Source organism: Nitrospira sp., from assembly GCA_005116745.1.
Classification (GTDB): domain Bacteria; phylum Nitrospirota; class Nitrospiria; order Nitrospirales; family Nitrospiraceae; genus Nitrospira_D.
Map to the genome: position 1 here is coordinate 57,672 of SWDS01000002.1, position 46,880 is coordinate 104,551.

Annotated in this window: 42 protein-coding genes and 3 pseudogenes (2 of these 45 cut by a window edge); 22 read left to right on the top strand and 23 right to left on the bottom strand. The window is 54.8% G+C overall.

What is annotated here, in order from left to right; all coding sequences use genetic code 11:
• Positions 1–1,375, bottom strand: the 5' portion of a protein-coding gene (locus E8D52_02385; GenBank protein TKB69925.1) for a SagB/ThcOx family dehydrogenase. Its footprint begins 386 nt before the window's first position; 1,375 of the gene's 1,761 nt are visible here — the first part of the coding sequence; it begins with the start codon at positions 1,373–1,375; its stop codon lies off the left edge, out of view.
• Positions 1,376–1,499: 124 nt separating this feature from the next.
• Between E8D52_02385 and E8D52_02390 the strand changes: the two genes are divergently transcribed.
• From E8D52_02390 to E8D52_02445, 12 genes and pseudogenes are all read left to right on the top strand, one after another.
• Entirely contained in the window at positions 1,500–1,934 is a 435-nt protein-coding gene (locus E8D52_02390) for a hypothetical protein (GenBank protein TKB69926.1), read from the top strand.
• Between the two features lie 41 nt (positions 1,935–1,975).
• A complete protein-coding gene (locus tag E8D52_02395) occupies positions 1,976–2,398 on the top strand; it encodes a hypothetical protein (GenBank protein ID TKB69927.1) in 423 nt (140 codons plus the stop codon).
• A 43-nt stretch (positions 2,399–2,441) separates the two neighbouring features.
• On the top strand, positions 2,442–3,251 hold the full coding sequence (locus E8D52_02400) for a tetratricopeptide repeat protein (GenBank protein ID TKB69928.1): 810 nt from the start codon (positions 2,442–2,444) through the stop codon (positions 3,249–3,251).
• A gap of 201 nt (positions 3,252–3,452) precedes the next feature.
• The gene (locus E8D52_02405; GenBank protein ID TKB69929.1) at positions 3,453–4,055 is read left to right on the top strand and encodes an acyloxyacyl hydrolase; all 603 of its coding nucleotides are present in this window, start codon (positions 3,453–3,455) and stop codon (positions 4,053–4,055) included.
• A gap of 13 nt (positions 4,056–4,068) precedes the next feature.
• Positions 4,069–4,812, top strand: coding sequence for a hypothetical protein (locus E8D52_02410; GenBank protein ID TKB69930.1), 744 nt, complete (start codon positions 4,069–4,071; stop codon positions 4,810–4,812).
• A 74-nt stretch (positions 4,813–4,886) separates the two neighbouring features.
• Positions 4,887–5,201, top strand: a complete 315-nt coding sequence (locus E8D52_02415) for a tetratricopeptide repeat protein (protein TKB69931.1) — start codon at positions 4,887–4,889, stop codon at positions 5,199–5,201.
• Positions 5,202–5,233: 32 nt separating this feature from the next.
• The gene (locus tag E8D52_02420; protein TKB69932.1) at positions 5,234–5,434 is read left to right on the top strand and encodes a hypothetical protein; all 201 of its coding nucleotides are present in this window, start codon (positions 5,234–5,236) and stop codon (positions 5,432–5,434) included.
• Positions 5,435–5,487: 53 nt separating this feature from the next.
• Positions 5,488–6,567, top strand: a complete 1,080-nt coding sequence (locus tag E8D52_02425) for a hypothetical protein (protein TKB69933.1) — start codon at positions 5,488–5,490, stop codon at positions 6,565–6,567.
• Between the two features lie 602 nt (positions 6,568–7,169).
• Positions 7,170–7,775: a sigma-70 family RNA polymerase sigma factor gene (locus tag E8D52_02430; GenBank protein TKB69934.1), complete on the top strand. Its 606-nt coding sequence runs from the start codon at positions 7,170–7,172 to the stop codon at positions 7,773–7,775.
• Entirely contained in the window at positions 7,772–8,425 is a 654-nt protein-coding gene (locus tag E8D52_02435; protein ID TKB69935.1) for a hypothetical protein, read from the top strand. Before E8D52_02430 ends, E8D52_02435 begins: the two co-directional genes overlap by 4 nt.
• 139 nt (positions 8,426–8,564) lie before the next feature.
• The gene (locus E8D52_02440) at positions 8,565–9,035 is read left to right on the top strand and encodes a nucleoside deaminase (GenBank protein ID TKB70352.1); all 471 of its coding nucleotides are present in this window, start codon (positions 8,565–8,567) and stop codon (positions 9,033–9,035) included.
• Between the two features lies 1 nt (position 9,036).
• Positions 9,037–9,357, top strand: a pseudogene (locus E8D52_02445) (amino acid permease).
• A 67-nt stretch (positions 9,358–9,424) separates the two neighbouring features.
• Here E8D52_02445 and E8D52_02450 read toward each other — a convergent pair.
• The gene (locus E8D52_02450; protein TKB69936.1) at positions 9,425–12,646 is read right to left on the bottom strand and encodes a hypothetical protein; all 3,222 of its coding nucleotides are present in this window, start codon (positions 12,644–12,646) and stop codon (positions 9,425–9,427) included.
• Between the two features lie 505 nt (positions 12,647–13,151).
• Here E8D52_02450 and E8D52_02455 point away from each other — a divergent pair.
• Both E8D52_02455 and E8D52_02460 read left to right on the top strand, forming a co-directional pair.
• On the top strand, positions 13,152–14,786 hold the full coding sequence (locus E8D52_02455) for a B12-binding domain-containing radical SAM protein (protein ID TKB69937.1): 1,635 nt from the start codon (positions 13,152–13,154) through the stop codon (positions 14,784–14,786).
• Between the two features lie 1,014 nt (positions 14,787–15,800).
• Entirely contained in the window at positions 15,801–16,289 is a 489-nt protein-coding gene (locus E8D52_02460) for a hypothetical protein (protein TKB69938.1), read from the top strand.
• Between the two features lie 1,635 nt (positions 16,290–17,924).
• Here E8D52_02460 and E8D52_02465 read toward each other — a convergent pair.
• On the bottom strand, positions 17,925–18,866 hold the full coding sequence (locus tag E8D52_02465) for a ParB/RepB/Spo0J family partition protein (protein ID TKB69939.1): 942 nt from the start codon (positions 18,864–18,866) through the stop codon (positions 17,925–17,927).
• Complete coding sequence (locus E8D52_02470; GenBank protein TKB69940.1) at positions 18,863–19,645, bottom strand: ParA family protein; 783 nt, start codon at positions 19,643–19,645, stop codon at positions 18,863–18,865. The genes E8D52_02465 and E8D52_02470 overlap by 4 nt, the downstream gene beginning before the upstream one ends.
• Positions 19,646–20,236: 591 nt before the next feature.
• On the opposite strand from E8D52_02470, the gene E8D52_02475 reads away from it, so the two are divergent.
• Both E8D52_02475 and E8D52_02480 read left to right on the top strand, forming a co-directional pair.
• On the top strand, positions 20,237–21,151 hold the full coding sequence (locus tag E8D52_02475) for a hypothetical protein (GenBank protein ID TKB69941.1): 915 nt from the start codon (positions 20,237–20,239) through the stop codon (positions 21,149–21,151).
• Positions 21,152–21,285: 134 nt separating this feature from the next.
• Positions 21,286–21,681 carry a translation initiation factor gene (locus E8D52_02480; GenBank protein TKB69942.1) on the top strand — a complete coding sequence of 132 codons (396 nt, stop codon included), beginning with the start codon at positions 21,286–21,288 and terminating at the stop codon, positions 21,679–21,681.
• Positions 21,682–22,134: 453 nt separating this feature from the next.
• On the opposite strand, the gene E8D52_02485 is transcribed toward E8D52_02480, so the two are convergent.
• Positions 22,135–23,103: an IS30 family transposase gene (locus E8D52_02485; GenBank protein ID TKB69943.1), complete on the bottom strand. Its 969-nt coding sequence runs from the start codon at positions 23,101–23,103 to the stop codon at positions 22,135–22,137.
• Between the two features lie 191 nt (positions 23,104–23,294).
• Between E8D52_02485 and E8D52_02490 the strand changes: the two genes are divergently transcribed.
• A complete protein-coding gene (locus tag E8D52_02490; GenBank protein ID TKB69944.1) occupies positions 23,295–24,263 on the top strand; it encodes a hypothetical protein in 969 nt (322 codons plus the stop codon).
• Between the two features lie 3 nt (positions 24,264–24,266).
• On the opposite strand, the gene E8D52_02495 is transcribed toward E8D52_02490, so the two are convergent.
• The 4 genes and pseudogenes from E8D52_02495 to E8D52_02510 form a co-directional block, all read right to left on the bottom strand.
• Positions 24,267–24,851, bottom strand: a complete 585-nt coding sequence (locus E8D52_02495; protein ID TKB69945.1) for a phosphatase PAP2 family protein — start codon at positions 24,849–24,851, stop codon at positions 24,267–24,269.
• 100 nt (positions 24,852–24,951) lie between these two features.
• A pseudogene (locus E8D52_02500) lies at positions 24,952–25,311 on the bottom strand (energy transducer TonB).
• Positions 25,312–25,666: 355 nt separating this feature from the next.
• Positions 25,667–28,084, bottom strand: a complete 2,418-nt coding sequence (locus tag E8D52_02505) for a TonB-dependent receptor (GenBank protein ID TKB69946.1) — start codon at positions 28,082–28,084, stop codon at positions 25,667–25,669.
• A gap of 111 nt (positions 28,085–28,195) precedes the next feature.
• The gene (locus tag E8D52_02510) at positions 28,196–28,525 is read right to left on the bottom strand and encodes a hypothetical protein (protein TKB69947.1); all 330 of its coding nucleotides are present in this window, start codon (positions 28,523–28,525) and stop codon (positions 28,196–28,198) included.
• A 173-nt stretch (positions 28,526–28,698) separates the two neighbouring features.
• Here E8D52_02510 and E8D52_02515 point away from each other — a divergent pair, with 173 nt between their 5' ends.
• Positions 28,699–29,760 (top strand): 3-deoxy-7-phosphoheptulonate synthase, encoded by a 1,062-nt coding sequence (locus E8D52_02515; GenBank protein ID TKB69948.1) that lies wholly within the window; start codon positions 28,699–28,701, stop codon positions 29,758–29,760.
• A gap of 36 nt (positions 29,761–29,796) precedes the next feature.
• On the opposite strand, the gene E8D52_02520 is transcribed toward E8D52_02515, so the two are convergent.
• Positions 29,797–30,120 carry a zinc ribbon domain-containing protein gene (locus tag E8D52_02520; GenBank protein ID TKB69949.1) on the bottom strand — a complete coding sequence of 108 codons (324 nt, stop codon included), beginning with the start codon at positions 30,118–30,120 and terminating at the stop codon, positions 29,797–29,799.
• A gap of 127 nt (positions 30,121–30,247) precedes the next feature.
• Here E8D52_02520 and E8D52_02525 point away from each other — a divergent pair, with 127 nt between their 5' ends.
• Complete coding sequence (locus E8D52_02525; protein ID TKB69950.1) at positions 30,248–31,018, top strand: TatD family deoxyribonuclease; 771 nt, start codon at positions 30,248–30,250, stop codon at positions 31,016–31,018.
• Here E8D52_02525 and E8D52_02530 read toward each other — a convergent pair.
• Complete coding sequence (locus E8D52_02530) at positions 31,005–31,526, bottom strand: NYN domain-containing protein (GenBank protein ID TKB69951.1); 522 nt, start codon at positions 31,524–31,526, stop codon at positions 31,005–31,007. The two genes, E8D52_02525 and E8D52_02530, sit on opposite strands and share 14 nt — an antisense overlap.
• A 127-nt stretch (positions 31,527–31,653) precedes the next feature.
• Between E8D52_02530 and E8D52_02535 the strand changes: the two genes are divergently transcribed.
• Both E8D52_02535 and truA read left to right on the top strand, forming a co-directional pair.
• Positions 31,654–32,937 (top strand): hypothetical protein, encoded by a 1,284-nt coding sequence (locus E8D52_02535; GenBank protein TKB69952.1) that lies wholly within the window; start codon positions 31,654–31,656, stop codon positions 32,935–32,937.
• Between the two features lie 30 nt (positions 32,938–32,967).
• A complete protein-coding gene (gene truA / locus E8D52_02540; GenBank protein ID TKB69953.1) occupies positions 32,968–33,705 on the top strand; it encodes a tRNA pseudouridine(38-40) synthase TruA in 738 nt (245 codons plus the stop codon).
• 12 nt (positions 33,706–33,717) lie between these two features.
• Here truA and aepX read toward each other — a convergent pair whose 3' ends face one another.
• Positions 33,718–35,352 carry a phosphoenolpyruvate mutase gene (aepX, locus tag E8D52_02545; protein TKB69954.1) on the bottom strand — a complete coding sequence of 545 codons (1,635 nt, stop codon included), beginning with the start codon at positions 35,350–35,352 and terminating at the stop codon, positions 33,718–33,720.
• Positions 35,353–35,677: 325 nt separating this feature from the next.
• Between aepX and E8D52_02550 the strand changes: the two genes are divergently transcribed.
• Positions 35,678–35,959: a phosphate starvation-inducible protein PsiF gene (locus E8D52_02550; protein ID TKB70353.1), complete on the top strand. Its 282-nt coding sequence runs from the start codon at positions 35,678–35,680 to the stop codon at positions 35,957–35,959.
• A 72-nt stretch (positions 35,960–36,031) separates the two neighbouring features.
• On the opposite strand, the gene cysE is transcribed toward E8D52_02550, so the two are convergent.
• From cysE to rfbB, 11 genes and pseudogenes are all read right to left on the bottom strand, one after another.
• The gene (gene cysE / locus E8D52_02555; GenBank protein ID TKB69955.1) at positions 36,032–36,682 is read right to left on the bottom strand and encodes a serine O-acetyltransferase; all 651 of its coding nucleotides are present in this window, start codon (positions 36,680–36,682) and stop codon (positions 36,032–36,034) included.
• Positions 36,683–36,702: 20 nt separating this feature from the next.
• Positions 36,703–37,188, bottom strand: coding sequence for a 2-C-methyl-D-erythritol 2,4-cyclodiphosphate synthase (locus E8D52_02560; GenBank protein TKB69956.1), 486 nt, complete (start codon positions 37,186–37,188; stop codon positions 36,703–36,705).
• Positions 37,185–37,904 carry a 2-C-methyl-D-erythritol 4-phosphate cytidylyltransferase gene (ispD, locus tag E8D52_02565; protein ID TKB69957.1) on the bottom strand — a complete coding sequence of 240 codons (720 nt, stop codon included), beginning with the start codon at positions 37,902–37,904 and terminating at the stop codon, positions 37,185–37,187. Before ispD ends, E8D52_02560 begins: the two co-directional genes overlap by 4 nt.
• 55 nt (positions 37,905–37,959) lie before the next feature.
• Positions 37,960–39,510: a DegQ family serine endoprotease gene (locus E8D52_02570; GenBank protein TKB69958.1), complete on the bottom strand. Its 1,551-nt coding sequence runs from the start codon at positions 39,508–39,510 to the stop codon at positions 37,960–37,962.
• A 36-nt stretch (positions 39,511–39,546) separates the two neighbouring features.
• The gene (locus E8D52_02575) at positions 39,547–40,470 is read right to left on the bottom strand and encodes a class I fructose-bisphosphate aldolase (GenBank protein TKB69959.1); all 924 of its coding nucleotides are present in this window, start codon (positions 40,468–40,470) and stop codon (positions 39,547–39,549) included.
• A gap of 43 nt (positions 40,471–40,513) precedes the next feature.
• Complete coding sequence (locus E8D52_02580; GenBank protein ID TKB69960.1) at positions 40,514–41,518, bottom strand: class 1 fructose-bisphosphatase; 1,005 nt, start codon at positions 41,516–41,518, stop codon at positions 40,514–40,516.
• 49 nt (positions 41,519–41,567) lie between these two features.
• Complete coding sequence (locus E8D52_02585; protein ID TKB69961.1) at positions 41,568–42,398, bottom strand: DUF3108 domain-containing protein; 831 nt, start codon at positions 42,396–42,398, stop codon at positions 41,568–41,570.
• Positions 42,398–43,798, bottom strand: a complete 1,401-nt coding sequence (locus tag E8D52_02590; GenBank protein TKB69962.1) for a phosphomannomutase/phosphoglucomutase — start codon at positions 43,796–43,798, stop codon at positions 42,398–42,400. The genes E8D52_02585 and E8D52_02590 overlap by 1 nt, the downstream gene beginning before the upstream one ends.
• Before the next feature lie 85 nt (positions 43,799–43,883).
• Positions 43,884–45,332, bottom strand: coding sequence for a mannose-1-phosphate guanylyltransferase/mannose-6-phosphate isomerase (locus E8D52_02595; GenBank protein TKB69963.1), 1,449 nt, complete (start codon positions 45,330–45,332; stop codon positions 43,884–43,886).
• A gap of 9 nt (positions 45,333–45,341) precedes the next feature.
• On the bottom strand, positions 45,342–45,830 hold the full coding sequence (locus E8D52_02600; GenBank protein ID TKB70354.1) for an HAD-IIIA family hydrolase: 489 nt from the start codon (positions 45,828–45,830) through the stop codon (positions 45,342–45,344).
• A gap of 334 nt (positions 45,831–46,164) precedes the next feature.
• A pseudogene (rfbB, locus tag E8D52_02605) lies at positions 46,165–46,880 on the bottom strand (dTDP-glucose 4,6-dehydratase) (it continues 1,012 nt past the right edge of the window).

Sequence of the window (46,880 nt, forward strand, 5' to 3'; positions counted from 1 at the left end):
CGTCAGGACACTCCGGGGCAAGAGTCCATGTCAGCTCGGGATTCACAGCTTGTTGAGTGAACGTGACCTTCTTCGGATCACGGACGAGGCAATAGAGCCCAGGCGTCAATCCATCCACCCGATGGACAAATATCAGAAGATGAATCGCCGGATCATAGGGCCACACATCCCACGGCATTGGCCGTTCCAACTGTGGCTGTTCACTCCAAGGCATGACGCGCTGCATCATATGAAAAAACGTGCTGGCGGAAATTGACGTCTTGCCGTCAAACGACACTGCGCTTCGGCGCTGGCGGATGATGTGGCCAGCCAACGGACCCACGTTGTTCGTCTCTCGTGAAGCGTGAAGCGTATTGGAGAATGTAAGCCTTATCGCAGGGAGAGTACTCATCGGTCGATCCGTCTGTGGCTTCCACGAGGCATTGGCCGCTTCGTCGATGATGTCCCAGTGGACCCCATGCTCTTGGCTCAGTCGATTGGCTTTCCCATGCCATGTCGCACCGGCCAACTCCTTCACAATCGCCCTATCGAGAAACAACGGCACCGTCCTTTGCTCTCCCCTCACCTCCCTTGAGGGCCAGATCACTGCCAGACAGTCAGGATGTTCCGGTTCAGCTTCTCCAAAGTCATCCTTGCGATCTGTCCCGAGTAGCATCGCCACAGTGTCTTCATCCACACCGTCCAACAGCGCCATGTTCCAACCAAGCGTCGCCGCGGCAATTCGCGTGGAGCCGATTGCATGGCCGACGTCGTGATTGCAGTAGCGGAACGCCCGCTCGCCATATTTCCATGCTTCCCGCCAATGAATCGACGTCAGTCCGAAGAGAAACGCATCGGCCGGAAACGGCGCCAGCAACCGAGCAACCTGTTCAGCCGGAAACTCAGTCCGCCATTCCAGACCATGTTCCTTCGGCGCGTAATGATAGAGGCCAGGTTTGAGATCGAGTCCGTCGATCTTTGGTATGACAACATAGCCTTCTGTCGGATGCAGATTACCGGATGATGGATTACTACGCAGAGCCCACTCCGACTCTCCTGCTTTTTTCCATGCGGACAAGGCCAGGGCGAACTCAAAAAATCGAGAGAGGGTTCGCACGCTGACAGGCTGGCAAGGAACAGCTCCCTGTTCATACATCGCTCCATATGCCGGCGACAACGGCGCTTCATCTGGCTTGAGTAATGGGAGTGGGATGAGCTGAGCACCCTCGAAGCGTCGAAACGGATCAGGCTGATTCGCCCAATCCAGAAACCCCATCGAGCGGGCATAGCGATTGAAATGGTGTTTGGTCCTAATGTGATAATGAATGACTCGATCCACGGGGTCGGTCGAAACTGACTCAGACGTTGTAGCGGGAATCAGATTCTCGGTGCTCATCGTGTATTGAAGCAGTCTACTCAGCTGCTGGAAAGAAAGTAAACCTGACCTTGCAATAAAGGCACACAAATCGTCTACAATGCATTATGTCTCCCGATTATAGGGACCACTTCTAATGCAATACATGGTCGATACCAATATTTTCAACTGGCTGATTGATGGGACTTTGAGCACTGAGAATTTCCCCAAAGACGCCCATTTCGTTGCAACACATATCCAGCATGACGAGTTAAATAAGACCCGTGACTCCGCACGGAAGAACCAATTACTCGATCGGTTCAGCACTCTTGTCGATAGCACAGTTCCCACTGAGTCAACCGTCTTGGGCACTTCTAGACTTGGTTCCTGCAAACTTGGAAACGGAACTCTGTTTAACCAATTAAAGGCGGGTCTGGACTCGCGTAATCATAAGAAACGAAACAACTCAGAAGACGCACTCATTGCCGAAGCAGCGATTGCGAATGGTCATACGTTAGTCACGGCTGATGAGGACTTACGTAATGTCGCAGAGAGGCATGGATGTGCTGTTACCACCTTGGATAAGTACAGATCCACGTAGCACTTTCCAGTGGCCATTATGAGCATCCTCCTCCAATAACTATGCAATTCGACGCAGCCCTTGCCGCACAAGACGCATTCAGCCGATCCGAGCCCGAACTTGGCTCAGATTGGGACCGCGCCGTTGAACTGGAAGACACCTTTTCTTCCAACGCCGGATCGACGGCTCGGGAAGCCTATGAAGGATTACTCGCACTCTCGTCCCGTCATCCCCAGGCCCATGTCTTCCAAGCCTTCTGCATCTACATCACCTGGCAGCAGGTGACGGAAGAGACCATCGCCCATCACTTCCAAACCGGGATCAGACTATCGGAAACCTATCTTGCGTTGCAGGACGGTAAGGATCAACAGGGCATCGCCTATGTGATGGAACTCTACGAGTCATTCCGAGCTGGGCTGGGATTGGAGGAAGAGGACGAGCTGCAAGTCGAGTTTAGGCGAGATACACCCAAAGGTGGAGACTGACTCAAACCGTATCTCGTGAAGCGTCGTTCGTATTGCGCTTCGGATGTGGTTTCCATCCTGCGCTTCACGAATAACGCTTCACTATCCCATGTCGGACAATCATAAACATCGCGCTCGCATTTTTCTTCATCGCGGCGATCTGGTCCAGGCTCGCGCTGCCTGGGAAGCGGCAGTCGCCGATGATCGAACTCCCGGTAATCAGCAAGCACTGTCGGATTCTCTTGGGAACCTTGGCAACACCTGCGCCCTCATGAACGATTTTCCACGCGCAGAACAGTGCTATCGGGAGGTGCTTCAGATTCAACGGACCGAGCGCAATCTCACCGCCGTAGCTCATACTCTGGTCAATCTGGGCAACCTGCATATCGCATCCGACCATCCTGAAAAAGCACGTCCCTACTATCTTGAGGCCATGGATTTTCTGCGCCAGTTACAAGACAACCGAGGACTTGGCATTCTCTACAACAATCTGGCGTTGCAAGAAGCTCGTGACGGTCAGTGGGAGCAAGCCGTGGCCTTATTTAAACTAGCGCTCGATCATCACCGAACGGTCGGCAACGAAGAAGGGCTCGCGGTCACCTATAGCCAACTCGGCAAATGCTATCTCGATCAGGGAGACCACACCAGAGCCGAACGCTGCTTGAACAACGCCTCGGAACACTACATCAAACTCGGGAACGAACCGGCGGAGGCCGCCGTTCTCCGCCTTCTCTCCAAGGTCTACGAGACGCGTCAGGACCATACCGCTGCTCGACGATGTCTTGAGCGTGTGGTGTCACTCGACCAACACTATGCCTTGCCGGAGCTCCGCACCGACTCCGCCCATCTCTCCACGCTGCGCCAATCCGGATAGCTCCCTGTGAATTTCTGCTCCATCGCTCGCTCATCAATTGCATCCTGCCATCGAGCATCCTTTTAACTCCCAGCAGAGCGCGAACCCCGCGCAGTTCCAGACAGAATTTAATCCTCTGCTCCCTTTGAGGCAGTACGCCTGAACACCTGTTGATCAAGTTCCATCTCGCATAAGCCGACAAGATAGTGACCTGGAGATCGTATGGCTTCGCTCATTCGACGATTCACAGCCCTAGTATTCGGAACGATGATGACGGCGTCCTTCGCCCACGCTGGAGATGTCTCCCCCACGATCACGGTCGGCACACAGGAAGTCGGGCTCACCGCCGGCTACATGCTCTCGCATCGCCTCACCTACCTGCACAAAACTCAACAACACGGACCGGCGCTGATGCCATCCTGGATGATCACCCTGACCGATCCAGTGGGTGACGGCTGGTACCGTGGACAAGTCTCGCTCGGCGCAGAGATGGTCTACCTGGAGTTCCGAGAACCGTTGCTGACACACGGCATTGGGTTCACGCCGCGGATCAAGTACACCTTCGTCGCCTTGGGCCGGCTACGACCGTATGCGGAATTCACCGGTGGACCGTTCTGGACCGATCTTGGGGGGCGGGTTCGAGAACAAGCCAATGAATTCAATTTTATCTTGTCGGGTGGCGTGGGTGTGTCATGGTTCATCACGCCGCAGGCCGCCATCAATGTCGGTTACCGCTTCCATCACATTTCTAATGCCGGTACAGCCTTTCCGAATCTTGGTCTGAACGCGAGCCTCCCCTTTGCGGGGTTTTCATTCTTTTTCTGAGGAGACGGCGATCATGACGATGCCTATGTTCCGATGGTCGGTCCTGAGCCTTGCTGGGTTCATGCTGTGCAGCATAACGGGATGCACCAGATGGATCGACGTCAAACCACCCTCTGTCGATTCCAAGGCGATCATGACGCACTCGCTCCCCAATGATGAACGGGTCCCGCTCGTGACCAACTCGTTTCACCTCTCAAGAAACGGGTCATCGCAATATCCCTCTGCCGACCTCGAGCGGCGGATCTTAAGCAGCATCCAGGAAACCAGTCTGTTTTCGACATTGACGCCGCTGGGAGAAAAGTCCGATTCACTGGGAGACAAGGCTGTCTCGGCACGCATTACCATCGAGGAAACCATCGAGCCTCACTCCTGGCTCGCGGCGTTCAAAGGTATCGTCATCGGAGCGTCCATGTTTCTCCTCTCGCCCTTCATTGACCTTGAATATGAGTATGCCGCAACCGTCGCCCTGGAGCTTGAACGGTGGGACGGCCACGTCACACGCTATGAGGGCCGCTCATCCGGCACGGTTTATTACAAACTGTTCGGTGCCACACCGGTCATGATCGATGAGCTCAAGGGACACGTGACGGAAGCCTGCCTCACGGACCTGACTCAACAGCTCGTTCGAGACACCAACCTCTATATGGCTAGCAGCGCCCCGCTCCCGGACGCTGGCATTCGCATGGTGACGGTGAAAGCCAAAAGACCCGCAACCACACACCCCACCCGTGCTCTTGTTCCGGTCACGACGCCGTAGCGAAACCAGATATTTCCCTCCAGCCACCGTTCTCATCTGGCCGATCCTGCTGTTCTAGTGGTATAGTGCCTCCTATGGACATCGACGCGTTTCGCCAGATGGTCGCCAAGAACCCCAAGGGCTTCCTCGGTCGCTATGGGCTCGGCAATAAGATTCTTCAGGAAAACGGCAGCCTCGAAGAAGCGGTCGAACATCTGACGGTCGCCACACAATTGGACCCGACCCATGTAGCCTCTCACCTGGCTCTCGGCCGTGCGTTGATCCGACTGGGCAGAAATACCGAGGCCAAGCCTGTTCTGAATGCAGGCATCGAAGCGGTACGTTCTGGACGATCCAATGGCGGCAAGGACCTCGTGCCTGAGATGCAAGAGTTGCTACATGCACTATGAGGCATGCGCCTCTCCCCTAAAGGAGTCTCTCCGTGAACCTCGACAATGCCAGAAAACGAATTGAATCAGCCGTCACGCAATATGGTCAACACGCTGCCCCGGCCATCGACCTTGTCATGGCAGAAGTGCGGTCTGATATGGGGGCCGGCGCATTCAATGAGTTGGTTGACGAGTTCGATCTTGAGCTGACATACAATATCGCTCCAATGGAATCGGATCATTCTACGAGTTGAGGTAGACTCCTCCTGCTCCCTCGTTCACCCGTGATGCTCACACGCTCCTGCCTATGCCGCTAATCTGGGCTGCTATCTCAGGACATGGATTTGGGCACGCCGCGCAAGTCGTGCCGGTGCTCAACGCACTAGGCCGTCTCGTTCCGAACCTTCGAGTTCTTCTTCGCACCACCGTCCCCGCATCATTCTTCACAGATCGCCTCACGATTCCCTGGGAAACAAGCGCCGTCCAGCAGGACATCGGGTGCATTCAGAACGGCCCCATGACCATCGACGTGGAGGCGACCTGGCACCAATATCACCAATTCCACAGCACTTGGAATGATCGCCTTCACACTGAGATTGGCGCCATGCGTGCTGCCGCTCCGGATCTTGTCTTGGCCGATACTCCGTATTTGGCTTTGGCAGCGGGAAAGGCGGCTACAATTCCTACCATCGCGCTCGTCAGTTTGACCTGGGACCTTGTCCTATCCGACTACCAGGCCCCTCCATCGATTGATGGACGGACAATCATCCAGTCGATTCGACAGGCCTACGGCACAGCTGATCTCGCGCTACGAATGACACCGGCTCCTACCATGACGATCTTCAAAAAATTGATCGACATTGGACCGATCGCCGAACCGGCTCCTTCAGCTCGCGGACAACTCACCGAGTTCCTGAAACTAGCGCCTGGAGAACGCACCGTGCTCATCGGATTCGGCGGTATTCCGCTGGATTCACTCCCGTTCGACCGGTTGGAATCACTCACCGGCTATCGATTCCTCTTCGACGGTTCAGTTCCACCAGCAAGCAAGCGATTAGCCTCCATCACATCACTCCCCTTCTCTTTCAAGACATTGATGGCCTCAGTCGATATCCTCACGACAAAACCAGGCTACGGGACCATGATCGAAGCGGTCGCCTTACGCACTCCCCTGGTGTATATACGCCGGTACAACTTCGCCGACGAACAGTCTCTGGTAGACTATCTGCATCAGTACGGACGAGGCGTTGAACTCTCTATGAGCGACTTCTCACAGGGCCAGTGGTTGTCAGCGCTCAACAAGGTTCTTGACCTCCCTCCAACCGTCGCACCTCCTCCCCTGACCGGGGCGAGCCAAGCAGCTACAGAGCTAGCAACGTTTCTATAGCAGGCTGCGGAAAAACTCATCTCGACCTGTGTCGTCATCACAGATATTGCGGTGTGAGACGACGTTGAATAGCCACGCAGGATGCGCAACAAGGCCGTCCAGCAAGGCCGCAGCGAGGAAAGAGGTGAATCGTACTCTGGGCCGTATGTTGAGCCTCTGAGCGATGCAAGAACGCCGCTGGCGGTCTTGTTCCGCATCCTGATAAATCAGCTCATCCTCGATCCCTGTGCCACGACGATCTTCTGCTCCATCGCTGCATCACACCTTCTTGATCGTTTCCAATCAGAACCTGACTCGCTTGTCTCTCAGCAGACGTGAGGAACGTGGGCTCCTATGTTCCCGACAAAGCCGTCCCAATAACTACGGCCTCTCTAGCGCCCGACTCTTCCGCATAGAAGCTGACGCCCCTCGATATGCCGTTGCATGGATCGGCACCGGCGCCGCGACACAACCGACGTCATCCTTTCGCCAACAGATTTCGTGTTTTGAGCAGGTCACAACCCTCCGCATCTTTTTGTGCGATTTCTTCGTCGCGCGAATCGAGAATGCTATAGTCAAAACCGGTTAACGGATCATCATCTCGATCTCCAAAGCCACGTTCTATGAATACAGCTTCTCAGTTCGCCGCCTCGACGATTGATCCCAAACTCGTGGCCCGAGTCGCCAAAGGCGAGCACCCTGCCCTGGGCCAACTCTACGATCAATCCAGTACCGTCTTATTCAGTCTGGCATTGCACATCCTCGGCAACCGGGAAGACGCAGCGGATGTCCTCCAAGAGATCTATCTCGATGTCTGGAGAAAGGTCGTTCGCTATGATGTCGGTCGAGGCACCCCCATTACCTGGCTTATTACACTGACACGCAACCGGGCTATCGACCGATTGCAGACACGTGGCCCTCGTACTCCACGCCACATCAGCCCGTCCATCGATGATGCCCGGACGAGCCCATTCGACGACCGCCAGAGCGATCTGTTTGATTCACAGACAGACCAAGCACTACGACACCTGATCAGAGAAGCCTGGGCAACCTTGCCGCAGAAACAACAACAAGCAATTGAGCTGGCCTACTATGAGGGCCTGCCCGATACAGAAATCGCAGTGCGGCTCAATCAGCCGGTCGAGGAGGTGAAGACCTCCATCGTGCTCGGCATGACGCACCTCCGCGAGGCATTGCACTCATATTGGGCACAGGATGAAGCGGTATGACACATGACCAGTTAGAAGCCGCTGTCCCCATATACGCCGCCGGAGCGCTCGAGCGGGTTGAGCGACGGGCTTTGGAGACCCATCTGCTTTCAGGATGCAGCTCCTGCCACGCGACGCTGAAAGAGTATCAGTCGGTGGCGGTGACGTTACCGTTCGGACTCACCATCACACCTCCTCCTCGAGGCTTAAAAGGCAAGATTCTGTCGTCCCCTGTGTCGCCCCCTGCCACTGAGCCAGAAACCCAATCATCCTCTCAACCAAGCCTTCAGCCGGGTGAATGGATGAATCATCTCTTCCCACCGTCATCCCCACCGGCCACATCATTCGGGTGGGCATTGGGAACGGTCATCGTGGTGGTCCTGATCATCCTGGTATTTTTTGGATGGAACTCCTCCACACACATGACCGAAGATATGGAGAAGTTGGCTCAGCTGCAGTCTCAAGCAGAGGAAACAAGCTCTCAGCTGGCGGCGCTCCAACAGCAGCTCAGCGAACGCGAAAACACACTCGCCCAAACCCAAGAAGAACTGCAGCGCCGCATGGCTGAACTGGCAGAGGTACGAGATCAGTTGTTTCAGCGAGAAATCGAGCTAGAAGAGATAAAAGACCAACTGCCTCAACCACGTATCAAAACAACACCCATGCCCTAATTACGACGGGTCGTCTCCAGCTCGTCAATTTTCCTCACTCCTGTCCCGCTCTCCAGCTCCTATGCTAGCATGCACGATGACCATCAAGGACTCCACGACATCACCCTTGCTGCCGCCAGAACCGGACGATTCTTACTACATGGAGCTGGCTCTCCAGCAGGCCGCTCTCGCCCCGCAGGCAGGCGAAGTCCCTATCGGCGCAGTCCTCGTGCACAACCACGAAATGATCGCGGCCAGTCACAACTACCGAGAACTTTTACAGGATCCCACGGCCCACGCGGAGATGGTCGTGATCCGTAACGCGGCCGAACAGCTCCGAACGTGGAGACTGACGGACACGACACTCTATGTCACGCTGGAGCCCTGCCCCATGTGCGCCGGAGCGATCGTGCAATCTCGCATTGCGCGGCTTGTGTTTGGAGCCTGGGATCCCAAAGCCGGTGCGTGCGGATCGATCTTTGATATTCCAGCCGAGCGCCGGCTCAACCACCGAGTACAGGTGATGGGAGGCTTGCTCGAACAGGAGAGCCGGAATCTCCTCCAAACGTTCTTTCGAGCCAAGCGAGGTGCTCTTTTGGAAAGTACCAGTCCCCCGAAGTCAGCCTCCTAGCACCGTACTCTCGGCTGGAACAGGTCTTTTGTTAGGGTTGAATGATCAAGCCGTCGCCACGATCATTGCTTTCGGCACCGGCGGGCTGTACGCGATGTTCACCGTGACAACGGGAGTCGGATTATACACTCGCCTGACCGGACGCTGGAATCCAGCACTTGGCCAGTTGAAACTTGGCCGCCCCTATGCGGTGTCGCCGGACGCCCCCTGGTGGCAACTCTGGGCCGTACCGTTGGTACTCGGCAGCATTCTGGGGTTGACCACACTCTATGTGCTGATCGGTAAAGTCCGGGGAACGGAGTCACCAGAATCATCCCCATGAGGACAACAGCCTCTATCCTTCTCTTGAAAAGGCAAGAACGCCGTTGGCGGACTCTTTCACCATCCTGTTAAAAGCTGTTGGTCATGAGTTCTATGACCGCAAACAGCCCATAGGCACCGGAAGGCAGAGCCACCGCTCGAAACACCGGCAATTCGGCATAGGGGAGAAACGCCCCCTCCCTGAGCGTGCCGATGGTGGCCATAATCTGGTCGAGCTGCTGGGAGGACGCCGGTTCGAGGCCAGCCAGACGACGCTCGGACAACTCATTCATCACCAGACGTCTCGCTTCCTCCGATGACGTTCTGAGCCGAATAGCACTTGCCACGACATACGCCGCGCCCACCCCCACAACGATCCCGAGGCCGATAGAAAAGTTCCAATTATCGAAATACTCCGCCCTAGCCAGCAACATGAGGCCCATCAGGGTCGCCGGATAATAGACAAAGACGTCGATCCTCGCGGTCAACCGCGCGACCAGTTGCAGTTTGTTCAAGCAGTCTGTAGGGCTCGCACAGCCAAGCTCTTTCGTGACAAGCTTGCGCACGAAGACACTGGTCGTGCGTGTCAGATCCAAAACGAGAAAGATGACGACGATCATCATCAAAACGGCTGCAATCAGCACCAATTTATTGACTTGCCACACCACATTCCCACGAAACGGGGTGGCAGGTTGGCCATACAATTCCATGATAAATTGCCCCACCAGTAAGAAGATAACGCTGCAGCAGAGCACCCGTCCCCACAGAAAAAGCGGTTTCAATCGTGTCCGATATTCAACCCAGATATCAGCGGGCTCCGCCGATAGGTCGCTCAGCGACCAGCTGTTCACGCTCCACGGCATACCCCACCGGCTCCACCGTGCCAGACGTGCAAAACGAGAGAGTAGCTCAAGATTTAGCAACATCGGTACGCTTGCGTACGCCACGTGCGCACGGGGAACTAACAGGTTGTAAAAACTTCTTTCAATCTCCTCGCATGTATTTCGTAGCCGCTTTCTAATTCGCACGATGAATACGAAAGCCAGTACGATCACCGCTCCCCTCAGGAGCTGACTCGGCCAGATGCTCACCCCATCAAGGAATGAGAACGGCTCTCCCGCCTCGTGATCGGCTACGAGGCTCGGCACCACTGCGAACCACAGCAACCAACTCATGGCCCCAAATATCGCCAGCATGCCGAGGATGCGTGGAGGATTCGAGAGCACTGTCCTGCAAGCTGAGCGAGTCACCCCATACACCGTCTCGCTGGCCAGGAGAAACAACAGCCACCCGACGGCGACGGCCATTGCGACATAGGCCACTGCCTTTCGTGCGTCGTCGGCTGACGGCGGTTGAGGCCGCGGCTCGTGGATTGACTGAATGATCTGAGTCTCACTGAAAGGAACCCGCTCGATGCTCAGATCGACTGGTCCATTCTTCCCGATCTCATGCAGCCTGGGCTGCGGCGAAACCACGAAGTAGGTGGTGGCCTGTCCTCCTAGCGGCTGAATGGCATATTGCCACACCGGCGGTCCCAGAGGCCCGGCTGGGCACAGATCACCTGGTGCCAATGTGCCAAGTGTACGCAGCTCCGCGTAAATGGCATATCGCCACGCCGGCAGCTCCTGAAGCCCGGCTGAGCATAGATCACCTGGTGCCAGCGTGCCAAGCGCCCGCATCACCGCGTAGAATGTGGCGGTTTGATACGTATCACGGAATGGCGGGATGGCCTTCTGAAGCTTTTTATTGAGCGTCAGTCCAAAGTGAGAGGCCACGACCAGGTTGCGAGTCCACGGCATCTCTCGCGGGTGAAAGAGTCTCGCATCCAGGTCCGTGGTGAAGAAGATCACATGCGGGAAGTTTTGCTTGAGGGCCTGCAAAATGAGCAGCTTGTCATAGACGTCGCTCCCCAGCACCCCGATGGCTTTGAAACCAGGGCACTTTCCTTTCAAAATTCCGCACGAAGCCTCGGCTTCAGCTTCCTTCAACACCTGGACCAGGCGCCGCACATAATCCAACTGGCTGCGCCCCTCCGGTCGCTCTAATTGCTCCGTGAGTTTGCGGCGTTCATTGAGCGACGGCGGAGCCTTGTCACCCCCCTGTGAAGCGTCTCCCTGTCCGTCTTTCCCTTTCTCCTTCGGCAATTCACCGTCCAGGCCACGAAGATAGCTGAATTGCTGGATGCGCCGGTCAAGCTTTTCATCCGTTGCTGATCTATCCATATCTTTCACTGCGTCCTTGAACTCTCGCGGCAGAACTCGACCGTAGAGTGTATCCCACTCGGAAACCAACACCACAAGGTCGCATCGCGAGCCTTTCGGACAGGTCTCTCCAAGTGCAACTCCTCGTCGTCCCAACTCCTTGACGAGTTCCTTCATCAGCTCATCATCCGTGGGCACCATCCGCTGGAAAGACACATTCGCATCACGCAAGATGTCGGCCACACCCTTCTTCCCCTTGTATATCCCTTTCTCAGGAACAGTCGACCAGGGGGAATAGACTTCCAGTTCCAAAAGGTTGTCCCTAGGACCAGAAGTACTCGCAACACTCTCTTCCCTGGGTTTGGAACGGGTGGCCTCGCTGACCATGGAAGCTAAAGTCCCTGAAAACCGCGGGCCGATGACCTTGAACGTGATCGTCTTGCCCTGATCTTCAAATTCCTTGGAAACGATGCGACGCATCGTTTCCAAGCTGGCAACAGGACATCTTCCAAGATCCTGGTCCTTAATCCAGAGCACGAGTGCCTGAGATGGGGCAACTGCCGAGGATTCGTACCACTCCACAGGCACACGCGCGTCGCGCCAGTCGAGCCATGCCTTCTTACTGTCTTGGCAGACAGCAGCAGGCATCTCTTCTTTGGGCCATAGGAAGAAACGGATGTGTTCTCCGTCAACCGGATCGAAGCCTGATTGTTCCAGACCAGCAAGCACGGCATACCGTTGGCGAAGTCGCGATTCGGCAGGATCGGCATAGGGTGCGCCGTCAGTCAGTAGCGCCAACACGGTGACCTTTGAGATGTCTGTATGTACTCCTTCCTCGACCAAATCCTGTAAGGAGTGGGTATGCTCTAATTTGCCATTTTGTTTCTCCACGTCTCGATGTCTGCTCACCGCATCGAAGGGATCTTGCCACAGCCGAGCCTGGACCCTCCGGTCTCCGACCACTTCGAGTCTTTGACTTGAAAGCTCTTCAACCGGACGCGAGCTCTTCAGGGGGCCCTCGTAGAGCCAGACTGCCCCGAGAACCGCGCTGGCCAGCAGAACGAGGTTTTGAACTGGGAGTTTCACTTCTGACTTCTCGTCGGACGGCATTCGTACGCTCCGTGTGAATGAATCCAGCGAGGCCTGTCACTGAGGAGGTAAGCAGATGGCATGCCACAAATAAATACTGCAAGCCCTCGACAGGCAACAATTTTCAGACACGGCGAAACGTGACGAGCCGACGAGCGTATCTATTCTGATACGCCCTATGAATCCAATTAGATTCATGGGGCGTGACGCAATCCATGACACCATTGCATCACGGCGTCCGGTAAAGGATGGACAGATTGATCCCAACCACGTGCTGATCGGCAAAGTCCGAGGAACGACACTGCCGGAAACTTCTTCGTGAGGACGGTATCCGCTGAGGGCTGGAGGATTCCTTCAACAGCCTGCGACTGACCGTTCATCGTTCTGTGTCGTTGACTGTGGAACGTGCGCATGGTACGGTGCAGTCAGTGATTTGACTAACCCGGTTGCTTCCCTAGGTTCTTTCCCGTACTCACTCCGTCAATAGTCACTCCGCGTCTGATCGAGATCGAATCAAGGAGTCTGTCTGAAAGTTTTTCTCATTCACGTTCGCGATCCGCAGTTCTACGCCCTTCCGGCTAAAACACGTGCTGCCAACGGCAATGTTCGTGTGATGGGATTCCCTCCCATTGGCATCATGTCACTGTCATCTGTTATCAAGCAGGCGGGGCACGAATGTGTGATGTTCGATCAGGCGAACCCCGACACCCCGAACCAGGTCATTATTGACCAGATCAATCAAGAGCAACCCGCGCTCGTCGGCCTCAGTTTTTTGAGTACCACCAGCTATCCCTATGCCAAGATGCTCGCGCGGGAGATTCGTGCGACCAATCAGAAAGTAAAGCTCGCGTTCGGCGGCGTGTTTGCCAGCCTGAATGCCCCGCTCGTAAAGTTGCAATGTCCTGAAGTCGACTTTGTCTGTCGAGGCGACGGCGAGCAACTGCTGCTCGATCTGCTTGCAAATTTTGACAACCCGCAAGATGTCGCAAGCTTAACCTGGATGAAGGATGGGCAGGTCATCCAAAATCCAAACCGCGCCATGGAACGGCAGCTCGATCAGTGGCCATTTCCTGATCGTGAGAGCCTGAAGCTCGACTATGTCGAGTCCATGCCGCTGGACGTCCCGGTTGTGCTCTCGATGGACCGGTTCACGACGATGCAAACCTCTCGTGGGTGCCCCTGGCCCTGTATCTTCTGCGACATCCCGATCTTCAACGAGGGGAAGTGGCGAGCCCGCAGCCCGCAACATGTGGTCGCGGAGATGAAGTATCTCGAAGGACTGGGCTATAAGTCAGTCGGGTTTGTCGACGATCATTTCCTGCTACAGCCCAAGCGGATCGAAGCGATTTGCAAGGGCATTATGGATGAAAAGCTCACGATCCGATGGGGCATCGAGGGACGCGTAGATTCCGTCGCCCAACATCTCTTCCCCGCCATGGCCAAGGCCAATTGCCAGGCCATGATGTTCGGCATCGAGAGCGGCAGTCAAAGGATTCTCGATCGCTTAAAGAAGGAACAGACGCTGGATCAAGTGACGACCGCGGTCAAGAATGCGAAGAAGGCCGGGATAACGATCGTGCACGGATTCTTCACGGTGGGCAACCCGGACGAGACGATTGAGGATATGAACGCCACCTTCGACTTTGCCTCGAGGCTTCCGCTCGATACTTTTGGGTTCAATCGGCTCTGTGTCTATCGAGGCACCCCCTTGTGGCAGGAATATGTGAAGCGCGGGTTGGTGAACGAAAACACGGATTGGTACAAATATTTTAAATGTTCAGAGATCGATCCGACCTGTCTCTCAGGAGAAACGATCAACCGCGTACGACAGGCCGGAATTAAAAAGCTTTTTGGCTATAAACTTCTCCACTACCCCCTCCAAACCTTTCAACTCCTCCGCCGCTTCTTGCGGCATATGGCAGTACGAGACGTGGCCTATCTCCTCCTGAAGCCGTTCATGGGCCAGAAGAAAGGCGCGACTAAAGCTGAAGTCCTCTCACGCTTAGTCGAGCACGCCGACATGAAAGATGCTGCCGCGCAGCTGACCCAGGTGGCGGATGATATGCTCCACAACGTCTTTGAAGCCTCACGTCTCGAACGCCAGCGGATTCAGCAAGCAGCAGAAGGATCGCGCGAACTGCCGATGATCCAAAGCAGATAGGTCCTACGCGGGCGTTCCATCTCCACAGAGTGTATCGTTCTTTAAGTTACGGCTGGCACTCGCTATCTACACCCAGTTGGATGGCGATCACCCCCCCTTACCCGAACCAATCCACTACACCACCTGCTTCAAGCACGTGGCACAGTCAGTATCAGTAGCCCCACTGGCATCCGGGCCGTACTCCTGAAGTGGGATGTAGGGAAACGACATCAGCCTGCGCTCGGCCTCTCATCAGTCAGCTACAACCGAGCCAGTGGGCTGATACTCTTCCACACGACCAGGCTGCTCCTCAAAACCACCAGCCGTTTTCTCAAAGACCTCAACTTTCAAAAAATGGCGGCTACAATATCGACAAACTCGAACTAACGTTGACCATCTTCAGGCTCAAATTCCACTGACCTCTAAGAACAGCGACCATACGCTCACCGGCGTATGGAACCACCATTTAAAATCAAACCCCAACTATGCCTTCGGCCGAATGCCTCAGCCCATTCATGCAGTAGTGGATGACCAGCGACAATTTTTCGAAGATGCATCGCAAATGCTCACTTCAACCTTTGACTCGAAAGACAGTTGCTGTCAAATTTTTCTTGCACTTTTCACGAGAACGTCTGTGCCTGCTTGACCGCCAGCTAATGGGGACTCCCCATAGGACATCGCTTGTGCCATTTCTTCCCCCATGAGGCATGTATCTGAAATGTTCTGGCGATGTATCGAACAAGATACACTTGATCGCGCACGTGACCTGTACCGAGGAATAGTCCATTCGTATCATGCCGTGAACAAACGTGATTATCCAACCTGCATGCTTGAGGCATGCAGGTTGCGTAGACTCAGCAGCAGAGCATCATCCAGGGAGAGTCTGAGTAGGTCCTAAACCTGGATGACGCACCGTGAAGGCTTCAGCGTTCGACGTATCCGGAACGATCGAATTTGATTGAGGCGACACAGCACGCCATAACGCAGGTTATGACCGAGTATCATTCATTCACATCACTCGCAAAGGAGAAAGCCATGAATAAATATAAAAAACAATATGCACCAAGCGTTGAACCAAATATTAGACACCATCACTTCGTACATGGCCGAATGTGTCGCGGTCTGGTCATGGCGGCAGTTGGACTTGTCGTATCCTTCGGCGTCGCAGCGAATGCCAGTGCCGACTCTTTGAAATGCAAGGTGGACTTCAAGCTGACGAACGAGAAATCCACAGCCGTCAAAGTCGTTTCGATAATCTACGAGGCTGACCAGAAGGAACATACAGAAGGGCTCGATAACAAGAAATTGTCAGCGGGTGAGATGGACATCTGGAAGACCGTCACGCTTCAGGAGGTCGCCGCTGGCAATCCGATTACTCGATTCAGAATTCAGTATCGGAACGATACCAGCGGTCAAGGTAAACCGAGCAGTCCGTGGGGGCCAGTTGTTAAGACAGTGTATTTAAAGCCCGTCAATGGCGGCGATTGCTTTGATGGTAGAGTCTACGAACTCGCAGTGCCATAGCTTGTTCCACGACAGCAAAAAGGAGCCGAGAAATGGCGGGAGGCCGTAACGCCTCCCGCCTCATGAAACGAGTGGTCAGGTAAAATAGTCGCTCATCTCAGCGGTGTCGGCTTTCAACTAATCCGCTCCAGGCACCCATCCTGATTGAAACATATGAGCGATCCTCGACAGGGATCCTCCCCAGCCAATGGAACCTAGATGCTCTAGACAACCGTCGGTCCTCAACCACATCTGCTCGATACAGCATTGAATGTTTGACTGTCAGATAGTGCCAACCTCATCGTGGCTCAGAGCCAATGCGTATCAGTCAAGACTCAAGTGGAGTGGAAGCATGAAGGAACGGTCATCGAATCTCATGATGAGTGCGTGGTCTGATCCAAACCATTTGGCAATCCTCTAGTTCCATCATTCATTTCAGCTCCTAACAAAATGCATGGTGCAGATCGAAGGCACCTGCTCTTACAACAGCTAGTCAACCAAATAGTGTCAACTGGAGATGGATTCGACATCTATTTCTTACGCGGTAGCTCGATACGACTTGAGAACTATTCGGATCACCAAAATGTCATCGCGCATATACCTCCAAGACAGTACTGGGTCGTCATCACCACAGAGAACCATCTCGCCTTTTTGCTGATCGGTTCTCACATTATCTCAGCGTACACTCCTGAGTCTCAGTGGATATACCTCTCCTCGTCTCTCACAAGGCAGGCCCTATCACGATCATCGACGAACGCTGACGACCTTGATCCATATTAAGGTAAGGCAACACGTGTCGTCTGCTAGCTCGAATTCACTGTCAGAACATCCCGCTAGAAATTGCAAGAGCATGTTTTAAGCGGGGGCCAGTTGTTTTGCCCGCCGCAGTTGCCCGACCGGCACCAATCTCGCCGCTACATGGCCCGTGGTATCCTCTTCCACTGGACGAATTTCGTAGGGGCGCTCCGTTTTGAGCCGGGTATACATGATCCGGCACAACCCCACGAGCCACACCTCCGTCAGGAGCCCGTATACCCGAATGACGCCGCCCTGCTACCTGCAAATTCCCATGGTAGACTCAATCCGTATTTTGCGCGCAACATGCCAAGCTCATCAGGCAGTCCAGACACTCTGCCATATCCCGTGAGAGCTTCAATGAATTTTGACTCACGTTTCAGCTGTTCGTCGATAGCCACATCCACCCAATACAGCTTCTGCCATTTTCAAAATCACGTGAATGATGACTCCTCTATCCTAATCGTGCAGCATGGTGCAAAGACATTCAGTAGATCAAGACACACCAGGACGTACACAACTCTAACCAAGCCGCGATGGAGGTTGTTGGACATGTCCAACAAGATTTTGCCTCTTCCCAAGACGCAAACTTATCTCAGAGTTGGAGACGAACCAGTACAAGCTAAAATTTTATCCAAACCGTGATGAGCCATGATGGATGGTAGTGGTGTTTGTTGGACATGTCCAACAACTGAGCCAGCCCACATTAGCCATTCGTGACAGAGATCAGCTGGCGCTGAATGGGTCAATGAATTCAGTCTGTGAAGCTACTGGATTGAGAAAACGACTGTGATGAAATGGACTGTTCTGGATGGCCCCTCCCCATCGGAGAGATGGAGAGAGGAAACGAATGGCAGGTCGTTACTGGAAAATGATTTGCTCAATTTGACATTGACGCGCCGGCACTTCTTCTTGCTTGCCATCCGCAAAATTCACGATCAGGTGGTTCGGCTGCTGTGGGGCGTGCTGGAGATCTACCGTGCCAGATCTATTTTCAAAAACGACGACCAGCGACGGCATCGTTGCCTCAGAACTGATCGGTTGCTCCTCTTTCACCTGCTCCACTTTCGGCGAGGCAATTTTTTGTTTTTGTGGACCCCTGAGCTTGGCGGATAACGCCGACACGGTCGCCCGCGTAATCTCCTGATCTGTGGAACACCAACGCTCAACCTCCTTGGAAAACTCCTTATACAGATTCCGCAAATCGTAGAGCGTCTTGGCTGATGAACATTTTCCTGATGTGTAAATCTCATCGATGCAAGCCGGTGGATCGATGAGTGCGAGATGATTCGTGACCATGGACCGATTCACGCCAAGCAGTTCGGCAATCTGGGCCTGCTTCTCTCCCTCGTCCATCTTCCTCTTGATGAAGATCGCCAGCTCACGCGGCTTCAGATCTTCCCGCTGCAAATTCTCGATGACTTGCTGGTAGTCGGTATGCGACCGATCGACGAAGGCAGGAATCGTGGCTTTCCCGACAGCTTTCGACGCTCTGAGTCGGCGTGCGCCAAAATTCAAGATCCATCGCTTCTGCTCCGTGGGGTGCGGACGAATCGAGATGGGTGTTTTGACTCCGTGCAGCCTGATACTGTTCTCCAGTTCCTCCATGCTCTCCGCACCGAACTCTCGGCGTGGCTGCTCAGGATCTTCGTCAATGTCTTTGACTTGGATTTGAAGTGGGCGCCCTAAGACTTCAGCCGTCACGATCCGTTCTTTGGCGATTGGATCTGGAGCAGGAACCGGAGCAGGAGTCGTACGGTCAAGAGCCGTGAGATCCAGTGTCGCCGTCATTGGTTTTTTCATTCTGTCACCCCCATCGTATGAGCAACTTTTTGAAAGATTGGTTTGAGATGCATCCACGCATCGCGTGAACTGGTTTTCTGCAAGGTCCAGATCGGCGCCCCCATCGCCTGAGCTTCAGCCACAGCCGTGCGTGAGGGAATGGCGGCCATCCGTCCATCATCCAATCGGATGAAGAGCGACGCAAAGGCTCTACTGAGTTGTTCCATATTGCCGCGTTGGAAGGGAGTAGGCTCCACCAGATTTGGAAGGAGGCCAATGAATCGGAGATCTTTATTCAGCGTACTTTGTATCTTTAACACTTGCGCTCGTAACGCGGCAATGCCATCAACGGCCTCTTGGTTCAATTGAATAGGAGACAGTACGAAATCTCCCACCACGAGCGACGCGAGCACACGAATATCTGGATTCGGGTTTGTATCGATGATGGCCACATCGAATCGGTCATCCATTTCGTTGAGGAACAGTCTGAGATTGTTCGCGAACTGGTTGTGATCTTCTTCTCGTCGTTCGAGTTTGAGCAGATCGACATGGGATGGAATCACGACAAATTTCCCATCCTCAATGGTGGTGACAGGATCAGTCAACAGCTGATTGGCTGTGACCGCCGAGATGGTGGCCAGTTTCGAGGTGATGATATTTTTCGAGGTATTTCCCTGATGGTCTAAGTCAATGATCAAGACCCGCTTCTTGAGCAGTTCGACGAGAAAGTACCCCAGCTGGCAGGCAATTGCTGTTTTCCCCACGCCACCCTTCTGATTGGCTAAGACCAACGTTTTCATCAACGCTCTCCTTCTTCACGGATTTGTGAATGCCGCCTTCTTCAGTTGCTTCCTTTTTTGAATGACCTGCGTCACGAATCCATGGCCTGCATGACCCTGTATTGGCAAATTGAAGCGGAGCACTCAGGACTAACAGACTTCATCACCGTCTCTTTGATGTCTACCACCAGACGACACTCGTCTCTTGCTCAAGATGCTCCATGGAAACGATCATCTCGTGAAAGCTGAGCACTACGTGAAACAACGTGCTTCATAAAGGTTGTCATGAAAATATTCTCCACTCCGTTTCTGAACGGAGCAGTATCCTAGGTAGTATGAATTGTCAATCATCTTCCTCCATCAGGGGAAACGATCAACCTCGTGCGACCGGCAGGGATCAAAAAGAAAGGTGCCACTGAAGCCGAAGCAGTCTCGCGCATGGTTGACTACGTCGACATGAAAGATGTGGCAGCGCAGCGTCCATAGATGGAGGATGCGTGCTCAGTCTGTACCAGGCCCTTGACATCCTCTTCTACAGCATATAATCAGGCGCCCTGTTTGGATGAGACTTGATCAGTCACGCTGAGAAACCTGGCCTAGTAGATTGGAACGATGCTGAGATCTTTCAACGCTTCAACCTTCGTTTTGGCCTACTTACTTCTTGCCGGCTGCTCGTTCATCGAGTCTCCGAAAGAAGAGGCAAATTCCCACTCACCCGTTTCCACTCAGGCCGCAAGCGAGAACGTCATCGTCAACAATAATTATCTGGAGTCGTGCCGTGCAAAGGGTGTCCCCATTCCACCCGATTGGGAACCGGTATCATCAGACTGGGAACGCCACGGCAACCTTCACACGATCCTCCTGACGCCGAACACGTTGGATCAATCTCCTGTGGATGAGACCTCATTCGCGAGCGTCTGGTCATACGCACCGCCTCAAGGAAGAGGCGCCTGCATTGCGCTGGGGAGGAATGGTGGGTCATTCCAAGTCATCTGTCAAAGCGCCACGACGGGGTACGCCTGTTTTTGGAATAACGACCCGCGTTCGCCAGCGACCAGCTGGACCCCTGAGACCGCCGAGGTTCGAATAATCTCACTTCGCGATCCTGTTCAAGGGTTTGCGCCTGGCACCGCACCCTGTACTGACTGCCATCGTGGGAACAACGCCTTCCTCTATGCTCCCGACGATCCGACCTGGGCCACGGTGTTGCGACCAAAACAGGAGCGTCCGACATTCACCACTCAGGTTGAACAATCATCCCATCACGGACAACTCACGTTCGGCTCGACCACAACCACCTATCCTCGCTTTATCCCGATTGGAGGAAACGCCGTCGCACTCCACAATCCGCTGCCGACTATGACTGGGTGCTCAGGATCCTGTCACGAGCTGCACCTTGAGATCTTCCAAAAGAATCGTACAGCCGAAGGCTATGTGCGGATCCCACGGCCTATGGGTCCCAACTGTGCTCAGAACTCCCCACCGGATGATCCGACTTGGAATTGCTATCATAGTAACGGGTCATGATCCGATAGGGTCGCGTGAACTCATGTGGCTGATTGTCATTTTTATAAACTTTTTCAATCACATAGCGACCATCCATTGAGTTGCCTTGTTCAATACTTTTCCTTGATGTAGCCTTTCTCAGGAATCGACGCCACATGAAAGACAAGAAGCGCCTTCCCACCGATGGTGGACCAATCAAATGGGTGAGTCCCTTCGCATCACTGAAGCAGACTGAACTGTCGCCGACTTCACCCGCTGGATCTGTTGCCGACCAGGGCATACCTGAACTCGTCGTCCACAAGAAGAACCGTGGGCGAGTGGATATCATTCGTCAGACAGCACACCGTGGTGGGAAAACCGTCACGGTCGTCACAGGGTTTGTCGGGATCGGTCAAGCCGAGAAGGCACTCCTTGCCAAGCGGATGCAGAAGGTCTGTGGGTCAGGCGGAACGGTCAAAGAGGGGAGGATCGAGATTCAAGGGGATCAGCGCGAGTCGGTCGCCCGCATTCTCATCGATGCAGGATTTCGCCCGGTCTTCGCTGGAGGATAATGCGCCGTTCTATCGGCGAGAACAACACCGCTTGCATGAAGGAGACACATTATGGTCGAAACTACCTTCCACCCCTGCGTGTGGATCTGACGAGGAATTGGAGCATTGTCCCGTCAGTCGTTTTGGTCATCACACTATGAGACGCGGCTGACGACCAACGGCGCAGCCTCCATTCTTTGTACAGTAGGATTCCCCCCGCAATCGCCGCTACCCCACCGAACAGCCACCACATACTCATAGGTCCTCCAAGATCGTCAGGCTCCATGCGCCCCTCGCACTCACCATGCTCCGCGAGCGCGTAGGATCACCGTCTAGGATCTCGTCTTCACAATGTTCTCGCGTTCACTGCCTGAGCTCAGCGTCAGCCGGGTACCGTCTGAAACATTCTCTCTCCCTTTTACCATAGTCCTACGAGATAACATATCGCAGATTGAACCTCCCAATGCATAATATTCAACCGCTTCTGGTCAGCGCGTGAAAGACCTCGTTGGGCGTGTGAAAGCCGAGCGATTTTCTGGGTCGGCGGTTGAGCAGGCGTTCCACTTTCGCCACCGTTGCCGGGTGAATTGTAGTGCAGTCCGTCCCCGTTGGAAAGAAGTCCCGAATCAGGCCATGGGTGTTCTCATTCACGCCGCGCTCCCACGCATGATAGGGCGTGGCAAAGAAGACGTGGGCTTGCAGGCGGTGCGCGGTCTGTCGGTGTCCGGCGAACTCGTTGCCGTTGGCATAGGTAATGGTGTGGACGTAGTCGCGCAGCGGGGACATCCCGCGCACCGTGGCGCGGTGCGTAGCGGCTGCTGTGGGGCGGGGTAATTTCGAGATGGTGGTGAAGAGGCGTTTGCGCGCAACATGGGTGAGCCGCGCTCCCTTGTGGTGGGCCCCCACGATAGTGTCGCCCTCCCAATCGCCCAGCCGCGCCTTTGCGGCTACAATCGCAGGCCGTTCTGCAATGTCGGTCCGATGAGGAATCACGCCACGTCCCGCCGTCTGAGCCCCACGTCGGTTGTAGCGCTTGCCCCGTCGGCGCAAGAACCGCCAGCGGTCGCCGCCTGCGCGTTTGTTAGCCCAGATCAGCTGGTAAATCCATTCATGGCTGAGGGAGATCCCGTACGTGGCTCGCACCCAGACACTCAACTGCTCCGGACTCCAGCGTTCCGTGCGCAGCTTGCGAACGAGGGCGCGACGGATCTGATCCGTCAACTTGCGTGGCTGGTGCCGAACCTGCTCCTGGCGGGCTTGTGCCTGGCGCTGCGCTTGCTGAAACCGGTAGCCTCGTTGCCCCATGTTCCGGGCGAGTTCCCGGCTCACGGTTCCCTGGCTGAACCCCAAGGCCTTGCCGATCTCGGCCTGGGTGAGGCCTGCCTTCCGCAAGGCATACAGCTGACATCGATCTTCGTAGGTGATCCGACAATAGGTGCGCATCAGTAACCCCTTGGTGTCCCAAGAGGTTACTCCATCACGCCGTCGGTGCAATTATGCACTGGCTACTTGAATCTGCGGATCTTTTGATACAGCACTGCGCTGTATCCTCCATGCAGATTTTTCCATAGCCCGTACCCTTCATGTGCTAGACCTAGCCCGGTACAATAGCTTATGTTTGAGGAAGGACGAGTATGACCTTCACTCCTGCCCCCTTCTATATTCTCTGCGGCTCCCTTGGCGCCGGCAAGACGACCCTGCTGATGCGGTTGCTTGAGTATTGGAAAGCACAGGGTCGACGGACTGGTGTCCTGATGAACGAAGCGGGGTCCGTCAGTATCGATGGCCCTCGCGCGGGAACGCTCGCCGAGCAGGTCATGAATCTGGCCGGGGGCTGCGTCTGTTGCGACACAAAGGAAGATCTTTCCTGGGGCATCGCACAACTGGTGCGCGACCATGGATCGGATGTGCTGATTCTGGAATGTTCAGGGCTGGCCGATCCCGCCGAAGTCGTCGACGCCGTGACGGATGCCTACACCGCACGCTTGGCTTCCCTTGAACGGGTGATCGCGCTGCTACATCCTGTCTCGACCGACGAAAGCCATTCCAGCGCCTATGTGACGACGCAAGCCATTCGCTGTGCCGATGAACTCATCTTGAACAAGCGAGACCTGTATGTTCCAGGCCATTGGGAACGGTTCCGCACAGGCATTGTCGAACAAAACCCCTATGCCCGCCTATGGGAAACATCCCATGCCCGTCTTGATGCCGCAGACCTCTTGGCTCCACACCCTTCCAGGAAACCGACAGCTCCCACCAATGTACTTTTTGGCAAGGCACAGATCTCATCCCGGCCAAGGGCGACCTATCATCCGATCGCGACAACCGTCTTATTACCTGGTCCGCTGAATCGCCAGCGTTTCTTAGCCTGGATGAAGACAATCCCGAAGCAACTGGAGCGGGCGAAAGGATATGTCCGGTTTGGGAAGGAACCGGAGCTGCAGGAATTCCAATACGCGCTGCCGGGACAGTCCACGATCACACCAGTGACACTCTTGGATGAGCCAACGTCTGCCCTGGTACTGATTGGTCGGGGATACGATGTCGATCGACTGGAGGCTGGCTTGTTAGCCACGGTTGAGGAACCAACATCGCCTGCGTAATCCTCAGGATCTGACTTCAACTTTTCCAATCGGCATGACGACTGACGCCAACTTCTTCCGGAACCTCGGCCATTGCAGCAGTGCCCAAGCTGCTCCTCCGCCGATCACGCCACCAAGCATCCACCCAGCAAACACATCCGTCACATAATGAGCGCCGATAAACACGCGGGAAAATCCGACGAATGCCACAATCGGCCAGGTGATCCAGCCTGATTTGGGATAGAGGACTTGCAGGAATGCCGCGATGGCGGCAGTGTTGGCCGCGTGGTTCGATGGGAAGCTGAACAATCCCCCACAGCCACTCAGTTCGATCTTGACGGCTTCGGCCAACGCCCGACAGGGTCGGACTCGTTCAAAGAACCATTTGAGCTGTCCACCAACGAAATCGGTGAGTCCGACGGCTGCCCCCAGAACTGGACCGCCCAACAGCGCCTCTCGCCTGTTGCTCCAGATCCAATAGGCAATCGCGCAGGCCCCTGGAAGATAGAGCGTGCTGCGGTGTCCCAGTTGCAGGAAAAAGTAATCGGCCGCCGCTGACTGGCCTGCCAATCCGTTGATCGCCAGGAAGAGGATCTCGTCCACGCTCATGCGTGCGACGATAAAGCGTTACTCGCTACCCGTCAAGCGTCAACCGATCTTTGGTGGAATACGCACCGAACAGCGAATGGCCCAGCACAATTGATGTGGCTTACCTGGTCCGAAAATGGATTCTGACCGTCAGTTCTCCGTCCACCGGATCGTCCCCTTTCATCTGGGGATCGAATGTCCATTTACCAAGCGCCGTGACTCCAGAGGTCGTCAGTTCGCGATGCTTGCAGGGTTCCAGCACCACGACAGTCACCTTTGCATGCTTGGAAACCAACAATCGGGCCTTCATCCAATCATCGATTTCTTGACTATTGAGCGAGGCAGGAATGCCAGGCCAGGGCGTTGACTTGGCCACAGGGCCCAATTGTTGATCCTTATTGAGGGGAAGTCCATGGACATGGACTTCCGGCAACTCAAGCACGTCATCATGGTGATCACTCTCATGGGTGGCCTCATCACCGACCACCGCATAGAGCACAGCCGGCCACGCCAAGACAACAGCACAGAGTATTGTGAGAAAGTGTCGCATGCCCCACATTCTACGCTATCACCATCCAGATGCTCAAACGGGCCACACCTTCTCACCCGCCCACCCCCGTGCGCCCGCTTCGCCGACTTAGCGAGGCGAGCCAAGACGCGTATGACTCCAAAAGACCACAGGCTCCCGCTTAAGACGCCAAAGATTCTTCACCAGATGCCCAACAGGGTCATCCAGCAAGGCCGCAGGGAGCCCGCCGACTGAGGCGTACCCTTGTGGTACGTCGCAGGGAGACGGGCGACTGAGAACGATGCTGGTGACCTTGTTCGGCATCTGGTTAAAAGAACCACTGGCCGCGGAAAAAGAAGGACCGCGGCATCCCGGCATGAGACACACCGAGTCCGATACTGCCTTCGCCTTGGTTGATGAAATACTTTTGATCCAACGCATTCACAATATCGAAACCTACCACGAACTTCTGCCCGTGCCAGGGCAATGGAATGACATGGCTGATCGAAAAGTTATAGATCGTGTAGGTCGGGCTATGAGAGGAGTTGGTCTTGGCACCTACTTCTGCCGTCCGCAACCCTGATCCAAACAGAAACTGGCCTGTGAAGGTCGTGCGATCGAGCAACCGGTAACTCAGGATCCCCGAGGCACTCAGCGTCTGCTGATGGTCGCAATGGACGCCGCTGCGCGAATTGATATCGCCGATTTCCTCGCCATGCAACAGATTATGACCGGACTGCAAGCCATAGCCCTTACACTGTCCCCACGCGATGTTGCCGCGACCCGTTAGATTCTCCATGAACCAGACCTTCAGCGCGGCATCAGCGCCTCTGGTCCATCCCCGTTCAAAGGCGATATAGTTCAGCAGGGGCGTCGTGCCTAACTGGTGTGAGTCCGACAGATAATTGGCGAGCTTGTAATACCCCGTGAGCTGGAGGGTCGCCCAATCTGTGAGGGCATGGACGCTACCGATTTGGAAGTAATGGGCCCGCTCAGCCCGCGGCAGATTATTGGTGGTATCCTCCGGATGCGCTTTCGTTCCCTCTGTATTCAAGCCGGCCAAGGCAAGCCTCTCAAGATTCGGCGGGGTAAACATGCGCCCATAGAACGCGTGAAAGGCGTTGGCCGAGTTGTATCGGTACGTGACACCGACCCTGGGACTAATTTGTCCTTCATCCCGTTGATACTGCACCGTGTCTGCACGCACACCAATGTTGACTGTCCAATGTTCATTCGGCGTCCACTGATCCTGAATCCAGAACTCTTGCCGCCATCCGATGAGCCGGTTGTCGCCACCAGCATTGATGACGCCTCCGGTCGGGTTTCCCACTCCGTCATCGAGAAAGGTAAACAATCTCGTCTTGTTGATCGCCTGGGTCCGATCGATCTGGAACCCTGCCTTGATCAAGTGTTCCTTGCTGTAGACGTATGTATAATCCATGCGCATGCCACCAGAATAGCCCGTCCGGTCTTGGCTCCCGGCCGAGAAGGGCTCTTCTACTTCCGGCACATAGGCGAGAACATTCAACGGATCTGTTCGAAAGGTAGCTCTCGTGTGACGGAAATACCCGGCCAAACTAAAGAAATTCCTAGTATTGATGTCGCGCCGCCACACCAGGTGGCCATATTGGTTATTTTCCTTCTGATTTTCATCCACCCTTTCCGACGGCACCGGCGTAAATCCTCCGGGCAACAAGCCGAGAATAGTCGGGTTCACTTCCAGTCCAGGGGACGTCGGGATCTGATATTTCGCGATGGAGTTCAAGAACAACAGAGTAATATTATTGTTATTGTCGTACTGATAGTCACCGCGAAACATCGTCTGGTTCCGCTCGCTCTGCCCGTGAAAAATGGAGTGCCCAACGGTCGGCGGCTCGATGCCTCGATTTGTCGCCGTATGGCTGTTCAAGAAGTAATAGCGGAACTTCTCGCCGATCGTGCCTCCATACTCGAATGACGGGTTGATCGTTTTATTCGATCCGCCGAACATCTGGACCGACCCAAATCCCGGCTTCGTGCCGCTCTTCGTCGTAATATCGATGAGTGCAGCCGTCTTGTTTCCCACATTGGCTTCCATCCCGCCCAGCACGATATCGGCCCGCTCCCATGCCCGCGGCGAAATGACATCAGAAAACGTCGAGGAGACCGTGTCAGGAATCGGCACGCCATCGATCCTGAGTTGGAGATTCGCATGGTCCTGTCTGATATGAAGCTGCTTCAACGATCCATAGGCCGCGCCAGGGATCGTCAGTAGCACGTCGTGTAAGTCATTATTGTTGCCTCTCGGAAGAATATCGATCTCCTTCCGGCTGAGTGAATAGGTCTCGCTGGACGCCTTAGTCTGAATGGGTGGTAATGGTGAAATCACCTCCAGCGACACTTCCTTAGTCTTGGAGAGTGTCAGGGTCACTGGATTCACTGGCTCTTCGCCAAGCGTCAGCACCATATACTCACTCCGATAGGTCTCTTGTACCGCACTGACGGAGTAGGTACCGCCCTCGGGGACAGCGATTTTGAATTCACCGGCATCGTTCGAGACTCCGGATGACACCATATCACCCGCTTGATTTTTGACTTCAATAATGGCCTGTGGCACCCGCCGAAGGTCTTGTTGTTGCACAACTCCCTTGATCGTTTGGGCTTGCTCGCTATTGGCTGCCTGAAGGGCTGAAAACATCCCTCCAAGGCCCACCACGACGATCGTCACAAACATCGCATTCAACGCACCTTTCACACATGAATACATCACGCTCCTCCTCACTCACACATCCACACATAATCAATGAGAACGGATGGACGAGGCATACCTAGATCACACGCCTGTCGACCATCCTGAATGCTTGGCTTGGTGGCTCAGCTATACTTGAGGAGGAGCGCGGGAGGGGCCGATAAGAGAGAGCGCAGTCGATAGCAAAACAGATTCAGACGGAAGTTCTTGCTGTCGGACAATATCGCACACGGCAAACCGTGGCACATCAAGATCGACTGATCCGGCAATGTGGTGCTGAACCCACTGACAAATATCGGTGTCCGAATGTTCATGACCATCCGAATCTGCTGCGGCCAACTCGTGGTGGACATCCTGAGCGACGGCGAACGGAGCCAGCCCCAGGATAATGCAAATCATCCCCAAGGCCACTCCAGAGTGGAGTAACGAGGAGAGGTCTCTCAGTCGTCTCAAAAACATGGCCGTAGAATAGGCATCCAGTTGTCAGAATTGCAAGAACCGTTGAAATCAGTCGCCAGATAGCTCAATCCAGCCCAATCAGCAACTGGTATGGACTTTTCATGCGTAATTCGTTAGATTAGTTCCCCTTCAAAACCAAGGCGATTAAGACCGTTCTAAGGACATGACCATTCATGAATAGGCCGATCGATAATCAACACGTCATTGAAATCAAGGCGCTCCCCTCTCCTCGCGCCATCAAGACCAAGCTGCCCATTACTGATCAAGCGGCGGCGCTCGTCGTGGAAACGAGAGAAGCCATTCGCCGCATTCTTCATGGAGAAGACCGCGACCGGCTCCTGGTCATCGTCGGCCCGTGCTCCATCCATGACCCCGAGGCTGCCTATGAGTATGCCGGCAAGCTGAAGCCCATCGCCGATGCCTTGCGTGACCGCCTCCTCATTGTCATGCGAACCTACTTCGAAAAGCCGAGAACCACCGTGGGGTGGAAAGGGCTCATCAATGACCCCCGTCTCGACGGCACCTGCGACATCGCAGCAGGGATGGAATTGGCGAGAGCAATTCTCCTCAAGATCAATCAATTGGGCCTTCCCTGCGGAACGGAATTGCTGGATCCAATCAGTCCTCAATACGTCGCTGACCTCATCAGTTGGGCAGCTATCGGTGCGCGGACCACGGAAAGCCAAACCCATCGCGAAATGGCCAGCGGGGTCTCCATGCCGGTTGGATTCAAGAATGGGACGGAAGGCAGTTTGCAGGTCGCCATCAATGCCATGACGTCCGCCCGCGCGCCACACCATTTCGTCGGCATCAATGCCGATGGCCAGACTGCCATCATCAAGACTATGGGCAATCCTGATCGCCATCTCGTGCTCCGTGGCGGAGGCGGACGAACGAACTATGAAGCACAGGATGTTGCCAAAGCTGAGGTTGCGGTTGCCGGAGAGGGGATCGCCCGCTCGATCATGATCGATTGTTCGCATGACAATTCCAGGAAGGATCACACCCGCCAGGGCGTGGTCGCTCACGAGGTCCTGCGGCAGTTCCGCGAAGGCCGCCAAACCATCATGGGACTGATGCTCGAAAGCAACCTGAATCCCGGCAAACAAGCCTGGAAGGAAGGTGTGGCCCTTCAGCATGGTGTCTCCATTACCGATGCCTGCCTTGGCTGGAGAGAAACCGAACATTTATTGCATGACCTCGCCGCCGCCATCACTCCAAAACCCGTCTCCTGATCTCTACCTTTTCCCACCGCCAAGAGCCTTTGTGTTTTAGCCACGATGCTTACTGGACTCCGTGCCTCCCGTGCCGTCGGGATGCCGATGGCCGCAGCCGAGATCACCGAGTCCGCCACCAAACATGTTCTTTAACGTGGCGGGCGGGGCCAGTGAATCCGCAGACAGATCCGATAGGCCCGCCATATGCGCAGCCAGGCCAACTCCCGCTGAAAAAGACGACAGAATTCGCCTCAGTTCCGTTCCACAGCGAGGGCACGCCTCAACCGGATAGGCGTTCATTGATTGCCTAAATGCGAACCGTTTTGGACAGTACAGCGACTCCACGCAATACTCGGCCACATACTCATAGATGGGCATGACTTGCATCTCTTCTCATTCTGGACACCGAACTGAGATCGACCAGTCCCTCTTCACGACATTCTACGAACTAAGCTTGTATTGAATCGGGATTCGCATAACGATTCGCTCGTGCTACTATACGGCGATGTTGATCGATACCCACACACATCTTGATGATGCGCGCTACAACGACGATCGGGAGGCGGTCATCGCTCGTGCGCGGGAAGCCGGAGTCGAAGCGTTCGTCTCCATCGGCTGTGATCTAACGACCAGTCAAGCGGCCGTCGCGCTCGCCGATCACTATCGCTTTGTGTACGCCTCCGTCGGGGTCCATCCACACGAAGTCAAGCATATCCAGGACGATTGGTATGATGAGTTCCGCCGTCTAGCGAAGAGCGAGAAGGTCGTGGCCTATGGGGAAATCGGGCTCGATTATCACTACAATCACTCCTCCCCAAATGAGCAGCGTGACCGATTCCGCGAGCAGATTCAGGTTGCACGCGAACTCAAGCTACCCGTGATCATTCACACGAGGGAAGCACAGGAGGATACGGTTGCAATTTTAAGGGAAGAGAAAGCGTCAGAAGTCGGTGGGATCTTTCACTGCTTTTCTGGGGATGCCTGGCTGGCGAAGGAAGCCCTTGATTTGGGATTTCATCTCTCGTTTTCAGGAATCCTGACGTTTCAGAGTGCGACCGCGCTACGCGAGATTGCCAAGAAGACCCCGCTGGATCGCCTGCTCATCGAAACCGATTGCCCATACCTGACGCCTGTTCCCTATCGCGGTAAACGCAATGAACCGGCGTATGTGGCACAGGTAGCGAAGCAACTCGCAGCCATTCATCCCGAGCTCTCCTTGGAAGAGATTCAGGGACGAACGACCGAGAATGCAAAGCAGCTGTTCAAAATCGCTTGAGCTGTCGAGCGCGTTGTCGTTGAGATTTCGGCAGTTTGCGAGGGTTCCCCTTCTTCTCCGGTCCCCGGGTCGAGCGAACATCGCCCCCTGTATCGAGTTCTTTATAGGGTATGGTGCCGCCTGCGCTTGATGACACCCGCAGCTTGTCCGAAAATTCTCGCGATCCCATGACCATGGCCCCATGAGCTCTGGCCGTATTCACGATTTCGTGGTCGGAGCTGACGACCGCACAGTCCGCCCCGTATTCCCGTGCCAATCGTTGGATGACCTGATCTGCCCGTTCACCCCGCTTTGAATAGATTACCTGGACTCCTGCTCGATGCTCTCGCCGTTCGGATGGCTGGCCCTGTTGCCAGCCGTCAAATACGACGGTGATGGCATGGTTCTTCCGATGCCGATAGGCGGCCAACTCATGCAGCAACACCTCGCGGGCCGATTCAAGGCGTCCGGGAAGGGCTCCGGCTCCAGCCAGCACGTTATACCCATCGACGATCAGATGCGGCGGCATATCTCACGCTATCGCGGTCGTGAGCCCACAGTCAATCCGAATTCTACCTCGCTAACGAGCGTAAATCTTGACAAGGCGGTGGACATCTGAGAATAGTTTCACATTGCCTTCTACCGATAAAAGACCCATGCGTATGCGAAAGCCTCGACTGCTTTCCGTTAAGCCCCTCACCCTTCTCTCATCCACTGCCATCTTCTTCCTCTCCGCATACGGGATCCTGATCCCATCGGCCTGGGCGTGGTCCTCTGATGATCACCGTCCTTTACCGGTGCGGTCATCGGAACAGCGCCACATCAGAGGAACGACCGCTTCCCTGGCTCCCATTACCGTTCGCAATTTCCGTGTGATGACGAGCCAGGAGAAAACCAGACTCGTGTTGGATCTCGATCGTCACACGACGGTCATCGAGCAACGAGCGGCCAATCCAAGTCGCGTGGTCCTCGCCCTTCCCAACACAAGGCTCAGCCAACCAGCGCAAACGAAAGCGACGAACGGGACCATCCCGTCACCCTTCATGATCACTCAACTGCCCTCGCATGCTGTCGCGGTGTCTCTTCCAATCACAGCGTTTCGGACCTATAAGCACTTCCCACTGTCCCATCCGCCTCGCTTGGTCATTGACGTGACTCCACCCACCGCACCAGTCACTCCTTCCGCGCTTGACCGGGGCGAGGCCTCTCAGCGGTCAGCCGCTCCTGCGTCCAGACCCGTCACGCCGCGCGTCAAGGGATACACAACCATCGTCATCGATCCAGGCCATGGGGGGAAAGATCCGGGCGCACGGGGGCTCCAACGGACCGAGGAGAAGGATATTACCCTCAAGGTAGGGCTCCAGCTTCGTGAACTGCTAAGTAAGCAGCCCGGGGTGCGTGTGTTGATGACCCGAGACCGTGATGTGTTTATTGAGTTGGAAGATCGGGCCAGGTTTGCGAACAGCAGCGAAGCCGATCTCTTCGTCTCCATCCATGTCAACTCGCATCCGTCACGCCAGGTCAAAGGAATTGAAATCTATCACTTCGGAGAGGCCAAGGATCAGCGAGCACTTGAGGTCGCAGCACGGGAGAACGGCACCCCGATCATCAACACCGGGGTCGGATGGGAATACCTCGTGGCAGATCTTTTAACGGCAAAGAAAATCGAGGAGTCTCTGGAGCTTGCGTGGAACGCGAAAGAAGCCATGGTCTCCCAGATGAATGGGCCATATGTGGTCAACGACCATGGCGTCAAGACCGCGCCCTTTTATGTCTTGAGGTTTACGAGCATGCCCAGCATCCTGGCCGAGATCGCCTATATTTCAAACCCCGACGAGGAAGATCTCCTCAGAAAACCGGCGTTCGTCCGCGATGTCGCTCAATCCCTCTACCATGGTATCGTTTCGTTCCTGGCCAATAATCGACCGGACATCCGCTGATCGTCTCGCTCATCGCCATCCACGTGTTGCATGCCTATCATCAAACTGACTCTCGAATATGACGGCACGGCCTACGCAGGCTGGCAACGTCAGCCCAACCAGCCAACAGTTCAAGCAGCCGTCGAAGCGGCCATTGCAGGCGTCACTCAAATCAACACGCCAGTCATCGGGGCCGGACGCACCGATGCAGGAGTGCACGCGATGGGACAGGTGGCAAGTTTCCATATCAACCGTGACATGACGCCCCGAGAATGGACCAGAGCGCTGAACGCTCACCTCCCAAAAAGCATCGTGGTGCGATCAGTCGCGCTCATGCCGGACACCTTCCACGCGAGACATTCGGCCAAGGGCAAACTGTATGAATACCGTATTCTGAATCGCCCGGAACGTCCGGCAGTTGAGCGTGACTATTGCTGGCATATCCATCAGCCTCTTGACGATGCGGCCATGAATCAGGCAGGACTGGCCCTGATCGGCTCGCACGATTTCTCTTCGTTCCAGACCCAGCCCACCGACAACGACAATCCCATCTGTCATCTGCAACAATGCACGGTGTTCCGGGACGGCGATCGGCTGCGAATCGAAGCCTATGCCGACCGTTTCCTGAAACAGATGATCCGTTCGATCGTCGGCACCCTTGCAGAGGTCGGCTTGCACAAACGCCCGCCGGACAGGCTCACGCACATTCTCGATGCACGAGATCGTTCAGCAGCCGGCAAAACAGCTCCCCCTCAGGGGCTATTTTTGGTACGGGTGGATTACGAGTGAGAGCGCGAATGGTCAAAAATTGCCTGCCTGAACCACATCATCAAGGCTGTTGATATCAAGCCAGTGGCCGACCGTATAGAGCACACGAACAGAGAGTTGTCGCTTCAACAGTTCTTGCAATAGAACGGGAATGCCGGCTTTGCGATTCGCTGGATCAGCTACCATCTCAGCGAGGATCGCCTGAAGGTGGACAGTTCCGGCGGGAGACACTTTGAGGAACCCCATCCAGACTCCATGGATGCTTTCTTGAGGTGCCAGATTCCCTAATTGTTTCAGATAAATCTTGGCATTGAAGGCTTTCCTTGAATTCGGCAGCGTGCATTCGGCAAAGCCGCCTAGACGGGCATAGCTGCTCTGGTTCTGCCAATCGCTGTCCACAAAGACGACAAAGTCCTCTTTTTCCTGACACAGGGCTTGAGGAATGTACGTATTGAACAGCACGTCGCCATATGAAATGATCAGATCCTTGGCCACCCCTTTCCGGGCACGCATCGCTTTGTCCAGAGAATCCAGCTCACCGGTATCGGCAAAGTCATCGTTATCCAAATAGGTCAGGTTGGGCAGCGTCACCGCCTCTTTTTTATAGCCACGAACGACCGTGATGTCCTTGATCCCCACGGCGTTATAGGCATCCACGATGCGGGCAAGGATCGGCGTCCCCTGAATTTTCACCATGGTCTTGGGTTGGTGCTCGGTCAGCTCACGAAGCTCCGCCCCACGGGAAGCCGCCAACACGATGGCGCTGGTATTTTCTGCGCCTCTGGGAAGATAGCGGTCTTCGGCATCTTGTAACTCTGCGGCATTTTGCAGCCTGAAGATTTCTGAAACCGGCGCAACTTTGTCTTCAATGGAAAGCAGATGTTGCTGTTCCTTCAAGGTCCGCGCGGTTTTCTGCATGGCGGCCACGGCGGTTCGGAGCATATGATTGGCCCAAATCACCATTGAGAACCCATGCTGCCGAAACACATCGGTGGGCGTGGCGTAATATTTGGTCGGCACAATCACGACCGGACATCGATTGCTCCATTCCTGCTTGAACGCAAGGATCTCATCCGGCACCGACAAGGCACTATGAATGAGGATGCCGTCTGCGCCTGCCTGACGATAGGCCTCGGCTCGGCGAAGGGCTTCCGCCAACCCCCAACCACAGATGAAGGCTTCTACTCTCGCGATAATGCAAAAGTCCGAATCAGTCTGAGCGTCTTTGCCTGCCTTGATCTTGCCGCAGAACTCTTGCATGTCCGCCATCGGCTGAGCATCGCCCTTAATGAAACTGTTTGTCTTGGGAAAGAGCTTGTCTTCGATACAAACCGCGGCGATACGTCGCTGCTCCAGCTTGCGCACGAGCCGCTGCATATTGTTGAAGTTGCCATATCCCGTATCGCCATCGAGGAGAATGGGAATCGTAACCGCGTCGGACATGAATTCCAGATTATCCAGGACTTGAGTCCAGCTGGCCTCGTTGTTGTCACGAACTCCAAATTGGGCTGAGATGGAAAGGCCGCTGGCCCAAATGCCTTTGAAGCCAGCTTCTTGAACGATCTTTGCACTCAGGCCGTTATGAGCTTCGCAGATGAATTCCAGCTGCTCCGATAAGAGGAGCTTCCTAAATTGGCTCGATGGTGTCATGCCTGGGGTTGAGCTCATAACTGTCCTTCCCTCTTCCCACCCATATACGTCAAAATGGATGCCGCTACGGTGTATTGATTTCCTTCAGAGAATATCCTTTTCCTTCGAATAAATCATCCTGTCTTGTTGAGCGCTAAACCGTAACTTCGTCCTCAGTGGCTATCGTCCTACACAAGCCCTCTTCGCCCATAAGTTGCTGATGCCCAACAGGCCTCAAGCCATTCCTAACAGACAATTACGTATTATTTTGCTAAGATGGACGCTCAGACGTGTATCTCACCTCTCATCATAAAGGAGAATTGGTATGTCGACAGCGCTACGTGTGATCACGGTTACCTTGTTCATGGTTAGCCTTGGAGCGACTCCATTCGCCGTCGCCGCACCTCAACAGCAAAACAAAATGAAGGTCTGTAACGAGCAGGCAAACAAGAATGGGTTTGGCGAAGGAAAGGGAGACGAGCGGAAGGAGTTTATGAAGGACTGTCTCTCCGCCAAGTCGGAGAAAAGTGGAAGCGGGAAGGGCTCTCAGCAGAATAAGATGAAGACGTGCAATAAAGAAGCGGGCGACAAGAAGTTGAAGGGCGACGAGCGGAAGCAATTCATGAGCGATTGCCTCTCAGCCTAGTCCTGTTATTCCGGCGCGGCCCAGGCCGCGCCGGATTGATTTCGTCCGCGAGCCTGCCCGTATCACTCACTATTACGGATTAGACTTCCCATCTTGATTTTCGAGTCTTTTCCGGAGTTCGATCAATTCCTGCTCAAGCGCCAGGAAGCGATCGCTTATGGGGTCCGGCAAATCGACTTGGTCCATCGTCGCATCCGGCAACCGTTCACCCAGGGACTTGATCACACGGCCCGGCACACCGATGACTGTCGAATTGGGGGGAACATTCTTCAATACGACAGAATTGGCCCCAATTTTTACATTGTCACCGATCGTAATCCCACCAAGAATCTTGGCCCCGGCCCCCACCACCACGTGATTGCCCAACGTCGGGTGACGCTTGCCACGCTCTTTACCTGTCCCCCCCAAAGTCACCCCTTGAAAGAGAGTCACGTAGTCCCCAATCTCAGCCGTTTCTCCGATCACCACTCCCATACCATGATCGATAAAAAACCCCGTCCCGATTTTTGCGGCAGGATGAATCTCCACACCGGTCACCCAGCGGGCTAGTTGTGAAATCGCACGCGGGAGGAAGGGAACGCCCATCGACTTGAGGTAATGGGAAATTCGATAGGCCAACAACGCATGGAAGCCTGCGTACGTAAGGATGACCTCCAGCTTGCTTGTTGCCGCCGGATCTCGATCAAAGACCGCCTTGAGATCTTGTGTAATGTGCGCCAGCATCAGCAGTATATCCTACGACCTCAGGTCGGCTCGATCAAACAAATGGCATGGGCGATCATGCCCTCCTCATGGCCCACGGCATCTAACCCTTCTCCGCTTTTCACCTTGACATTGACTGACTCAGGGAGGATCCCGGCGGCTTCTGCCATGGCCTTCTGCATCGCCGGGAGGTGCGGTCCAAGACGGGGCGCTTGAGCCACGATCACGGTATCAATATTTCCCACTCGATACCCCCTCACTTTCAGCTTCGACATGACATCTTCCAACAGTTTGAGGCTCGAGATTCCTTTGTACTTAGGGTCCGAACTGGGGTAGTGTCGTCCCAAATCTCCCTCTCCCATGGCACCCAACAAGGCATCGCACACGGCATGAACCAGCACATCGGCGTCAGAATGACCAACCAACCCTTTGCTATGGGGAATTTCGACCCCGCCAAGAATCAGTTTACGCCCTGGTCCCAATGGATGGACGTCATAGCCATACCCAATACGAAATCCCTTGCTCATGTTGTCCCTTTCATGCGTCCCGACTGACGGGAGGCCAAGATGGCCTCACCGATCACCATATCCTCAGGCCTCGTGACCTTGATATTCTCTCCGCTCCCTTCCACCACCTCGACTGGGTGACCTGCCCATTCAAACAAGAACGCGTCATCGGTGGCGCGCACACCGTCCGCATGAGCTTTCCGGTGGGCATCCAGCAATCGATCACGTCGGAACGCCTGCGGCGTCTGTGCCAACCAGAGCGGCCCGCGATCGACTGTTCGTTCGATATGATGATTATTTCCAACCTGTTTGACCGTATCACGCATCGGCAAGGCCACAATGGCCCCACCCACGCGGCGAGCCGCCTCGACCACATCAGACACCATATCCAGAGTCAGAAACGGTCGTACCGCATCATGAACGACCACGATGTCCGTCTCGACAGGCACGTGCTCGAGAGCATGCCGGACCGAATCCTGACGCTCCTTTCCACCCGCAACCACCCTCGTGATTTTTGAGAAGCCATATCGAACGGCAAGATCGTTGAGGCAATAGTCAAGGTCGGCCTCTGGCACAGCCAGTATAATCTCGTGAATGACGGGAGAGTGCTGAAGGACACGAAGCGAGTGGACCACCAGCGGTTCACCGCCGAGGGCGAGAAATTGTTTAGGCACCGAGCCGCCCATGCGGAGACCTCGTCCAGCGGCAGGGACGAGCGCCACGGTGTGGTTACTCACGTGAAGAGTCTAGGATTTCAACAGTCACTGTATGACCGCCTGCCCACCGACTGGCTCATGGGCGAAGCGTGAGATAGATCGTCCGCCCTTGGCGTTTCAACAATAGCAAGACGGCTTGATCTTTCGGCAATTTGCCGGCGATTCGCTCAAAGGTTTTCACGGACGTGACGGCTTGGCGATTCACCTCGAGCACGATATCCCCCTCACGAACTCCCAGTTCTTCCGCCGTGCTCCCGGGCTTGACCCGAACAATCACCACGCCCCGCTCACTAGATTTGAGCCCAAATCGGCCAGCTAATTCTTCGGTTAACTCTCGCACATCGAGACTGGAGAGTATTCCCGTCGGCGTGGCTGCATCCCCTCCGTCTTCATCGCTGCTTTGTGACATCGACTTGGGCTGCTCAACGATGGTGAGATCAATGGATTTGGGTTTCTTATCCCGAATAATCTTCACCAGAACTTTCTTTCCAACCGCAGTCTGGGCCACAGCATTGCGCAGATGGGTTGGTGAATCCATCGACTTGCCATCATACTCGATGATCACGTCGGCTCGTTCGAATCCGGCCTTTTTCGCCGGGCTGTCGTCCATCACATCACTGACCAGCACACCCTTTGTCTCCGTGACTCCAAACTGGGAGGCCAATTCTGGTGTGAGCTCTTGAATCGAGACGCCGAGCCACCCTCGAACGACTTTGCCCGTCTGCACCAGTTGTCCCATAATGGACTGGGCCATGTTGCTCGGCACGGCAAACCCGATCCCCATGTTGCCGCCGCTCTGGCTGAAGATGGCCGTATTGATTCCAACCAGCTCACCTCGCACATTGACCAGCGCTCCACCTGAGTTCCCAGGGTTAATCGCAGCATCTGTCTGGATGAAATCCTCGTACTCCGCAATGCCTGCGGCTCGTCCAAGAGCACTGACAATCCCCAAGGTCACGGTCTGTGTCAGTCCGAACGGATTTCCGACGGCCAGGACAAACTCCCCGACTTCCAGTTTGTCTGAATCGGCCCACGCGACGGTTGGAAGCCCCGTCGCATCGATCTTCACGACGGCCACATCGGTCTTCGGGTCGGTCCCGATCAGCTTCGCCTTAAATTCGCGCTTATCCGACAGCGTGACACGAATTTCATCCGCCTTGCCAACCACATGATTGTTGGTGATGATGAGTCCGTTTGATTCAACGATCACGCCGGACCCCAACCCCCGCTCTTTTCGTTCTTTCGGGTGTTCATACTTTTTAAAAAACTCGTCGCCGAAAAACTTTCTAAACAATGGGTCATCAAACGGCGCTGTCCCGGAACCTTCAGAACGTCCGCTCTTGGTCGCGTAGATATTGACCACCGCTGGTTTCACCGACTTGGCAATATCGACAAATGTTTGACTGCCCCAGCCCAACACTGGCTGAGGAGCCGTCGACACGGGTCTGGCGACGGGGGGCGTTGAGGCAATGGAAGATGCATCGGGAACCGCATGCCCAGCAGGCAACCAGCCGAGGTCCGAAGCAACCACAAAGCCTATGACGATCCCAACCGTTAACAAGGTTGCGGCAGCTATCCACCTTCTCATTCCGCGAGGCGGTTTGCGTTCACTATCCACTTGATTCATGGTGTCATTTCGCTCGTATCACTCCTGCATGGGAGATCACTGAATCTCGCCGCTGTAAATCCCCATGATCGTGTGCAGAAACTTGGTCGCCTCCGCCTTTGGACGCTGGAATGAATTCCGGCCGATGATCGAGCCAAAGCCTCCACCATCCCGAATAGCTCGAGCTTCCTCGAAGACGTTTTTATCTTCGCTCTTGGCCCCGCCCGAAAAGATGACGATCCGACGACCATCGAACGAGCTCTGGACCACATGCTTCACTCGCTCCGCCAGAGTCTTGATCGGAATTTGCGCCGATTCGTACACCTTCTTGGCTGCAGCTTGCTCCAAATGCGCAGTCGGCAATTTCACCTTGATAATGTGGGCTCCCAATTGAGCCGCAATCTGCGCAGCATACGCGACGACATCCATAGCCGTCTCACCCTCTTTACTCAACACCGACCCTCGTGGATAGGACCACACGACCACTGCAAGGCCACTGTCTTTTGCTTCCTCAGCAATCGCTTGCAATTGCTCATACATATCGTTGCAATGGGAAGAACCCGGATAGATCGTGTACCCGACGGCCGAACAACCCAACCGAAGAGCATCCCTCACACTGCCGGTTACTGAGGGCAACGGATCCTTCTCATCATGCAACACATCGTGATTATTGAGTTTGAGAATGAGGGGAATCTGGCCCGCAAACTCATTGACCCCGGCTTCCAGAAAACCCAGTGGGGCGGCATAGGCATTACATCCGGCATCAATCGCAAGTTGAAAGTGATAGTGCGGATTATAGCCGGACGGATTCGGCGCAAAACTCCTCGCCGGCCCATGCTCGAATCCTTGATCCACCGGTAAAATGACCAACTTGCCGGTCCCCGCCAACTTGCCTGACCGGAGTAGACGCGCAATGTTGGTCTTCGTCCCGGCATTATCGCTCCCGTACCAACTGAGGATCTCTTGAACCCGATCTCCCATGATTCCCTCCCGAGAACGTCTCCGTGTCACACGACGTGAGTAATTACGCTCTCCCCTGAATGTATGCTTCCGCCTGCTCAACATCCAGACGGCTTCCAATGATCAATGGCACACGCTGGTGCAATTTTTTAGCTTCCACGTCCAGAATTCTTGATGTGCCCGTTGAAGCTTTTCCCCCAGCCTGTTCGACGACAAAGGCCAGTGGATTCGCCTCGTAGAGCAGTCGAAGCTTCCCTTCTGGCTTGTCGGCTTCGCCCGGATAGAGATAGATCCCGCCCCCGAGCAACAAGCGATGCACATCGGCCACCAAACAGCCAGAATACCGAGCGCTGTACGGACGACCGGTTGCCTTATCGCTGACCTTGAGCGAATCCACGTACTTCCTCGTTCCCTCCGACCACTTGTTATAGTTCCCTTCATTGGCAGCGTAGACCTTGCCCTTGTCAGGAATTCTGACCTGCGCGTGGGAGAGAAGATATTCTCCGATGCCCGGTTCAAGCGTGAATCCATACACGCCCTGCCCGACAGTGTACACCAGCATCGTGCTTGATCCGTACAGCAGATAACCAGCCGCAACTTGTTCGGTTCCTCGACGGATCATATCGCCTTCGGTGGGCAAACGGTCATCCCGATCATACTTGAGCACAGAGAAAATGGCCCCGAGCGGCATATTGTTGTCCGTATTGGAGGAGCCATCAAGAGGATCGAACAGCAGCATATACTTCCCCTGCGGCCAATTGCCGGGCATTGAAATCGGCTTTTCCATTTCTTCCGAAGCTAAGGCGCAGACATAGCCGCTGTGTTGAAAGACCTTGACGAAGTCGTCGTTGGCGATGGCGTCCAGCTTCTTGACCGTTTCTCCCTGCACGTTCGTGTCGCCGGTCGTTCCAAGAATGTTGATCAGCCCGGCGCGCCGTAGATCTTCAGAAATGAGCTTGCCGACCAGACCAATCTGGGTCAATAAACCGGAGAACTCCTCCGTCGCAGCTTGATGCGAGGCCTGATTCTGAGTGATAAAGCGGTTTAGCGTAAGTGGAAATTCTCGCATGATGGCGCCCAGTATAGCGGGTTTGACCCGTGCGAACAACAATCGATGTTCAATACTCTTGCTTTGGAGTAGCGGTTTCCGGAAAGCCGTCTACCAAATCAGCGACAATGGACCCGAGCACGACCTTCGCCTTCATTCGAAGAGGAGTCTTCCTGTCATCGTTGGTAACCCACACGCGGATGTTACCCTGATTCATGAATAGCCCATGGAACGGCATGATCACCAGCACCCGGACCGTCTCAGCCTTTCCCCAGGCCCCTTCAATGGTCTCGATCGCTTCGACAAGAACCTCGACCGGGCGATTCTTCTTATCGTGGTACACGTTCATTTTCAGTGAAGCCCCAGGATTCGGTGGCAAGACCGTCCGCGTATAGTACAAGCATGACATGATATCCTGTGTCCCGGCTGGGATAGGAAGCGACTCCGTCGCACCTCCTCTGACAGCCATGACCGTACCTTCTTTTTGATGGAAGACGTACTCGATATCTTCTTTCTTTCTCCCTTCTCGCCGACGGAAGGTCATATGGTCCGGAGCCAGTGTCTCCAGATCCAGCTCCGACTCCACTCGATTATCCACCGGAAAGAACTTCGTGATGATCGGTGTCGAGTACGCCGTCCCCACCAACTTGGCAACCGGGCGATCGTTCGATCCCTCCATCTGAAACACTTCCATCACAGCAATCGCGGCTGTCATATTGAGCCAAGAAATCTCATACGTCAGCCGTTCGCCGACCTGAAAAGGACGCTTGAGTTCGTCTTGAGCATCCGCTTTAATTGAACCAGCAGGCAAGAACAGAAGCAACAAGGAAACGACAATCGAAGCATAGCGGCACATGTAAGAGACACCGGGAATTCGATCGGGCCAAGCCGTGGCAGCCATTAACACCCGACCGCTCGTTTCGCCTCCAGGAGTTCCTCCTCGACGATCGCTCGAATGAGGTTAAGTTGTGCAGCGGACGTCGCCTCAAATCTGAGCACCAAGGCTGGTTGCGTGTTGGAGGCACGGATGAGCCCCCATCCATCATCAAATATCCCACGGACACCGTCGATCGTAATGAGGTCTCGCAGCACCAGTTTGCTCGGCCCAAGGCCTTGCTTGCTCTGCAAATACTCCGAAAATCTCAGGCGAACCCGCTCCACGACATTGAATTTGACCGTATCGGGAAGGTCCACCCGTATCTCTGGAGTCACCACCGTTTTGGGCAAGTCAGCGACTAACATGGAAAGCGGGTGTTGGGTCTTCGCCAGGATTTCAACAAGCCGACACGACGCATAGACCGCATCGTCGTACCCAAAATATCGATCCGCAAAAAACATGTGTCCGGACATTTCACCAGCCAATACCGCCGATTCTTCTTTCATCTTTGCCTTGATCAGCGAATGGCCAGTCTTCCACATGATCCCACGTCCGCCTCGCTTGGCAATATCGTCATAGAGACTTTGCGACGCCTTGACTTCGGAAATAATCGTACTGCCTGGGTTTGCGGCCAGGATCTCACGCGAGTAGATGACCAACAGACGGTCACCCCACAGCACCTCGCCCTGCTCATCAACAGCTCCGATTCGGTCCGCATCCCCGTCATACCCGATTCCCACATCAGCCCCATGATCCTTCACCGCTTGCATGAGATCGGCGAGATTTTCAAGCACCGTAGGATCTGGATGATGGTTAGGAAAGCGTCCGTCAAGATCGCAATACAACCCGGTCACTTTGCAACCGAGCAATTCAAGGGCTTGTTTGGCAATGAGAGACGCTGCGCCGTTTCCACTATCGATCACGACATGCAGCCGGTTTGCGTGGACATGAGAGAAGCTTTTCTGGAGGTACGCCAGATAGTCGGGAATAATGGGATGCTCGGAGAGACGGCCGTTCCCTGATACGAATACCCCTGCTTCCATCACCCTTCGAAGTTCCTGAATTTCCTCTCCATAAATGGCTGACTTGCCGACACAGATCTTAAAGCCATTATACTCCGCTGCATTGTGGCTTCCGGTAATCATGATACCGCCGCCGACCGGCAGCGTGAACAAAGAAAAATACACAAGTGGTGACGTGCAAATCCCGATATCGATGACATCGAGCCCACCTGCGAGCAGTCCCTTGAGCAGCGCCTTGTGCAAGGACGGAGAACTGAGCCGCCCGTCACGCCCCAGGCTGATCGTCTTCACTCCACGCTTCACACCATACGTGGCGTAGGCACGGCCCACCCGCTCAGCCAGATCTTCGGTCAATTCGCTGCCGACAATTCCCCTCAGATCGTATTCGCGAAATAAACCCATAGTTCCTCGTTCAGTCTTCTTGTTGCACAGTCTTCAAGTCGGAAAGTTAAAAGCCCACTGAGTGTGACTTTATGACTTTTGACGTTCAGCTTTTTGTTCGCCCGTAATCATCCTTAAACCGCACAATATCATCCTCACCGAGATACGATCCGTTCTGTACTTCAATGATGTGCACGATCTCCCGCCCTGGATTCTCCAATCGATGTGTGGTTTTCACCGGAATGGCGGTGCTTTTTCCGACCTTCAAATCGAACACCTCCTGATCCCGTGTCACGCGCGCGGTACCGGCAATCACCACCCAATGTTCGCTCCGCTGATGATGCATCTGGAGGGAGAGTCGCCCTCCGGGATTCACCGTGACGCGTTTCACTTTGAACCCAGGCCCCTCTTCCAACACGGTGTACGATCCCCAAGGCCGCTGAACCGTCAGATGTTCCAAATGTTCAGGGGCTTGCTGCTGCTTCAGAATATCGACGATCTTCTTCACATCTTGCGCCCGCGACTTGGGGCACACCAACGTCGCATCGGGGGTATCTACCACCACCATATCGTGTAACCCGATCGTTGCGACCACACGCCGATCCGCATAGACAATCGTGTGCTTACTCTCGATGTCGATTACTCGCCCGATCACCACATTCCCGGCCTTATTCTTCTCCGCGACTTCATCCAGACTGCCCCAGCTCCCGACATCGGACCATTTGAACGTCACCGGCACCACGGCCGCCTTCGAGGACTGCTCCATCACACCGTTGTCGATTGAAACCGGCTTGATCGCGCGATAGACGTCATCAATCACCTGCGTGGATGCTCCGCTCACTTTCAGCTCCCTGATTCGATCCATCGCGGTCGCAATGGCCGGCTGGTGAACACCAATCTCTTCCAAGATCGTCGCGGCCCGCCAGACAAACATGCCACTATTCCAAAAATAGTCCCCTGCCTTGAGATACTGAGCGGCCTTCGTCGCATTGGGCTTCTCCACGAACTTTTGGACGCGATACCCTCGCAATTTACCCCGCACACCCAACAGAGCCTTGTTCTTTGGTTTGATATAGCCATACCCGGTTTCCGGTCGAATTGGCTTGATCCCAAACGTCACCAGGTAGCCTTCTGCAGCTAATTGTGCGGCCAATTGAACCGCGGCTTCGAAGTCACGCTGCCCCGTCACCACATGATCGGCGGGAACTACCAGCATGAGACCATCCGGGTCGCGTGCCGACACTTCAAGAGCGGCAAGCGCGATCGCAGGTGCCGTGTTGCGACCTTCTGGTTCGAGGAGAAACCCGTTCGTGAGGTCCTCTTTCCAGTCAATCAGTTGCGTTCGAATGAGATCAGCTTGCGCCGCGTTGGTCGAGATCAGCACATTGGCGGCTGGGCTACAGCCGATGACACGCCGCATGGTCTGCTGAATGAGCGTATGCTCGCCGCCGATCCGCAAAAGCTGTTTCGGAAACAGATGACGGCTTAAGGGCCAAAATCTAGTCCCGCTCCCCCCCGCCATGATCACCGGATATAGTGAGTGATGTTTCGCCATGCTTCCCTCTCAACGCTTCCGCTTACGAGGTTTCAGTTCGTTGTGGGAGAGGAGTATCATTTCTGTAAGTTCTCTCACCGCCCCCTCCCCACCCTTCTGTCGGCACACGTAGTCGACAACCTTCAAGACTTGCGGAAGCCCATCCGCCGGAGCCGCTGAGAATCCCACTGCCTGCAATGCCTCGATGTCATTCACATCGTCGCCGATGTACGCGACCTCCCTGAGAGACAGGCCATGTCGCGTGGCCATATCACGAATCACCGACAACTTGTCTATGACTCCTTGATGCAACTCAGGGATGGCGAGTTTTTCAGCCCGTCGAGCGACCAACCTGGTTCGCTCCTGCGTCACAATTGCCGTGATGAGGCCGGCCTTCTGCAGCAGTTTAATCCCCATTCCATCGCGGGTGTTGAACTTCTTCCATTCATCACCTGACTCGGAATAGTACATGCCTGCATCAGTAAGGACTCCGTCCACATCCGTAGCGAATAGACGAATCCCTTTGAGTACCGTACGGAACGGCCACCGGCTTGCGGAGTTTCGTGTTGTGGTTTTAATCACCAAGGCTAAGAGGCCTACCTAGACAAGCTTCGACAAGACCCATCATACCCGACAGATAGGACATTGCAAAATAAAAACATGACCCACCGGTCCACAGCGAGACAGCATCACGTTATTGACCAAACAGGGTGGTTACACCGCACAAAATCTACAGTCCCCCTGGCCGTTCTGATTTGCAGATTGATACTCTTGAAGAAGCACCAGCGATCGCCACCACAAAATTCTGGTTCGGGGAGTCACACTTTGGAGGTGCTTCATCAAGTTGTTTGCATCAAGAAAGTAATTTTTCTTCAAGCACCCGCAGCAGGTAGTGCCCGTAGCCGTTTTTGATTAATGGCTGTGCGAGCGCTTCCAGTTGTCCCGCGTCGATCCACTGTTGCCGGTAGGCGATTTCTTCCGGACACGCCACCTTTAAGCCTTGCCGATTTTCCAGTGTGGCGATGAACTGGCTGGCGTCGAGCAGCGACTCATGCGTCCCGGTGTCCAGCCAGGCATAGCCTCGCCCCATGACTTCAACGTTCAGCTGGCCTCGTTCTAGGTAGATGCGGTTCAGGTCCGTAATCTCCAGTTCACCGCGGAGGGAAGGCTTCAGGCTTTTGGCTAGCTCAACCACCTGTTGATCATAAAAATAGAGACCGGTGACGGCATAGTTGGATTTCGGGTGTGGGGGTTTTTCTTCCAGCGAGCGAACCGTTCCTCCCGAATCGAAATCGACCACCCCGTAGCGCTCCGGATCCTGCACATGGTACGCAAACACGCTCGCGCCGTTGGTGCGGGTCATGGCATTGTTGAGCAAGCGAGGAAAGTCATGGCCGTAAAAGATATTATCGCCCAATATCAGAGCAGAACGATCATCTCCGATGAAGGATGCCCCAATGAGGAACGCTTGCGCGAGACCATCGGGAGATGGCTGTACGGCATAGTGAATATTCAACCCCCACTGGTTCCCGCTTCCCAGAAGCTGTTCAAACCGCGGGGTATCCTGGG

Coding starts and splice junctions, on each gene's coding strand:
- E8D52_02590 (TKB69962.1), bottom strand. CDS start 43,798: ATGGGTTTATTTCGCGAATACGATCTGAGGGGAATTGTCGGCAGCGAA.
- E8D52_02410 (TKB69930.1), top strand. CDS start 4,069: ATGACGATGCCTATGTTCCGATGGTCGGTCCTGAGCCTTGCTGGGTTC.
- E8D52_02535 (TKB69952.1), top strand. CDS start 31,654: ATGCGTATGCGAAAGCCTCGACTGCTTTCCGTTAAGCCCCTCACCCTT.
- E8D52_02560 (TKB69956.1), bottom strand. CDS start 37,188: ATGAGCAAGGGATTTCGTATTGGGTATGGCTATGACGTCCATCCATTG.
- E8D52_02430 (TKB69934.1), top strand. CDS start 7,170: ATGAATACAGCTTCTCAGTTCGCCGCCTCGACGATTGATCCCAAACTC.
- E8D52_02465 (TKB69939.1), bottom strand. CDS start 18,866: ATGAAAAAACCAATGACGGCGACACTGGATCTCACGGCTCTTGACCGT.
- E8D52_02480 (TKB69942.1), top strand. CDS start 21,286: ATGAAAGACAAGAAGCGCCTTCCCACCGATGGTGGACCAATCAAATGG.
- E8D52_02510 (TKB69947.1), bottom strand. CDS start 28,525: ATGTTTTTGAGACGACTGAGAGACCTCTCCTCGTTACTCCACTCTGGA.
- E8D52_02585 (TKB69961.1), bottom strand. CDS start 42,398: ATGGCTGCCACGGCTTGGCCCGATCGAATTCCCGGTGTCTCTTACATG.
- aepX (TKB69954.1), bottom strand. CDS start 35,352: ATGAGCTCAACCCCAGGCATGACACCATCGAGCCAATTTAGGAAGCTC.
- E8D52_02425 (TKB69933.1), top strand. CDS start 5,488: ATGCCGCTAATCTGGGCTGCTATCTCAGGACATGGATTTGGGCACGCC.
- cysE (TKB69955.1), bottom strand. CDS start 36,682: ATGCTGGCGCACATTACACAAGATCTCAAGGCGGTCTTTGATCGAGAT.
- E8D52_02400 (TKB69928.1), top strand. CDS start 2,442: ATGTGGTTTCCATCCTGCGCTTCACGAATAACGCTTCACTATCCCATG.
- E8D52_02570 (TKB69958.1), bottom strand. CDS start 39,510: ATGAATCAAGTGGATAGTGAACGCAAACCGCCTCGCGGAATGAGAAGG.
- E8D52_02470 (TKB69940.1), bottom strand. CDS start 19,645: ATGAAAACGTTGGTCTTAGCCAATCAGAAGGGTGGCGTGGGGAAAACA.
- E8D52_02440 (TKB70352.1), top strand. CDS start 8,565: ATGGAGCTGGCTCTCCAGCAGGCCGCTCTCGCCCCGCAGGCAGGCGAA.
- E8D52_02435 (TKB69935.1), top strand. CDS start 7,772: ATGACACATGACCAGTTAGAAGCCGCTGTCCCCATATACGCCGCCGGA.
- E8D52_02475 (TKB69941.1), top strand. CDS start 20,237: ATGCTGAGATCTTTCAACGCTTCAACCTTCGTTTTGGCCTACTTACTT.
- E8D52_02495 (TKB69945.1), bottom strand. CDS start 24,851: ATGAGCGTGGACGAGATCCTCTTCCTGGCGATCAACGGATTGGCAGGC.
- E8D52_02580 (TKB69960.1), bottom strand. CDS start 41,518: ATGCGAGAATTTCCACTTACGCTAAACCGCTTTATCACTCAGAATCAG.
- E8D52_02505 (TKB69946.1), bottom strand. CDS start 28,084: ATGTATTCATGTGTGAAAGGTGCGTTGAATGCGATGTTTGTGACGATC.
- E8D52_02450 (TKB69936.1), bottom strand. CDS start 12,646: ATGCCGTCCGACGAGAAGTCAGAAGTGAAACTCCCAGTTCAAAACCTC.
- E8D52_02530 (TKB69951.1), bottom strand. CDS start 31,526: ATGCCGCCGCATCTGATCGTCGATGGGTATAACGTGCTGGCTGGAGCC.
- E8D52_02550 (TKB70353.1), top strand. CDS start 35,678: ATGGTTAGCCTTGGAGCGACTCCATTCGCCGTCGCCGCACCTCAACAG.
- E8D52_02525 (TKB69950.1), top strand. CDS start 30,248: ATGTTGATCGATACCCACACACATCTTGATGATGCGCGCTACAACGAC.
- E8D52_02515 (TKB69948.1), top strand. CDS start 28,699: ATGAATAGGCCGATCGATAATCAACACGTCATTGAAATCAAGGCGCTC.
- E8D52_02395 (TKB69927.1), top strand. CDS start 1,976: ATGCAATTCGACGCAGCCCTTGCCGCACAAGACGCATTCAGCCGATCC.
- E8D52_02520 (TKB69949.1), bottom strand. CDS start 30,120: ATGCCCATCTATGAGTATGTGGCCGAGTATTGCGTGGAGTCGCTGTAC.
- E8D52_02405 (TKB69929.1), top strand. CDS start 3,453: ATGGCTTCGCTCATTCGACGATTCACAGCCCTAGTATTCGGAACGATG.
- E8D52_02575 (TKB69959.1), bottom strand. CDS start 40,470: ATGGGAGATCGGGTTCAAGAGATCCTCAGTTGGTACGGGAGCGATAAT.
- E8D52_02595 (TKB69963.1), bottom strand. CDS start 45,332: ATGGCGAAACATCACTCACTATATCCGGTGATCATGGCGGGGGGGAGC.
- E8D52_02460 (TKB69938.1), top strand. CDS start 15,801: ATGAATAAATATAAAAAACAATATGCACCAAGCGTTGAACCAAATATT.
- E8D52_02390 (TKB69926.1), top strand. CDS start 1,500: ATGGTCGATACCAATATTTTCAACTGGCTGATTGATGGGACTTTGAGC.
- E8D52_02415 (TKB69931.1), top strand. CDS start 4,887: ATGGACATCGACGCGTTTCGCCAGATGGTCGCCAAGAACCCCAAGGGC.
- E8D52_02485 (TKB69943.1), bottom strand. CDS start 23,103: ATGCGCACCTATTGTCGGATCACCTACGAAGATCGATGTCAGCTGTAT.
- E8D52_02490 (TKB69944.1), top strand. CDS start 23,295: ATGACCTTCACTCCTGCCCCCTTCTATATTCTCTGCGGCTCCCTTGGC.
- truA (TKB69953.1), top strand. CDS start 32,968: ATGCCTATCATCAAACTGACTCTCGAATATGACGGCACGGCCTACGCA.